Source organism: Undibacterium paludis (assembly GCF_022568815.1).
In the GTDB taxonomy this organism is placed as follows: Bacteria; Pseudomonadota; Gammaproteobacteria; order Burkholderiales; family Burkholderiaceae_D; genus Undibacterium.
This window is the reverse complement of sequence record NZ_JAKZHX010000014.1, coordinates 114,812-164,934: the sequence shown is the minus strand read 5'-3', so window position 1 is coordinate 164,934 and position 50,123 is coordinate 114,812. Positions and strand designations below refer to the sequence as shown.

Genomic DNA, 50,123 nt, shown 5'->3' with positions numbered 1-50,123 from the left:
TGCAATGTAAAGCTTTTGGATATCAGCAGCTGTATTAGCCATTTAGAACTCCTAATTTATGATTTAAAAAGTGCGAAGCTTGCTTTTTAGGCACCTACTCGCGTTACGGCAAGCAGATAATCGCAGATGCACCCAATCGAAGATGTGACCGAAATCACATTTTCAAAAAAAAGCAACACTTAACAACATTTGGCTTTGCTATTCCAAGATTTTTCATTTGTTCTGCAGAATCAGCTTCCAAATGAAAAGCCTAGATATGACTTTGCCAACCTACAATTATACGACTTACCCACCGGTAAACCAAAATGAATATTTCGTTACAAGAAATTACCAAACCATTTATATACTTTAGTATTGCCAGCAACGGCATTTTCAGGTATCACGCGACATTAGCCGACACGCACAAAGCTTGAACATTCTCAGGGTGTTTTATAAGCTAGCCCCCCAAAAAAACAAATTGCTGGTTGTGCCACAAATAAAAAAGGGCTTCTTGCGAAGCCCTTTTCCACACGCTGATCAAGTCGGCATCCTGGGTTACTGTTTACCCCAGTTGGTTACTCCATACACCATACGGGTACCAGCCTCATTTAATTTAGACTGGAAGATATATCCTGCGGTACCCCCCTTTTCCGCAGTGACTACACCTTGTACAGACATATTCTGTGCTGGCACATATTGATTGGCACCATACAACACGCCATTGCTGGTTACCGTTCCCTGACCTTGCAGGGCAAATCGCTCATTCCCGGTAATCAGGTCAAAACCTGTCGTAAATGTTGCCTTTGCAAAATCCAGCTGCAGCCTGGCATTTTCCAGCTTTGCGGCAGATTCCAGATTCTTGACATTATCAAGCACAACCGCCTGACTGTCCTTCAGGGCAAACCCCATGGTTCCAGTCGTTGGTACTTGCCATTCGGTGTTTTGTGCCTGGAAAATCGTAAAGTAAGCATTGGTTCCGCGCGCTATCGCATGATTTTGATCCTGCTTGCTGATGTCCACATTTGCCTTCTGGCCAAAAAGCTCAAACCAGCGTCCCCAGATTATTGTATTCGCCAATTCCGGTGTGCTAGTACCACCCGTGCCAGTTGAAGGTTTGTTCGTACTGGATGTATTTGACGCCAGAGTCTGCTTGACACCACCAACCTTATTGGGATCAAGATTAGGATCAATTGCTGTCGGCACGACAACATTTGACGATGCATGAGTCAGTGACGATTTAGTACCCGGCTCATCCGCCCGTGGTGGCGCTACTGCATCCGGTGTCAGGCCTGGAGCTGACTGCACTAACTGAGGTTTGTTTTGACCTTTATTGATTTGCAACAACAGACCTTGCTGGCGAGCAAATAATTCGGCAGTAGTCAACCCTTCACAAGGACCTGCACCTTGAGGCGAGCAAGCCCCTTCGAAAGCACTGACCACTACACCACCCTCAACTACCACGACCCTGGTTGTCTCCTGGTTGGCAAAAACGGTGAAATCCGTACCGCGCACACCAATTGCCGCGACAGGCGTATTGAAGCGGAAATTCTGCCTTGCCATTTTAACAGCATTGCCAGAAACGCTACGTGCAACACCGGACAATAACTCCAGCTTGATGCGGGTGTTTGTCGGATTTTTTGCGTCCACATGGTAACTGACAATACGCGCTTCACTATTGGGTCGCACAATGAGCAAGCCGTCATCAACGGTTTTGAGATAGATATAACCATCAGCACCAGTCTTGATGCTCCCCCCTTCTGCCACCATGCTGTCAACAATGGCAGCCTTGCCATTGATCTCAACTTTACCCCAGATAGCTGTCACTTTCGCAGCATCATCTGCAAAAGCCATGACCGGGGCAAGCAGCAAAAATGCCAGACCCCATTTGGCAATCTGCCTGAGCAAATTATCTGTTGCATTCTTCATATTTCTTCCTTACTTGCCACAAAATGGCGGCAAAGTCTTTCACCCGGGCGCACATTGCTCCGGCGTATATCACCCTGACCTTTGCTCATTATCCACTGATATGCAAAAAATATTGTGACGGCCATCACAATTTACAATTTCCCGCTACTATAACAGTTTTTCACTAAGCCATTGATACAGAAGGATTATTACAGATAAGCGTACCTTTGATAGCCACCCGCCTGCGCAGACTGACTGCATACCCCGTCCGAGCATTGCGTTTGCCGCAAAAATATTCGGATACCGGCCTGCATAAATAGATATACATTTCTCAAATGATTCAGATTATCATGCAGCCGAACAGTGTTTTTGACTTAACAGACTTCAATTACCCCCTCCTTTGCCTTGTGATTAATTCAACAAATCTTATTACACAATCATGAGGCTCGCATTCGGAAATCTATTGCGTACTTATGGCAAGACCCTGTTATGGTTACTGATTGCCATATCGGCAGTCGGATTGTGCGCAATGAATCAATGGTTGCCCGAGAGTCACCGGCTTTTTCCCGGTGATGAATGGTTACGTGACCGTTACATAAAAATTCATGCCCAGGACCAGCATGAAGAGCGCCTGGCCCTGATTGATATTGATGATGACAGCATCGCCAAACTTGGCGCAGCCCCTTGGCCACGAACACGCATTGCCGATTTGATCGAGAAATTGATTGTTGAGTTTGATGTGCGCGGCGTGGCGCTTGATATTTACTTTGAAGAACCTAAAGATACCATTGGTGATCAAAGGCTGGCCATGCTGGCAGCCCATGGGCCCATCGTGCTGGCGCAAGCCTTCGCCTTTGAAAAGAAGAATAGAGTAACCCCGCCTCAAAACGGTGAACTGGCAGGCGGTACATTAGCTGATCAACTTATGGGGGAACATCCAGAGGCGTACGCCATAGCAACAGGTTATATTGCCAACCACGCTGGTCTGGGTAACGCACGCTTTGTCGGCAATATCGGCTTTGTACCGGATGGTGATGGAACTTTACGAAGAATTCCGGTTCTGACACGTTTTAACGACAAAATTTATGATGGGCTTTCGCGGGCATTGCTTAAATGTTGTGCAAAGCTGCCCCAGGACAAATTGCAGATGCACAATAGCCGCTTTTCAGATGTCGATGAAAACGGCTTTTCAAGAGTGGAATACAGCCGCACACTGTCGTCCTATGAAGTGGTTCCGGCAGTCCATGTTCTGCAAGACAGGGTGCCGCAAGAGTCTTTGCGCGGCAAGTTTGTAATCATAGGTTCGTCGTCGTTAAGCCTGGCTGACCGTGTACCGACGCCTTTGGGGCATTCGACCAGTGGCTTTCTGGTACATGCGCAGGCACTGACTACCATGCTGGACGAACTAGAAGGCCGTCAGTATATAAAATGGCCAGGGAAATGGATTGCCATCGTCTTTAGCCTGCTGACGGCAGGCATGGCAGTGTTCATGTTTCCTCGTTTTTCGGCTTTGGCAAATACCCTGATGCTGCTGCTGGCATCAGGGGCCTGGGTGTTGCTGGCCTATCAGGTTGTTGATCATGACATGTGGTTTTCCCCTGTCAGCCCCTTGATAGCCAACTTTTTCCTATTGGCAGTTGCTGTACCATTTGGTTGGCAAACCACCCAGCGCAAGTCACGCAGATTGCTGGGAACGCTGCAACAATATGTGGCCAAAGCCGTCGTACAGGAATTATTACGCAGTGATCTGAAGGACCCGTTAGCCCCGCGTGAACTGCATGTGACGACGCTGATTGCAGACATGGAAGGTTACACCAGCCAGGTGGAAAATCTGTCGATGGAAACAGCAGCCAGTCTGACGCGAGAATTTCTGGAGTGTCTGACCGCGCCGGTACTGGAAAAAGGTGGCACACTGGATAAATATACCGGTGATGGCCTGGTCGCATTTTGGGGAGCGCCATTACCGGTAGAAAATCATGCTGACCTGGCCGTTGATGCAGCAATAGAGATTGTGAAGAACGTCAGAAAATTAAGCGCCCAATACGAAGAACAAGGGAGAAAAAAGATTAGAGTTCGAATCGGCATAGAAAGTGGCATCGCCATTGCAGGAGATTTTGGCAGTTCTTTCCGCAGCATTTATACTGCGGTAGGCGATAGCGTCAATACAGCTTCACGCCTGGAAGATGCCGCACGTCACTTCCCGCACGATATCATTATTGGCAAAGGAACTGTCGATAACTCACAACGGCATGTGTTTGAGCCGCTTGGTGAACGCCTGTTAAAAGGCAAGGAAAAACCGACCACGATTTATACGGTCGAGGTTTCCGCATGAGAAGTAAGCAGAATCTGAAATATATACTCCCATTGCTGGCACTATTGTTGTTGGGAAGTGCTCCTGCCAGAGCAGAGAATGCGGAAGAAGGTGAAGCCCTCTACATCGGCGCCTTAAAAGCCATCAGCGAAAAACGTCATGATGATGCCAAAGCCATGCTTGCCACCCTGATAGAAAAAACGCCTCAACACGGCGGCGCCTGGCTGGAACTGGCGATGCTGCAGTGTGAGCTGGGCAACAAGGCTGAGGCAGACAAACTTTTCCAACGGATGAAGCAAAGCCTGCCGCTTTCGCCAGACGAATTGCGCAAACTAGAGTTGCTGCAACCCAAAGAATGCAATGTACGTGCACCAGAAAAACATGTGTCAGTAAGCATGGAATTTGGCTATGACACCAATGTCAACCAGGGTGCCAGCAATCCTTTCTTTACCCTGGGCAGCGGTACCGAACAGCAGCAACTGCAACTTTTACCCGAATATCAACCAAAGTCGGATCGTTACGCAAGCTTGTCAGCCAATATCTCGCGTGAACTGGCCAGGGATGGCACCACAGGTTTTGCACAACTGCGCGTACGCGCCTATGATGCCCTTACTTCGTTCAATACCATGGCAGCGGCTGCCGGACTTGAACACACCTGGTACGCCGATGAATACAGCGTCAAGGGGACCGGCCTGATCAGTATGCTGACCCTCGGCGGACACCTTTACCAGAAACAGGAGATTTTCCAGCTGCGCCTTGGCGTACCATCACCCAAAGGAAGTCCCTGGCATTTTGGTGCAATCACAGGCCTGACCGTTGTGCAGTATCCAACCTTGAGTAATTTTGATGCGCATACAGTGGAACTGCGTGGCCTGGCATCTTACGAATCTGAGAAATTCCTTCTTCAGGGGAGCCTGGCCTACATGGCAGACCGTGCCCACTCTGATCGTCAGGGGGGTAACAGGGAAGGCTATTATGGCAACCTGAATTTCAAACGCCAGTTATATGACAGAACTGAACTGGACCTGGGCTGGAGTCATCAGATCTGGCAAAGCGCGCAAATTTACTCACCGACACTGATCAATGTCGCCAGGCGGCAAAATATACAGACCATCAGGGCAGCACTGAACTGGTACATTAATGACAGACAAACACTGCAACTGGAAATCCGCAAAATCAGGAACAGAGAAAATATTTCAATCCTTGAATACAATGGCAAGACCTTGCAATTAAGCTGGCAATGGCAAAATTTTTAAGCGAAACATCAAAGTGCGCTACCTTTATCAAAGGCCTGCTCTGAGTGGCACCCCTGTCAAGTCAGTAAGTACTGACACTTAATTTTCAGCAGAAAATACTTGAAATGTTGGTTATCATGAGCGGTTTATTCCCCAGATGATCAAATCATGCAGGCCTGCTTTTTGCAAAAAATCGATGAGGAAACCGAAAATCGGTGAAAATAGCGACATTTGGCTCAGATCACATCAAATTATTTGATGGCCCGACAAATGATTTGAGTTTGCGCCTTATCGTCACCATCTACGCTTGACGCAGAAAATGTTGAAAACGAATGACCGGCCATCGGGGCCCAGAGCCGCCAGCACCGGTCTTCAAAATTGGATTGACCAATGACAGTATCAAATAGTGAAGTCGCTGTTATACATAGCAAGGGCCCCAGTGCTGAGGCAGCCCCTCCCTTGCCCGGACAATTACAATTAAACATTCCCATCCAGACCAAGGTTCAGGTCAAGGTCAATCAGATCACCGTTAATTTGCGCAATATCCCCTTGTTAATGGGATTGAGCGATGAAGACATGGCCAAGGTCAAAGCCGATGTACGTGTACGTCACTTCAATAAACGCGATGTCGTTTTGCAAAAAGGCGGCATCGGTGACAGCCTGCTGTTTTTATTGACCGGGCAGTTACAAGTCGTCGACGTCACGGAAGATGGCCGCGCCATCGGCTTGCGCATGCTCAAGGAAGGTGATTTCTTTGGTGAAATTGCCATCATCAACGGCACACCCAGGTCAGCCTCAGTGGTGGCATTAAGCAATGTGCTGGTAGCGTTTCTGCCCAGCGCTACTGCGCTACATCTGTTTTCACATTCACCGGCGATGGCAAACATGATGCTGCGCCATCTGGCGGAAAAAATCCAGCGCGACTCAGAATTCCGGGCCCTGCTCAGCATCAGCAACACCTCACGCAGGATTTATGCTTTTATTGCCCTGTTCCAGAAAACCATGCCAGGCAATCTGGTCGTGATTGAAAACCTGCCTACGCATCAGGACATCGCCATGATGATCAATACCAGTCGCGAGACTGTGACCCGTGCGCTTTTGCATCTGGCCCAGCAAGGCATCGTCGAAAAAGACCTGCATCGCCTGATCATACGCAAACCCGAAGAACTGGAAAAACTGGCTCTGGGCAATGGTGTCTGATTCCGGCTGCGAAATGTAAGCTGCGACTATCAGCTCACCATGCTATTCAATTCCTTTGCCTTTCTGTTTGTTTTTTTGCCCGTCACGCTGGCAGTCTGGTTCTTGCTCAAAAAGAATATCGGTTTAAGAACTGCCTTGAGCTGGCTGGTATTGGCTTCACTGGTCTTTTATGCGGTCTGGGATGTGCGCTATCTGGCGGTATTGCTGACATCGATCAGCATCAACTTCTGGCTTGGCGGGCGCATACTCAAAGCCAGAGAATCGGTTCAGGACAAGCAGGCAGGCCTGTGGCTTAAAGCGGGTGTCAGTTTTAATCTGCTGGTACTAGGTGGCTTCAAGTACACCTATTTCCTGGCGTCAAATCTGTTTGCCTTGTTTGGCACGGCAACGCCTATTGATCCCATTGTCTTGCCACTGGCCATCTCCTTTGTCACCTTCCAGAAGATCGCCTATCTGGTCGATTGTCGGCGCGGTCATGTACAAAGACATAATGCCCTTGATTACCTGTTCTTCGTATCCTTCTTCCCGCAACTGATCGCCGGCCCCATTGTCCATCACAAGCCTTTGATCGCACAAACGCGGGGTGATGCCAATCCACTGTTTGCGCAAAAGGAAGCACTGATCACCGGTTTCTGCTTCCTGGCGCTGGGCCTGTTCAAAAAAACCATACTGGCCGACAGCATGTCCCGCTACGCCAGCCCGGTATTTGAACTGGCCAGGCAAACCGTGCCAGGTGGAGAAGCTGCCTGGCAAGCCATGCTGGCTTACAGTCTGCAACTATATTTTGATTTTTCGGCTTATTCAGATATGGCGATAGGTCTGGCGCTGATGTTTGGATTTAAATTGCCTGTCAATTTTTTCTCACCCTACAAAGCGACGTCCGTCATCGATTTCTGGCGGCGCTGGCATATGACACTATCGAGTTTCTTGCGAGACTACCTATATATTCCCCTGGGTGGCAATCGCCATGGTCAGGTCAGACGTTATCGCAATCTGTGGCTGACCATGTTGCTGGCCGGAGTCTGGCACGGAGCAGGCTGGAATTTCTTCCTGTGGGGGGCTGTTCACGGCAGCATGCTGCTGCTCAATCATTTCTGGCATCATTGCTTGCAGGCCCGTCCTGCGTTAAACAGGCTGTGGGACAAACTGCCAAGTATCATCAGTATAGCGTTCACCTTCATTCTCGTGGCTTTCGCCTGGGTCTTGTTCAGGGCAAGCGACCTGGGCAGTGCTTCCCATATGTACACCGCCTTGCTGCACCCCTTGTCAGGTACACACCTGCCATCGATCCCCTGGCAATCGATGGCGCAGGTACTTGAAAGCATGCTCGGCACGGGTCCGGATGCAGGCTGGATATGGATAACAACGGGCCTGATCATCGTCTGGGCACTGCCCAATACCAATGAATTGCTGTCTTATGATCCAGCGCCCAATGTTGCTGTCAGCAAGATTGCACCGTCACGGCAATTACGGCTGGGCATACTGGCAGGTGTCTGCTTCTGGTTTGCGCTGAAATGGATGGCAGTCAGGCCGGCAACAGAATTCCTGTATTTTAATTTTTGAGCGGTCGGGAAGATGAAAAAATTCTGGCTCGGCATGACTGGCGCATTTCTGACCCTGTCGCTGGCATGGATCATCGGCATCAAATATCAGTTGGGTGCCCCCACCGCCAGTTCACGCTGGGTATTCGATGCCTATCAGCATAAAATCCAGGCAGCTCAACGGAGTGCGGGCCCACGTGTCCTGATCGTCGCCGGATCAAATGCCCTGTTCGGCATCAATTCAGGCATGCTGGAAGATTACTGGCACAAGCCCGTCATCAATCTCGGTGTCAACGCAGGACTGGGGCTGCCATATATACTTGATGTATCACGTCGCCTGGCAAAACCTGGCGATATCATCCTGATGCCCATGGAATACGCTTTGTATCTCGATGATGGCAAAGCTAACTCGCAAATCATCGACTATGTGATGGCGCGCGATCTTGATTACTGGCGCAGTCTGCCACGCACCGAGCAACTGAGGTTTGCTGCTGGCTTGGGTGCTGACCGCCTGCTGCATGGTTTGCGCCATCTTCCTGATGGTCCGGTAACCAGTGGCACTTACGGCGCCCATCATCTGGATGCACGCGGGGATCAGACGCATTCCAGCCCGGCAGAACGTACGCCAGCAGATATTGCCGCCGTCCAGGCAAGCAAAGCCTGGGATTACGCCCATCGTGCCAATACAGAAACCGGCGGCTGGAGCAGTATGGCTGCCTATGCTCAATGGGCCAGGGCAAATCAAATCTGCCTGATCGCCGTACCCACCGTCCTGCTTCATCACAACAAGTACGATGCAAACCCGGAAGACCGGGCGTTCTATGCCCAGCTGCCACAAAGACTGGGCAAGCTCGGTATAGAATACTTGGGAAAACCCAGGGACTTCATGTATCCCGTCAACCTGTTCTTTGATACTGATCACCACCTGCAAGACTGGGCACGCGACAAGCATACAGCCAGCTTGATTGCATTATTAAAGACCAGGGATAAAACCGCCTGCGGCAATTAACATGCCAGTCGGAACACCGGCTGTTACCTGCCACAAAACGCTTGGCAGCTTTACAGGCGGCCAATATCCATATCAAGAGAATTGGCAATCCCGTCTATGGTATTGAGCAGACGTTGCGACAAGGCTGGCCATTGTCTGGTAGCTGTCCAGGCTTTTGCCTGAATGGTCTTCTCCTGTAGCGCCTGAGGACTATTTAAAATCGCCAGTATTCCTTCCGCAATCGCTGCGGCATCTGTCCCTGGCAGTACATGTACGGCATCTTTGACATCATCAAAAATCGACAAAGGTGTCACCGCCACAGGACGCGCCGATGCCAGCCCCATGCGTACGGCAGCACTGGATGACTCCTGTGTTTGCTGGTAGGGATAGACAATCAGGTCAGCCTGTTGCAGCCAGGACTGACTCTCTTCATCAGTCAAGTAATCGGACAGGAAGGTCACATGATCTGCCAGACCCAGGTCATTCACTAACTTGCGGCAAAGATGGTATTCACCTTCAGACAAACCAACCGGATACAGGGAAGTCACCAGCAACAAGTGATAAGGTCCCAGCTCTTTGGGTAATAGCGCAAAGGCATTGATCAAAGCCTGTATGCCCTTATGCGGCAACAAAAAACCATAGGCAGCGATCACTTTCTTGCCCGTCAGGCGTTGCAATTGCCCACTGTCGAGCCTGCTCGACGCATTGTCTAGTGTTGGCATCAGCCCCTGAGGGAAAAACACCAGATTATCTTGTACGCCAAACCCCTTGAGCCTGTTCATGTCATCTATACCATGTACGAACAGGCGGTCTGCCAGTTGCAATTCTTCCGCAATACTGGCCAGTGAAATCAAATTGTCGTCGCGCTGTATATCAGCTGTCGAATGAAAAAATACGTATACCGCTTTTTGATCTGCTTTTAGACGCCTGATCAGGCGTGCCAGTGTCGCCAGGGAAAAGAAACCAAAATTGTATTGAATAACAATCGCGTCGAGCTTTTGTTCTTCAATTTCCAGATACGCGTAGTCTAATGTCTCATCCATGCTAGCCTCCCAGCTACGGACAACATTGCCAGCATCGCGCGCCGTACGCTCAGAAATATGACTGCTGAGATACACCAGCCGCTCACGCGGCATGCCCGCTGTCAGAAATGCAGAATAAGAAGCGATACCACAGCGCGCATTCCAGCTGCTGATCCAGCCTATACGTGGCTCTTTGCGCAGCAAAGGCTGTTGTTCAAGTGCGGCGATTGCCTGCATACTCCTGTCTGCCACATTGGTCCAGGCATAGTTTTCGGAAATAAAGCGATAGGCCTTTGCTGTCCTGGCGGTAATCACCTCAGGTGTACTTCCGTGAACTTCTTTCATTAGCAACGCCAGATGGTCAATATCCGGGTCTGCCCAGGCAGAATGGGTAGCACTGAAATGTGATGTCGACTTGGCAAAACGGTAATCGCATAGCCAGACTTTACTGTCATCACAAAAATCCATCTGCCCGCTCCAGGCAGTAGCAATCACCGGCAATTTCAGCAGCATGGCTTCCGCCACGGGTAAACCAAAACCTTCACCACGGCTGGGCGCCACAACTGCATGGCAGGCTTCATACAGGGCGCGCATCTGCGCCTGGTCATAATCATCCATGATGATCTGTACATGCGGGAAATCTGCATCAGCAGCCTGCAAGCGCGCCAGTTGCTGTTCCACATCATTATGCGGATTGGGAAAGGTCTTGATGACCAGGCTGACATCATCCCTATCGCGGAATGCCTGACCATAAGCGGCCAGCAAGGCGTCTGCTCCCTTGCGCGGGAAGCAGGAAGAAACATGCAGGAATCGATATGTCTTCAAACCTGACAATAACCTGGCCGGTACTGTGCCAGCGGCAACCCTGAGCAGGTGATCAACACCATTGCCGACAGCAGCAATCGGCACGCGCACACCGCTGTCGCGTAAGACCTTGCCAACAAAGCGAGACACGACCAGAATCAGGTCCAGCTTGCGGTTGAATTCGTTGACAAATTCGGCAGGGAAACCGGTTTCTTCCCATCCATAAGAATGTACTACCCGCACCCTGGTCTGCATGTCATCAAGCGTGGGTGGATAACAGTTGCGCAGCACCACGTCAGGCAAACTGGTTGCTTGCTGCATCACCTCCTGCATGGCAGCGATCTCTGGATTGGCCGATAAAAATTCTGCCGACGTAGGGAAATCACCATGCCCTTCACGACTGCGCAAAGCCAGCGGTGCGGCACCTTCTTTTGCCTTCAGGGCCAACGCCAGTTCACGGTTGACGATTGCCAGGCTATAGCTGGAATCAAATGGACCTTCCATTTGCCAGCGTACCGTCTGTATATCTGTGGCCTGGGCTGTCACATCGACGGCATGTGGCACTTGCACGCCCATACTCTGCAAAAAATCTTGCAGCGCAGCCTTGATATGCTGGCGTGAAAAACGCTGTACGTTTTCTCTTTGTGCGGCAATGGTGCGGCGACGCAGGGCCGGTTCAGTCAGCAACATCTGCACATGCGCAGCACAGGTCGCCGGACTGACGTCAGCGTCAAGCAATATGCCTGCGCCACCCATGGTAGCGCTGACACCCTCTGTCGCCCTGGCAATGACCGGCACATCGTGCAGCATGGCTTCAATCAAAGGCATGCCAAAACCCTCATGCTCACTCAGGCTGACATAGGCATCTGCACTACGATATAAAGTAATCAGATCCGTGTCAGAGATTTTACCCGTCATCAAGACCTGATCTTCAAGTTTCAGCTGATGTATGCGTTCGCGCACTTGCTGTTCGTAAGGCAGGCTGGTAACGCCGCCGGCCAGTATCAGCCTGACCGGCTGACGCGACAGATGACGCAATACCTCGAACATATCAAGCAATTGCAACTGGTGCTTGTGCTCGCACAAACGCCCGACAAACAGAATATTGTGCGCACCGCGCAAGTTGTTCATCAATACGGGATTGCAGCTTTGCTGCTGCCAGCGCGTCACATCCACCAGCAAAGGAATGGTCGCGACATGGGCATAGCGGGCGGCACGCAATTCTTTACTGTTGAGCTCGGAATCCCCGATGGCAGCTTGAAAATCCCCGGCCCACAAAGCCAGCTGTTTTGTGCCAAGCATACTCAGTTCAGGCAAACCATTGTCCGGCAAAAATTGTGGCGGCGTTATATTGTGATAGACCAACACCTTGCGCGCCCTGATGTCATTGAACCAGGCACAGTTTTCATAACCAAGGCTATGGTGTACCAGCAGAATATCGCCATCAGCGAGGTTCAGCTGGCTCATGTGCAAGACTTCATCACGCACTTCATCCTGTACCAGGTCGCAATAGATGCTGGAGTCGAAACCCATTTCCCTTAACAGGGTGCGGGTAAAAAACATGCCATTGCTGACGCCGTCGCCCCTGCCACAGGAAGGGCTGAATTGATGTATCTGCATCTTATTTACGACCTATCACTGCATAATCCTGGGCACCGAACAGCTCCTTGTTGAGCAGCGCCTCGACTTCACTGCCGCCTTTGAGCAGATGGTCATCCGGGTAGGGATGCAGGCGCAAAATCTCGGCTTGCGAAAACCCGCGCTGACGCGCCATGAACTCGGCCACTTGCGGAACAATCGGGTTCAGATGAGTAGGATCAAAATAGAAATTACAAGCGCCGACTTTCAGGTTTTCCGGATTGGGCGTTTCAAAAATAATGACGCCACCAGGGCATAGCGCATGCAAAGCCGCATCAAACAGGGCGATCAATTGCTCGAACGGCAGGTGTTCTATGATCTGGAAACCGGTTACTGCACCGATACTGCCCGCAGGTTGCTCGCGCAGATAGGCGATTGCATCAGCATGACGCACCAACAAGCCCCGGTCCAGACAGGCATTGACCATGGAAACATTCATGTCCACGCCCAAGGCCGGTATGCCCTGCTCATCAAGCAATTCCAGCCATTCGCCCCGACCGCAGCCGACATCGATCACCATCTTGCGCTCATCCCTGGGTTGTTTGCTAATGTGCGACAAATACGGCAAATACACGTTCAGGCGCTGCTTGATATCTTCGCGTGTCCCACGGAACAAGGCTTCAAATTCAAGATAAAACTGATCCTGGTCAAAGTGATGTGTCACTTTGGCTGGCACTGGTGCAGGCGAAACAAGCGTCGCACTCGCCGGATTGTCAGCAGGCTGCAGCGGGTTTTGCTGGTGTTGTACGCCACTCTGGAGCTGGGTGCGCATCATCAGATTCAATGAACGCAACTGACGACCTATGTATAAACGATCAAGTTCCATCAGGCGTTTGCCGATATCAAGCGCATCATACTGCGCCAGTCGCAAAGCGAGCTTTTCAGATTCCAGTTGATGAATTCGCCGACTGTGCTCGTCAGTAAATTCCTTGTGGGTGGCGATCAACAGATTCTGATGATGCAATTGCGCCCGTAAATCTGCGATTTCAATACGTGTGCGTGGCAAAAGTAACAATGCCTTAAACCAGGACAGCGCATAACCAAGCCCTGGTATCGCACGCAATCTTTGCCTCAGGCTCAAGGGAGCAGGCTGGGGCGGGTTTGTTTCTGTCACTATTTCACTTGCCGTATCCGGTTCTGCAAGCGTTGCAGCTGCAGGTTTCGCCGCTGGAGCGGTATATCCACTATTCTGCAATAGCACATTTGCCTTTTCCCTTAGTTGCTGCTCTTCGTACTCAGATTTTTTCTGTATCGCCATATAATTTCGAAGTTTTATTCATAATTAGCGGCAAATTATCAGTTTTTAAACCGCAAAAAAGGGTAGAAGTATAAATGATGATGTAAACTGCGACGAAATTATCGACACTAACAAGTTTCCTGTGACATTCCGTCAGCCGGCAGGACGATCTGACGAAAATGGATAACCCGGCCCCGCACATCTGGCTCAGCCACGGCTCCATGATTCAGATTTTGCAAGTTTAGCCTATTCAAGGCTAACGCACATCTGGACTGATCTTGCATAGGGAATTTTGCGCCACCATATAATATTGATATTTTAAATATTTGCCTTTTTGACAATCAGAAAGTGATTCATGTTATTACAGCCAGTTATACTTTCCGGAGGTTCCGGGACGCGCCTGTGGCCGCTGTCGCGCGAAAAACATCCCAAACAATTACTTGCACTGGTAGGCGAAGAAACCATGCTGCAAGCGACCGCAACCCGCGTCAGGGACTTTAAAGGCAGTGCAGACGTTGCACAAAAGATGATCGTTGTCTGCAATGAAGAATATCGTTTTATCACGGCCGAGCAACTGCGTGTCGCCGGTTTTCATGACTGCAGCCTGCTGCTTGAGCCCAGCGGTCGCAATACGGCGCCTGCACTGACATTGGCGGCCCTGGCCGCAGCAGCAGATGACAACGATGCAGTCCTGCTGGTCATGCCGGCAGACCATGTCATCAATGACAAGCCAGGTTTTCATCAAGCCATACAACATGGTTTGCAGCAGGCGCTTGATGGCGCCATGGTGACCTTTGGTATCGTCCCTGACCGGCCAGAGACCGGCTACGGCTATATACAGACCGGTGATGCACTCCCCGGTCAGCAAGTCCTAGAACTGCAGGCATTTGTCGAAAAACCAGTACTTGAAGTCGCCCAGCAATATCTTGATGGTGGGCGCCATCTGTGGAATAGCGGCATCTTCATGATGCGCGCCAGCACCTGGCTCAAAGCCATACAGCATTTTCATCCGGCGATGTATGCCGCCTGTCAGACAGCAATGCAAAATGCCGCGGTAGACTGTGATTTTGTGCGGGTAGACAAAGAGGCCTTCCTGTCCTGCCCATCTGATTCCATTGACTATGCCGTCATGGAAAAACTGACCAAGGACACGACGCTCAATATTCCTGGCTATGTCGTACCTTTGAACGCTGGCTGGTCAGATGTTGGCGCCTGGGACGCCGTCTGGCAGGTTTCGGACAAGGATGGCAATGGCAATAGTGCTCATGGTGACGTCCTGCTGGAAGATTCACGCAATTGCCTGGTCATCGCCGACAGCCGCCTGGTTGCCTGCCTGGGCCTGGAAGACGTGATCGTAGTCGAAACGCCGGACGCGGTACTGGTCACCAACAAGGCCAACACACAGAACATCAAGCGCGTAGTCACCCGCCTGAAAGACGAAAACTATACGCAGACAGATAATCACCGCAAGGTGTACCGCCCCTGGGGACATTATGATTCTGTCGACAGCGGTGAGCACTTCCAGGTCAAGCGCATCGTCGTCAAACCCGGTGGCCGCTTGTCCATGCAAATGCATCATCACCGTGCCGAACACTGGATCGTCGTCAGCGGCACCGCCCTGGTAACCCGTGGTGAAGAAGTCATGACCCTGGTTGCCAATCAATCCACCTATATTCCGCTGGGCGTGAAGCACAGACTGGAAAATCCTGGTGAATCCGATCTTGAATTGATCGAGGTTCAGTCCGGCACCTATCTTGGTGAAGATGATATTGTCCGTTTCGATGATATCTATGGTCGTGTCGCAGGTTAATCCCTGCTAAAGAAAGCAAAGTTTTGAAAGCTGTACTACTCTCCCTGTGGCAGTATCGTCACTTCATCTGGTCATCCATACGTGCCGAGTTTGCTGGCCGCTTTGCTCGCAGCAAACTGGGGGCCTTGTGGATGATCCTGAACCCGCTGGCCCAGGCCACGATTTTTGCTGTTGTCCTGTCAGAAGTGCTGGTCACCAAAATAGCCAATATCGACAACAAGGCTGCATATGCCATCTACCTGATGGCAGGTATGGCAGCCTGGGGCCTGTTTGCCGAAATCATCAACCGCAGCACCACGGTATTCATTGACTATTCAAATACCCTGAAGAAGATTTCTTTTCCAAGGTTGTGTCTGCCCTTGATTGTAGGCGGCAGCGCCCTGATCAATCACCTGCTGTTGCTGGCGGCGATTGCAGTAGTGTTTCTGTTCTTCGGACATTTGCCGACACTGGCATGGCTGGTACTGCCCTTGGGCATGATCCTGATCGTACTCTTTGCCTTTGGCCTGGGCATCATACTTGGTTTGCTGAACGTATTTTCACGCGACGTCGGCCAGGTCATGGGCATAGTCCTGCAACTATGGTTCTGGTTCACCCCTGTGGTTTACCTGATCGATAGCATGCCACCACGTTTCGCGGCCATTTTGAAACTCAATCCCATGATGCCTCTTGTCAGAATTTATCAAAATGCCTTGCTGTATGGCACTTTGCCGAATATCTCCTCGTTACTGATTCCTACGCTGGTTTCATCGGGACTGTTTGTATTTTCTTTCTGGATTTTCCGGCGTGCCAGCGCAGATCTGGTGGATGCACTATGAGTCAAACTGTATTGAATGTTGCCAGTGTCGGGAAATGCTATGCCAAATTCGGCGGCCTGCTGTCACGCCTGATGTACTGGGCGGGCCTGCCCGTCAAACCTGCGTATGAATACTGGGCTAACCGCGACATCAGTTTCACCGTGCCGGCGGGCCAGGCAGTAGCTATCATCGGCCAGAATGGTGCGGGCAAAAGTACCCTGTTAAAAATGATCACAGGCACCGTGCGGCCAACCACTGGCCATATCGCCGTCAGCGGCCGCATCAGTGCCATGCTGGAACTGGGCCTGGGCTTCAATCCCGAATTCTCTGGCAGGCAAAATGCCTATATGGCCGGCGGCCTGATGGGACTGAGCGGCGAGCAACTCGATGCATTGATGCCGGGCATAGAAAGCTTTGCTGAAATCGGCACCTTCTTTGATCAACCCTTGCGCGTGTACTCCAGCGGCATGCAGGCACGCCTGGCTTTTGCCGTAGCTACCGCGGTACGCCCGGATGTATTGATTGTCGATGAAATCCTGTCAGTTGGTGACAGTTATTTCCAGCACCGCAGCTTTGACCGCATACGTCAGTTCAAGGAGCAGGGCACTTCCATCATTCTGGTGACCCATAGCATGGGTGATGTGCGCAGTCTTTGTGATCATGTGATCCTGATTGACAAGGGTTGCGTACTCAAGCAGGGCGCACCGGATGAAGTCGTGGATTTCTACAATGCCATGATCGCCCGCAAGGAAAATGAAAACTTCAAGGTGGAGCAGCATCGCAATGAACAAGGCTGGCTGCAAACCCGCTCTGGCACAGGCATGGCCACTGTCAGCAGACTGACGCTGCGCGACCAGGACAGTGACCAGATATTGGCGGCTGCCCAGGTGGGGCAAAGAATCAAACTGGTTGCCGAAGTCCAGCTACGCGCCGATATCCCTGAACTGGTACTGGGGTTGATGCTAAGGGACAAACAGGGTAGCGTCATCTGGGGCAGCAATACCTGGTACACCAAGCAGGTGCAGAATAATTTACGCCAGGGTGATGCGCTGGAATTTGTGTTGCCGTTTGAATGCCCGCTGGGACCAGGTTCCTATTCAGTGACAACCGCACTGACCAAGGCAAAGACGCATCTGGAAGAAAATTATGAATGGTCGGACAATCTGCTGGTGTTTGACGTCATCAATGTCGACCAGCCAGAATTCATCGGCAGCAACTGGCTGCGCGGCGAGTTCAATATCCGGAAAATAACGGCAGCATAACAATGGGGCAGTATCAAGCGTGCCTGTGCTGCTCCATCACTTGTTGGTACAGGCGGGCATAATTGCTCGCCATTTTATCAGCCGTGAACAAATCGTAATAACGCTGCTGCGCTCTTTCGCCCATGTCAGCCGCTTCTGCCGGATGCGCCAGCAGATACTCCATCGCCTGCCTGAATGCAGCCGGATCGCTGGGCGGCACCACCAGGCCAGTCTGACCAGCCACATTGATATAAGTCGTCCCGGTACCGATCTCACTGGAAATCATGGGCTTGCCGAACATGGCCCCTTCCAGCAAAGAGATGCCAAATGCTTCCGAACGCAAATGTGAAGGGAAAGCCAGTGCATAGCACAGCGTCAGCAGGGCCACCTTGTCCGGTTCAGGCAAGGCACCCAGGAAATGTACATTTTTCAGCTTCAGGTTTTCCGCCTGCCGTTTCAGTTCAATTTCTTCGGGACCATCACCAACGATCACAATAGGAATATCCGTACCAGCCGCTGCTTCCAGCAGAATATGCAAGCCTTTGTAGTAACGGAGCATGCCGACAAACAAAAAGAAATGATCGCCGACTTTCGAGCGCCAGTGAGCCAGTAACTCATCCGTCGGAACCGGATAAATGCTTTTGTCCAGTCCGTAAGTGATGACTTCCGTCTTGTCTTTGTAGATTTCCAGCGTCGGACTGGTCGCCAGGTAATTCGGCGAGGTAGCGATGATGCGATCCACGTCACGCAAGAACTGGTGCTTGAGCGGTGCATACAGCTTCAACAGGTACTTCTGCCTGACAATATCTGAATGATAGGTGACGACACTGGGTTTCTTGATACGTCCCAGAAAATGCGCAATATCCATGAAGGGCCAGGGGAAATGGTAATGCACCACGTCTGCCTGTCCGGCCAGCTCCATGAAGCGTGACAATGCAGACCAGGAAAAGCCAGTGGAGGCAATTTCAAAATTCAGATGCGCCCGGTGTACCTTATGCCCCTCGAACTCAATCTGGGGTCGCCCCTGCTCACGTGTCAGTGTCAGCACTTCATTCTGTACACCCAGACGCGTGGTACCCACAGCCATCTGGCGTATCACCTGCTCAACACCACCAAAGGTATCGGGATAATAAGTGCGGTAGAAGTGCAGAATTTTCACTGTACGCGCCCTTATCCCGTTTTCACGATTTGGTAGGCGGCAACCGTGTTGCGCACACAAGCATCCCATGTCAGTTCTGCCGCACGCTGCAGCCCGCGTTCGATGGCCACGGTACGCCATGCATCATCTTCCAGCGCCTTTTGCAGGCCATGGCATATGGAATCCACGTCAGCCGGGTCCACAAGCATGGCGGCACCACCTGCAACTTCAGGCATGGATGATGAATTCGAGGTAAGCACGGGGACACCACTGGCCATGGCTTCGGCTATAGGCAGGCCAAAACCTTCGTACCAGGATGGATAGACGAACAGGCGGCAACCGGCAAACAGGACCGGCAGGAACTGCTGATCAACATAACCAAAGTATTTCAGCCAGCCTTCACCCTGGGCTTTCATCACATCGTCATGGATATCGCTGCTCTGCCAGCCTTCACCACCAACCAGCACCAACGGCCAACGTTGGCGCATTTGTGCCGGCAAGGCACGGTAAGCGGCCAGCAGATGCCTGAGGTTTTTACGTGGTTCCAGGGTCGACACGAAGAAACTGTATTCGCCAGGGCGCAAACCAAACAGATCAAGGACGGGGGTAATTTCATCCTTTGGATAAGGATGAAAGACTTCATCCACCCCGAGCGGGATGGCGACGACCTGGTCGTCGCGCAAACTGAATTCCTGTATCACCTCCTGGCGCGTCGCCAGAGAGTCGGTAATCACCAGTCTGGCACGCTGCACCGCTTTCGGTATGGTGGCACGCATGCGTGTCACCCTGGACTTGGGGTGCCATTGCGGATAACGATAGACCGACAAGTCATGTATCGTCACCAGGCTGGGCATATGCGACTCAGGGACAAAATAATTCGGGCTGTGGAAAAGGGCGTCGCGGACACCATTCAATCTGTGCCCAGCTATCACTGGCAGCAATTTTCCATACAGGGTGGAGAAAACCTGTAAGCGCCCCAATTGCTGACGCAACCTGTCTTTGTAGCCGAGCCTGACCGGAGCTGCCGATTTTTTTGCCAGTGTTGGTAAACCCGGTTTGGTTGAAATGTGTTCCAAATGTGGTAACTCGCGCCAGAAACCATCCGACAGATAGCGCACGGTATCAATACCTGTCTGCGCTGGCAGGCGGGTTGCCAGTTCCCATGCATAGCGCCCTATGCCTGCCAATGGCGGACGTATGGCTTCTATGGAGAGAACGATGTTCACGCAGCGTCCTTCTGCAGCATCCAGGCCAGCGTGTCACGCAGTGGTATCTGTGGTAGCTCACCTATGCATGCGCGCAAACGGCTACCATCGCCCATCAGTTTATGCACTTCATTCGCACGTACAAAAGCCGGGTTGACGTGTACCCTGATTTCATATCCGGCAAGTTCACTGGCCATCTGCAAGACCGAGCGCAGGCTATACGCATTACCTGAACAGATATTGAAAGTCTGGCCAGCCGGCGCCAACTCCAGTAAACGCACATAAGCCTGGCAGACAGTACGCACATCCGAAAAATCACGAGCGACATCAAGATTGCCTAATTCAATATCACTGGCCTTGCGGCGGTAGTGACTGATGATTTTTGGCAGCAAGAAGTTATCGGTCTGACCAACACCGGTGTAATTGAAGGGCCGCGTCACTATAATCGGCAACTTGTCCATCCACAGACGCGCCATATGCTCCACCGCCAGTTTGCTGACGGCATAGTCATTGGCCGGCATGGCGGGCTCAGTCTCGGCAATCACTTCTGTACGGGTGTTGCCGTAGATATTGGCACTACTGGCGATTAGCACAGCACGGGGTTTTTTGTCCAGCGCTGCCAGGCCTTCAAGCAGATTGCGGGTTCCCATGATGTTGACGCGATAAATCTCATCTACGTTGCCATGCGTGACAGAAGAAATCGCCGCCAAGTGCGCCACCACATCAGGCTGCACCTGTTGCAGCATTTCACGCAAAGCCTGCTTGTCACACAGATCAACTGCAATATGATCAACCGCCTGGGTTTCTGCACCATGGGTAGTACCAAAAACCCGGTATCCTGTCAGCGTCAGATCTTGCGCCAGATAACGTCCTGTGAAGCCTTTGATTCCCGTTATCAGCGCACGCGGAGTGGTTGACATGTCAGAACGATGCGCCATTCTCGTTACGTCGCAAATCTGCCGCTACCATCATCTGGCACAATTCTTCCAGCGTCGTCTTTGGCTCCCAACCCAGCACTTTTTTCGCTTTGGCCGGATCACCAATCAAGAGTTCAACTTCAGCAGGGCGATAGAATTTTGGATTGACGCGTACCAGCAATTTGCCGCTACGGGCGCAACTGGCCGTTTCATGCTCGCCCTCACCAGCCCAGACCAGCTTGATGTCGGCAGCCTTGAAGGCCATGGTGACAAAATCGCGCACAGTTTCAGTACGGTTGGTCGCCAGCACAAAGGTATCAGGTTTGTCAGCCTGCAGCATGCGCCACATGCCTTCTACGTACTCCTTGGCAAAGCCCCAGTCACGTTTGGCATCCATATTGCCAAGTTCTAAGACATCAAGCTTGCCGAGTTTAATCTTTGCAACAGAATCCGTAATCTTGCGTGTCACGAATTCACGGCCACGCAACGGTGACTCATGATTGAACAGAATACCGCTGCAACCAAAAATGCCGTAGGACTCACGATAATTGATTGTCATCCAGTGTGCATACAATTTGGCCACGCCGTAAGGGCTACGCGGATAAAACGGGGTGGACTCGATTTGTGGTACTGCCTGTACCTTGCCAAACATCTCTGAAGTCGATGCCTGGTAAAAACGGATCTCTGTATTGACGATGCGTATAGCTTCTAGCAGGTTCAATGCACCAATACCGGTAATTTCTGTCGTTGTCAGCGGCTGCTCAAACGATACGCCGACAAAGCTTTGCGCCGCCAGGTTATATACCTCGGTCACACCTGTCGTTTGCAACAGGCGTATGCTTGCCGACAAATCCGTCAGGTCATATTCAACCAGGTGCAGGGCTGGATGCTTGGCAATGCCAAGTTCTTCTATGCGCCAAAAATTGACTGAACTGGTACGGCGATACGTGCCGTAGACGGTATAGCCTTTTTCCAGCAGCAATTGAGCCAGATAGGCTCCGTCCTGACCAGTAATACCAGTGATTAACGCTTTTTTACTCATTCAAGAAAACCTCTTCGCTAAAGCGAACATTCAAAATTCTTCTCTAACCAGATGATGGACCGCCAGCAGGAAACCATCTGTGATGACGATCACATTTTATTTGCCGTTGCACAGTATACAATGAGTGTTCGCCGCACTGCGCAAATTTAATGCAAGTGCTTGTAAGAGATGCCATCGCGGCATCATTTCATACTGAAACGTCCACTCTTTTGCTTGACCGCAATATAATTAATTATCAAATATGAAATTAATTATTCAAGCGGCACCGTAGCGCCGGCGATACTCTGCAACAGCATCTTTATACTGCGAAAGTTGTTCAGCTGCGCCCGCTGTTGACAAATAATCAAATAAATCATTTAAATTGGCAATCGCTGTGACTGGCATGCCATAAGTGTGACCAACCTCCTGGGCTGCGGAATGCGCAGACAGGGCGTCATCCTTGCCTGAGCGTTCCATACGGTCCAGGGCAATCAATACGGCACTGGGTGTGGCACCTGCAGAACGGATAATTTCCACCGATTCGCGTACTGAAGTACCTGCAGAAATCACGTCATCAATAATGACTACTTTGCCAGCCAGCCTGGCGCCGACTATGTTGCCGCCCTCGCCATGGTCCTTGGCTTCTTTACGGTTGTAGGCAAATGGAACATTCCTGCCCTTGCGCGCCAAGGCTACCGCAGTGGCCGACGCCAGGGTGATGCCCTTGTAGGCTGGGCCAAACAGCATATCGAACTCTATGCCTGAATCCAGCAGGGTCTGGGCATAGAAATCAGCGATTTGCCCGAGATTTTTACCGTCGTTGAACAGACCGGCATTAAAGAAATACGGTGAGGTGCGTCCAGCCTTGGTAACAAAGCTGCCAAACTTGAGCACACCTGCCCCAACAGCAAAGTGAATAAATTCCTGTTTCAGATTATTCGCCATATGGTTACCTCAGTTGCAAATAGAAAATTACAAATTCAATTAAATAGTTTATCTGGTTAAGCATGCATGATACGCACAAAAATGCCTGTTACTGCTGTATTTGCTGCCACCATATGCTTGCGCTCATCTCAACGTTCTTTTCTGCGCCGCCAGTCTTTTCCAGATTGGCAACATCGATGAATAGGGTCAATGCACGTATGCCAGCCCCCTGTGCCAGTTGCGCACCCTGCCAGGTTGGCTCAACCTCTTGCGTCTGTTTTGCGTCAAGCATACGCACCAGCACATCTTCCGGACGCAATTCTATGACTTCATCTTCATCCAGAACGGGTGACAGCCCCAGAGTGCGGCAGGCAAATCCATGAGCATAGCGCCAACTGGCCTTGTCAAACAGGACTGGTTCGAGGCGCCAGGGCGCAGGGCTCTGGACTAATAATTTTGTCAATATCAATTTCATCGTCTGCGCCGGCAGGACTGTCTTCACTTCAGACAGGTCTAACAAGACACGTGGAGCGGCCGCCATGCGCTGATTGCTGGCCAGACATTGTGCCAGCGACAGCAAATCACTTTCAGCTGGCTGACCGTCAAGTCTTGCAATGCCGGACAGGGTATGCCCCAGCTGACTCACTGCTTCATGCTGATAAACATGCTCGATAAAATCAAAATACTGGCGCGCAACTTTATGTGGCATATGATGTAATTTCATATGCTCTAGCGCCTTGGCCCCCAACTGCTGTCTGAACTCAACAGATTCGCGCAAGGTCAGCAATTTTTCTGCCAAAACCTGCAATTCAAAATCCTCCTCAAGCTTGATCAGCGCATGCTCGGGCAATTCCGCCATGGCACCGTTACTGTTGACGATGGTAGGCAACCCATAGGCCATGCAATCAAGGACTGTGTAAGATGATTCTCCCCTCGAAAGCCCGCGCAATTGCACACCGGCATCCGCTGCCTGCAAATAGGTCTGGAACAGTCTGGCATCAGCAAAACCGGTAATTGTGATGCGTTCGCTCAAACCGGCTTGCTTGATCTTTTTCAGCAGATTACTGCCATATTCACCTGCATCATTTTTACCGACAAAAACCAGATGGCAATGGGGGTCGGCAGCCAAAGGCGACTGCAACCAGGCATCAAGCAACATGTGGTTCAGCTTGGTCGGTCCCATCAGGCCAAAAGAGCACACCAGGAAATCCTCTGCCTGCATACCCAGTTCCTGTCTGGCTTTTTGACGGTCTGTCCGTTGCGGTATATTTCGCATGTGCGGGATACGTTGCCAGTTATCGGTCGCCTGTTCGCCATACCACTGACGCGCCAGCTTCATGGAAAATTCAGAGTGGACGATCATGCCTGCCGCCATTTCCATCACCAGGTGATTGCAGGGATAGGCCCAGATGATCTGATTGAGGTCATCGGTATTCTGCTTTGCCAGCAAAGCTTGAAAACCATGAGAGCGATACAAGGCCTGTGACCAGATTTGCGGGTGCGTGCCGGTCAATTCCAGATGCGCCATCAAACCACTGAGGAAGAAGTCATGCAAGACCACGATACCTGGATAGCGGTCAAGCACATCGAGCATATAAGTATGGTAGGTCGAATTACCGAAGTTATAGACTATCCTGTCGTAGCGATGGGCATGCTGGGCGAACCATGCCAGGCTACGCAAAGGAAAATTGGCCGACAGCCAGTCATCGCTAACTTGTGTCTGATCAATAATGAGGTCAATCTCATAATAAGCGGACAATTCTGGCAATAGCTCAGCACTATAGTCCGCAATGCCGGAACGTTCGGGCGGTAAAGGCGAGAAATACGCCAGACGCGGCTTGGGCTGGTCTGACGTCACGCCAACTGATACTTTTTTCTTCTGCACCTGCAAATCATGCTGCTGCTCAAATGCAGTCAGTGCTGTCTTTGCCGAGGCGTCCCATGAGAATTTTTTTGCCTGCTGTATACCATGCTCACGCAGGCTTTGCAGGTAATTTTTATCACTCAAGGTATGGAACAGTTTTTCAGTGATGGCACGTTCGTCATGTGGATTGAACAAGGCATCGGCCCTGCCTACCACTTCTGGCAAACTGCTGGTGTTCGAAGCGATGACAGGCGCACCGCATGACATCGCTTCCAGTGCGGGCAAGCCAAAACCTTCGTGCCAGGACGGGAATACAAACAATGCGCAGGCATGGTAAAGCGGCGGCAATACTTCATCCGGGACAAAACCAGTCAGCACTACTTCATCATCCTGCAAACCGGCTTGTTTCATCAGGCCTTGCAAACGCTCACGGTCAGCGGGTTGTACACTGCAAACGATGGCTAGCTGATATTGTTGCCTGAAAGTTGAGGGCAGAGCCGCAAAGGCGCGTATCAATGCCTCGACATTCTTGCGCAAATCAATACCGCCGGTGTACATCAGGTAAGGCCGTGTCAGGCCATAACGCGTTTTGATTTCTGTCAGACTGTCTGGCGCATAGTCATGCAGCCCAAAACGTTCATCGACTGCTGAAGAAATATTGACGATGCGCTCAGGCGGCAGATTCAACCAGTCCAGCCCTTCCTGGCGAGATGAGCCAGAAATTGCCAGTAGCAGATCGGCACGCTTCAAGGCACGAACCTTGCGAAAATACCAGGCTCTGACGGTATCGTTTTCCAGGTAATGCGCTGAATTAATCAGTGGGATCAGGTCATACAGCGTGACCGCCGTAGGCTGATAGTCACCATTCTGGCCTATGCTGGTCAGGGCATTATCGGTCAAACCTTCAAACAGGCTGCTGACATGCACCATGTCTGGCTGCCATTCTGCTATTGCCTGCTCTCTTAGCATTTCGCCGGCACGCACCCGCCAGGCATTGGCAGGATCAAATTCATTGACCGGCGCCGGGCTCTTCCAATAGTGAAAATGGTGGTGAGCAATCAAACCATCGAAAGCCTGCTGCACTGGCGACAGGCTGTCAGCAAACAAGCTGTTGAGCAGCAGGTGCATTTCATGCGATCCGGCATTTCTTGCCATGGCTTGCGCCAGCGACAAAGAATAACGCCCGATGCCGCGATGACGACTGCCAGTTGACTGGCAGGCTTGTAAATCAATAAGAATACGCATTTTGCAACCTGTTTATTACCTGTTTATTTGAAACGACTCATTTCAGCTTGCAGTTGACTCAAGATCAACCTGGCCTTGGGCGACAGGGAAGGTGGTCCTTGCCTCGATGATTTCACAACAAATTTCGGATCAGCAGTAGAAATCGCTGGCGCATGGTTGGCAAGCAATACCCTCTTCAATCTGCGCTTGACTCCTGGGAAATAGTTCAACAGCTTCATGCCCAACTGCTTGATGCGCGGTTGCCGTGCGATATAGCGAGCAGTCCGGACCAGTAGCGAACGCAGATTCAAACCACCGTTTTTCAACATACTGAATGTTTTGCCAAGCAATCGTAATGGCGCAGTGATTTTCCAGGAAACACTGCCATACACTGCTTTGAGTTCTGCACGCAATTGCTCTTCATTCATGATAGGGTCGGAGATGGTGGTGAATTGGATTCGGGAAGAAAAAAGTATGCAAGTATAAACCATCACCCATGCCCTACCGGACTAGTTGGCTTTAATTTGCACCCTGCATATCGCGTCAACACACCCGAATAGCCAGTATCTGGTATGCTTTCTGTCTTATTTTTCATGTAAAACCAGCCAACATGACTAAAATTATCTCTGCCAACCTGAACGGCATACGCTCTGCCGCAAAAAAAGGTTTTTTTGAGTGGATGAAGAAAGAAAACCCCGATGTAGTCTGCGTGCAGGAGTTAAAGGCGCAGGCGGCAGACATGACGCCGGATTTCTTGAACCCTCATGGCTACCACGGCCACTTTCACTATGCCGAAAAAAAAGGTTATTCCGGTACCGGTATATACAGCAAGAAAGCGCCGGATGCTGTCATGACAGGTTTTGGCAGTGAAGAATTTGATGCCGAAGGACGTTATGTACGCTGTGATTTTGGCAAGCTCTCGGTCATTTCCGTCTATTGCCCGTCCGGCTCCTCGTCACCTGAACGGCAAGAAGCCAAGTTTCGTTTCATGGAGCTGTTCTATCCACATCTGCAGAGTCTGATCGCTGAAGGACGTGAAATCGTCATCTGTGGTGACTGGAATATCGCCCACAAAGAAATTGACCTGAAGAACTGGAAAAGCAATCAAAAGAATTCAGGCTTTTTACCGGAAGAACGCGCATGGATGACGCGCCTGTTTGAAGAGCAGGGCTGGCTCGACGTGTATCGCCACCTGCACCCAGAAACCACCGGCGAGGCTTATACCTGGTGGAGCAACCGTGGTCAGGCCTGGGCCAACAATGTCGGTTGGCGTATTGACTACCATGTCGCTACCAGCGACATAGGCAAGAAAGCACATACCGCCTCCATCTACAAGGACGAACGCTTTTCTGATCATGCGCCTTTGATCATTACATATAAATAATGAAATTTTTTTGAAATCTCCTTCAGGCTTGATTTAGTTGATAAAATTAATTTAATGAATAACAATAAGTGCAAACAGGCAATATTTGCCTGCGATTGCCTCTTCAGTTTTCATTATTTTATTTCTCTCAATTAAAGTAGCCATGTTAAAAAAATTATCAAAAGTTGTATTTTCTTCGCTATTGGCGGCCAGTTGCGTAACGGCAAGCGCCGTCAACGTTCAGTTTGTTACCGAGACAAATTACGGCGTTAGTCAGATCTATGCAGATGGCGTTGCCTTGCTCACAGGATGTGGCTTTGGTTTCATAGGGAGCGCCACACTGAGCGATACACCGGCCAACATTACAACCTGCAACCACAACAACGGGGGCATCATGTTCCCGTTTACTCAGGCTCAGACACCGAACTTACCGTTCAGGCTGCAATTTGCACAAGACGGGCTTGATCCGACCAAACTCAACTTTGGAGGTGAATTTGGTCCGTCAGCATACAATTTTGCGACGCTAAGCATGCCCATGGATGCCAATAAGAATGTCTTCCAATACTTTCGTTTTGCTGGTTCACCGCTATACAAGTATTCAGACAACCCATTTGCCTACACCATTCCGGCAACAGGTCAGCCTGTTTATATTTTCAACGCTGGCGGCAATCAAACCTGGGGTGAAATTATTTCACCAGACTATACGATTCGGGTCACATTGACAGGCACCACAAGGCCGATGAACTTGTACTTCGTCAATCATCCAGATACAAGAAATGTGGAGTTCTCCTGGGGTGCGGTGAATCAGGGTGACCGGGCAAACGTTACTGGTTATATTCAAGTAAGCAAGACAGACCCATCACTGTTACCTGGCTTGACCTTCCAGACAGAAGAATCGGCCTATCACCAGATAGGCAGGGCTGACGGTGACGGCTGGAGTGTCAATGTGGTCAATGATGCCCCAGGACAGTATTTAAATTACGGTCCCTACACCACTGGTCTGGGTGGTGGTAACCATAGCGCTGTATTTACATTGCAGGCAGATAATGTCAGTGCTGACAATAATGCCATCGTTGTTCTGGAGGTCAATGACGCCAGCACAGGTTCTGTTCTGGCAAGCAGACAGATACGTCGTAGTGAATTCCGAGGTCCATTCACTTATACAGACTTCAGCGTTCCATTTACTTCGACTGCAGGTCACTCATTGGAATTTCGCACAAGATGGTTGGGTGGTTCCTATATAAAACAAGATAAAGTTATCGCCAGATAATATCTCTATCACTAACCGCATTCTCTTGCCGTAGTGTACGAGAATGCGGTTCCCAGCCTAACAGCAGATTCTATTTGGCATGTTTGGAAACTCCATCTGAGATTCGCTTGACACGGTCACGTTTGACCTCTGTCAAACGGCTGCCCTGCTCCCTCACATAGGACTCGAAAGCCTCCAGGTCACGACCTATCAGCTCACGATCCTGGCCTTGCTTGAGAACGACGAAACCGTCGCCACCATCTGCCAGGAAGCTGTTGACCACGACGCTATATTGCTGGTTCAGATCCAAAGGTTTGCCCTTGATTTTGACATCCCTGATACGTTGCTCTATGGCTGCCTGAGGATCCCAGCTATAGCTCATCGTGTGAGAGACAAACAGTTTTTTCGGATCATCAACAGCACGGCCCAGCCACTGCTGCTGCAACAAGGTCATGATTTGTGCACCAGTCAATTTCATGCGGACAATGTTGTTGCCAAATGGCTGTGCTGCATACAAGTCGCCATAAGTCAGCTCGACCGCAGCTTGTGGTTTGCCTGAAGGCACATCACTGCGTATGCCGCCGGCATTCATGAAGGACAGATCAGCACCGCCGGCGTGTTGCCCCATGTGAAGCTGGGCGTCAGCAATGATATTGCCCAGTGCACTGTCAAATGCACCTCCCTCACTACCACGCAGCAGAGGAGCACTGAGTCTGGCGACCGGACGCTGGCGCAGACCGGCCGTCTGTGCCGCTACCTGATCGACCAGTTGCTGAGCAGCCTGATCAGGTTTTATCACTTTCTGGTCGATCAGATGATTAACCGCAACTGCCTTGATGACCTGGTTGCTGGCACGGTCTATGGTCAACGTCGACTCTGTCAGGAAACTACCGTAACTGCGCCCCTGCACTACCAGTCGACCATCGATCTTGCAGGTATAACCCTGATGCGAATGACCAGACACCACCAGACTGATCGCCTTGTCCAGTTTTTTGCTGATTTCAATGATAGGCCCTTGCAAACCTTCACAACGATAGGTCGGATCATTTTCTGAACCCTTGTAGATGGCACCTTCATGTATCAAAACCACGATGGCAGCAACACCCTGTTTCTGCAGTTCCGGCACATAGCGGTTGATCGCTGTCGCCTCGTCTTCAAAGCGCAGGTGCTTGACGGCATCACCGGCGACCAGGTTGGGGACATCAGAAGTCACCGCACCAATGAAACCGACTTTGACATCACCGACCTGGCGTATCACGTAAGGCGTCAGCCACGGCTTGTCACTACCCTGCTCATGCACATTTGCTCCCAGATAGGGAAAGCGGGCGCCACTGAAGCCGGCATAGGCACATCCTGTCGCCGGGCAATCGCCCTTGATCTTGCGCATCAGGTCTGCCGTACCATTGTCAAACTCATGATTGCCGATCGCGGTAACGGACAGATTGAGACGATTCAATGCCTCTATCACTGGCTCGTCCTTGAGCAATGCCGTACCCATGGGCGATGCGCCGATCAGGTCACCGGCGCCAACCAGGATGCTGGCCCCCACTGCCTGGCGGCGCTCATTGAGTTTCGACGTCAGAAAAGCATAACCGCCTGCTGGCGCAGAAATTTTTATACCCGGATGCGCTGCATCATCCTTGCTGGCCATATAAGGCACAGGCTGGTCGGACTGCAAGTTGCCATGAAAATCATTGATACTGAAAATAGTGATGTCCGTGGTGACGGTTTTGGCTGCGCTGGCTGCAGAATTGTTCGCTGTATTTGTCGTTGTACAGGCGGCAAACAGGCCGAACAAACTCAGTGTAAGGATCAATCTCAAGGTCGGTTTTAACTTTTGCATGGCAAGTTTTTCAAATTCAAATGAAAAAACCTGCAACAAGAAAACTTGTTGCAGGTTTAAAGCATACCGGTTCGCTGCGAAATCGCTGTTTCACAGCATCACGTCTTCAGATCAGAAATCTGCAGACAGGGTAACCGATGTAAAGCGTGGTGCACCGAGGTAGTAGAACACACCTTTTGCAGCCGCGCCAGGATAGGCCGTTGCATTGGTGATGTTGAAGCTGGATGGGTTACGGTATTTTTCGTTCGTGATATTGCTGACGCTCAGACGCACCGTTGGCTTTTTGAGCCAGCTGGTGTTCGGGAATTGATAACCAGCATCAAAACCCAGCAGTGTGTAACCAGGTACGAATTCATCATTCGTCATGGTGGCAAACTGGCCGCCTGTGTATTTCATTTTCAGACGTGTGTACCAGACGGCTGTTTCATACTGTGCGCTCAGACCAGCCTTCCATTCAGGCGTCAAAGTCATTGCCTTGCCAGCTGTTGGCAGGTACACATTTTTTGCCACGAGCAGATCATCTTTGATTTCGCTCTTCGCATAACCAACGGAACCATAGAAAGACCAGCCGTTGACAGGTGTGTTACCCAGTTCAACTTCAAAGCCTTTGGTTTTTACCTTACCGACATTGACAACCGAGCTTTGGTTAGCGACCGGATCATAAGCAGTTGCCTGGCGGTCAGTAAAGTCGACTGTATAAACTGTTGCCTGAGCAGTCAACTTATCGCTTTGCAGGCGATAGCCCAAATCGAAGTTATAAGAGGTTTCTGGCGGTACTTCGACGAAACCGACGCTACCATCAGGGTTGATTTTCGCGTTATTTGTCGTTGCATAGACAAAGTTTGGCGGTACCTTCATGTTACGTGCCAGGCTGGCGAAGATCTGATTGTTGTTATCGATCTGATAGCGTGCACCCAGTTGTGGCAAGGCCTTGGTGTAGCTGCGTTCGATATTGTAAGTCGTGCCTGAGTTGGTGCCTTCATTCGCATAGTTGGTGAAGTCACGTTTCATGGTTGGCACACGTACACCGACGTTGATACTCAGCTTGTCATTCAACAGGCTGATGGTGTCTTGCAGGGAGAACTGATAAGCAGTACTGATGGTTTTCCAGTCACGGCTTTGGAAAGGTGTACCGTCAGGACGTGTGATGCGGCCGTCTTTCAACCAGATGTCGGCAGCGTTACCATTGGCATCAACGGCAACCATAGGGCCGAACTGTTCGTGCGTTGCACGTTCGTACCATACACCAGCCAGGATCTGGTGGTTGTCGATAGTATGAACGATAGAAGCAGTCACACCAGGGCGGTTGGTACGTGTCACGCTACTGTTGGCAACAATCACTTTGTCCAGTGTATCGCCGTCGCCGTTCAGATCGACACCGGCAGTCAGCTTGCCTGTAGTTTGATTCAGGAACGCAGATTCAGTTTGCAGACGTTGCTGTACGCCGCCTGTACCATAACCATACCAGTAGTAAGGAATGACTTTAACGTCCGTGTTTTCACCAATTCGGAATTTACCGGTGACGGAAGCAATCACGTTTTCAAACGGATTTTTTGTCAATTGGTAGAAAGTGTCGGCATTCGCCTGGCTAGGATCGTTATCAGCCTTACCCTTGGTCGGAGTAACGTGACCGATGAATTTGGTCGAGTAGTCATAGTAATAACCATTTTTTGCCAGGTCAGCCAGATTGAAAGTGCTGATGTTCTGGTTGATCGCACGGTTATACAACACTACTGCATTGATGGAATTGAACTTGTCGAAATCGATGCGGTAACCAGCGTCAACGTGGTTACGGTCAGCGCCGCCTTCACCCTTCCATTTGTCTGCCTGTGCATGGGAAGCAGAAATGAAGAAACGGGAACGGCCATCACCCCACAAACCGGTGTCATAACGTACATAAGTCTTGGACAGCTTCAGACCACCCAGAGTCTGCATGACGCGGAAACGTTTTTCTTTGGCAGGGTCGCAAGTCGTGATACCGAAGTTACCACCGGTCGCACCGATCTGTGGAGAATCCACATCGGTAGAACCCTGGGTAACAAATTGAGTACAGGTGTTTTCCTGATCAACGAATTCTTGTGGAAATACAGAGAAACTACCAGAATCATTGACAGGAACACCATTGATGGTCGCACCGATCTGGTCGCTGTTAAAACCGCGCAATGTCAAACCGCCACCAAACAAACCCGTTGCATCGTAGTTGTAGCTGTTGACCGCAGGCATCAATTCCAGCGCTTCATAAGCATTGCCTGTGGGACGCTGTTTGGCCAATTCCTCAGCAGTAATCGTACTGCGTGCCTTGGGTGCATTTTCTTGCACCATCAGACCCATACCGACTTTTTTGCCGGTGATGGTGACGCGGTTTGCATCTGGCTGTTCATTGGATTCTGTCTGCTGCGCATAGGCTGAGGACATGCTCAGGCATACCAGTTGGCATGCGACTGCAACCATCGACAAACGCGATGGAAATGCGGACGATTTGTTTGATTGTTTCATTAAAGCTCCCGAATCATTTTACAAATGGAAAAAATTAGTGCAAAACCCCGTTTATCATCTCAAGCCATCACAACTGCCTGATGACATCCCCTTCACCGCTTGTTCTTTGCCAGTTTTTTTGGCATTTATTTTGTAACCGGTTGTAATTCCACAACAAAGACCTGAAAAGACATGCCACAGTGGAAATATAAACAGGCTTCCTGGCCGCGCAAACGATTGCTATTTTCAAAAATCTTTATTTCTGCCCTGCGCAAACGATTGCTATTTCCAAACAAAAAACAGACGGACTTTTTACAGTGCGCCTATCTCCTTGTGACATCTTTTGTTTTCAGTAATTTGCTCGCGGCAATCTACTGCATCCAGATATTTTGATATGTGAAAATAGTCTAACACATAAAATTTTGAACTTGCAGAGTGTCCCATCCAATTGTGAAAGGATGATGACAAAGTGATTCTACTGGCAATTTTTTGTCACAATTGCGCCACAAATTGTAATTTTTATACTTTATTTAAGTGTAAATCTATTCAATTTGCCGAATATATGACGGGGGCAATGTTTTTTACATTGGTTTGATATGGTGGAAGCGAGCTGATGCTGACCCCTTTTGCATGCGCATACAGCGGCATGACTTCAGGGAAGTGGCGTTTGATTTCTTCTATCCTTGACTTGCCAGCCGGATGGGTAGAGAGCCATTGCGGTGGTGAATTCTTGTTGATCATGCCCATTTTCTGCCAGAGTGTGACACCGGCGCGTGGATCAAAACCGGCACGGGCGGCAATATCAAGGCCGACGATGTCTGCCTCGGTTTCATCGCCACGAGAAAATGCAAGCATGCTGACTTGTGCCAGACCGCCAGCGGCACTACCCACCACATTCGGGTTATAGCCTTTGTAGCTGGCCCAGATTTCAGCGGCTTTGACACCAAGATTGGCCACCGTTGCCTTGCCAGCCCTCTCTGCCCCGTGCTCACGCAGGGCATGGGCAATTTCGTGCCCCATGACGATAGCGACTTCGTCGTCGGTCAATTTCAGGGTATCCAGTATGCCGGTATAGAAAGCAATCTTCCCGCCGGGCATGCAGTACGCATTGATTTGCTTGGAGCCGATCAGGTTGATTTCCCATTTCCATTGCTTGGAGCGGTCATTCCACTTCAGCGCATGGGGAATGATTTTGTCTGCAATTGCCCGCAAACGTATCACCTGGGCATTATTGTCCGGTCCCAGGGCATTTTTCTGTTCTGCCTGGCGCATGGTTTGCGCATATTGTGCTGCAGCCTGCTGCTCCAGTGCACCGGTAGGCGCAAATTTGCGCATGATGGACATGTCCCCGACCTTGACACCATCTTGTGGTGTGTCGCCATGTGCTGTTGCACCCGTGGCAAAGACCAACAGGCTGGACAATACAAATGCTGAATAAATCGGTTTCATGGCAATTTCAACAAAAAAGGCAATTTTATACGCACCAAATGAAGTCAATGGCGAAATTTTAAAGATGAAGCCTTTAAAATTTCAGGCACGGGTAACAGCGCGGGAATCAATACAGTAACACACTCAGGAATCAGGCAGATTTCTTCCGCAAACGGAACACGGCAAGACTGCCACGCAAATTGGGCAGCCAGGTCACTGGTCGCCCTTCATGCAAAGCAACGCACTCAAGTACCTCCAGGCCAACTTCTGTCGCCAGGTCCGCAAAATCTTCTATCGTAGCGCAACGTACATTGGGCGTGTCATACCATTGGTAAGGCAGGGACTTCGATACCGGCATCTTGCCCCGTATCAAAGCCGTACGATGCGGCCAGTAACCAAAATTAGGGAAGGAAACGATCGCTTCGCGCCCTACCCTGGCAATGTCACGCAACAAGGGTTCAACATGTTTCATCATCTGCAATGAAGACAGGCACATGACGGTATCGAAAGCATTGTCTTCAAACATGCCCAGGCCATTTTCCATGTCCTGCTGTATGACATTCACGCCGCGCGTCGCGCAGGCGAGCACCTTGTCATCAGCGATTTCTATACCATAACCATTGCATTGCTTGTCGCTTTGCAGGTAATCAAGCATGACGCCATCGCCACAGCCGACGTCGAGTACTTGTGCCTGCGGCTTGATCCAGTGTGCGATGAAAGCCAGGTCTGGTCGCAAAATGTTTAATTCGGAAAAATTCATGCTTGCGCTCCCTGCGAATCTGCTTTTAAGCCGCTCTGTAATTCTGCATCAATGCGCCGATAATACGCAGCAATCAGGCTCAGGTAACGCGAGTCATCGAGCAGGAAGGCATCATGGCCATGCGGCGCATCGATTTCTGCATAGCTGACAGTGCGCTTGTTGCTGACCAGTGCCTTGACGATTTCGCGACTGCGCTCAGGTGAAAAACGCCAGTCCGTCGTGAATGATGCAAGCAGGAACTTTGCCTTGGTATTTGCCAATGCCTTACCGAGGTCGCCACCTGTATGACGGGCCGGATCGAAATAATCAAGTGCCTTGGTAATCAGCAAATAGGTATTTGCATCAAAATAATCCGAAAATTTATCCCCCTGATAGCGCAGGTAAGATTCAATTTCAAAGTCGACACCGTAGCCAAACTGGTAGTCGCCCCCTTTCAGGTCACGGCCAAATTTTTCTGCCATGTCATCATCGGACAGATAGGTGATATGACCTATCATGCGCGCCACCCGCAAACCACGGCGCGGCACAACATTGTGGGCGTAGAAATCACCACCGTGAAAATCAGGGTCAGTCAGGATCGCCTGGCGCGCCACATCATTGAAGGCGATATTCTGTGCCGACAGCTTGGGAGTAGACGCCACCACCACGCAATGACGCAATCGGTCCGGGTACAGAATACTCCATGCCAGAGCCTGCATGCCCCCCAGAGAGCCGCCCATGACTGCAGCAAATTGTGTAATACCCATGCGATCAGCCAGCCTGGCCTGGGCATTGACCCAGTCTTCCACGGTCACGACAGGGAAATCAGCACCATATGGCTTGCCCGTAGCGGGATTGGTGTGCATGGGGCCGGTAGAACCAAAGCAGGAACCCAGGTTATTGACGCCGATGACAAAAAACCTGTTGGTATCGACCGGTTTGCCGGGCCCGACCATATTGTCCCACCAGCCTACATTCTTGGGCTGGTCAGCATATACGCCGGCCACATGGTGTGAGGCATTCAAGGCATGGCAGATCAGGACTGCATTGGATTTGTCGGCATTGAGCTGACCATAGGTTTCCACCATCAGGGTGTAAGCGGCAATCGACGTGCCGTTTTGCAAGGCCAAAGGCTCGTCGAATTGAAACGCTTGTGGCGTGACGATACCAACTGATCCAGGTGAGGATGACATACACTCTTCCATCGGGATTGAACCCGTTATCAAAAAACTCAGGAAGGCTAAAAGATGGGCTGAATGTGGGGAAGGGAAAGCTGCATTCAAGCTCGCTTTAGCCGTATTTATCATTCGGGATGTTTTCCGAACCGCGCCCGCAAGCTGATTTTCAAATCGGCGCAATATGCAAAGGATAAACCAAACGGGGTGGCAACGTCAAACTGCTGACACTCCCGCATCGGTAATCAGTCTAATGCATGGTTGGCAACTGACCTCCCATGGCGGCCAGGGTCTCGCGTATGGTGATGGCGTCGTAGCTGCGCAGTATCTTCTTCACCTGGCCCTGCAAGGCATCAAGCCTGGTATTGAGGATTTCCTGTTTAATCTCTGGCAACAAGGCAGCCGGCATCGACAATTCACGGAAACCCATGCCTGTCAGCAAACGCGTCAGGCGTATGTCGCCGGCCATGCCGCCACAGATGGATACCGGTATGCCGGCGCGCTCACCAGCCGTAATGATCATTTGCAGGAGTTGCAGGATCGCCGGATGCAGATCGTCATACAGATGTGCCACTTCATGGTCTGCCCTGTCGATTGCCAACGTGTACTGGATCAGGTCATTGGTACCAACGGACAGGAAATCGAGTTTTTTGACGAACATGGGCAGGGACAGGGCCGCAGCCGGTATTTCTATCATGGCACCGATGGCTATCTTTGCATCGAAATCCTTGCCTTCTCTACGCAATTCAGCCTTGGCCTGCTCTATCATGGCCAGGGTCTGGTCAATTTCAAAGCCATGGGCCATCATCGGTATCAATATCTTGACGGTGCCAAAAGCGGATGCGCGCAAAATTGCGCGCAACTGCGTCAGGAATAGCTGCGGTTCGGCCAGGCAATAACGAATCGCCCGCAGACCCAGAGCCGGATTGAGGATATTGTGCTCGGTGGTATCGAGCGGTTTATCGGCGCCGACATCCAGGGTACGAATGGTGACTGGCCGCCCTTTCATGGCCTGCACGGCAGTGCGGTAGGCTTCAAACTGCTCTTCTTCAGTAGGTAGTTTGTGTTGCTGGCCACTGCTTTCCATGAACAGGAATTCGGAACGGAACAGACCAACACCGCTGGCGCCTGCCTCCAGTGCGGGAGCCGCATCCTGCGGCAATTCTATGTTTGCCAGCAAGGTGATTTCCACCCCATCCTGCGTGATTGCCGGCGTCTTCTTGAGCTTGTTCAGCTTCTTCCTGGCCTTGGCCAGCACGGCCTGGCGGTCACGGTATTGCTCTAGCACCAGGGTGCTCGGTGCAACGATGACGACACCGGCGTCACTGTCGATGATAAGCCAGTCATCCTGCTCTATGAGACGCGATGCATTGCCCATGCCGACTACGGCAGGTATGCCAAGGCTGCGTGAAACGATGGCGGTATGCGAATTGTGGCCGCCTTCGTCGGTGACAAAACCGGTAAAAGCAACATCACGGAATTGCATCATGTCTGCCGGTGAAATATCGCGGGCGACCACGATCATGTTCGCCGTGCGCTCATCAATACCGTCAGAACGGGAGGTAGCATTTGCAGTGCCGGTCAGGACTTTAAGTACACGCTCGGCGACTTGCTGGATATCGGCCTTGCGCTCGCGCAGGTAGTCATCTTCAATTTCATCGAACTGCGCAGACAATTCATCAATCTGGCTGACCAGGGCCCATTCGGCGTTGTAGTGGCGGGTACGGATAATGTCGAGTGGAGCCTCGGAAATCATGGGATCAGACAAAATCAGGACATGGACGTCAATGAAAGCGCCAAGCTCCGTTGGCGCGTCTGCGGGCAGATCTGACCAGATCGCCTGTAACTCCCTATGGACCTGGACGATGGCCTGTTGCAGCCTTTGCACTTCGGCTTCGATCTGCTCTTGCCCGACCAGATAATGTTGCACATCCAGCGCTGCCGGACGCAGCAGATGGGCGCGTCCGATTGCGATACCGCGTGAAACGGGGATGCCTTGCAGTGTAAAAGATGCCATGCTTTGTCCCCCAAATTACATTTTCTTCGGGCGTCACATATTGCTACCGCCCTGCTTTATTTCTTGTATGTCCGTAGCGTGCCTCAACCAGCTCCAGCCTGTACCCTGTACCTACAGGCTGACTGTTTTTTCAAACTTCATACTGTACTTTATCAGGCATCAATACATCATTGATTTCATTCAAGAAAAACAAGGTAACTGAATAGAGTCAAAATAACAATGCAAATTATGTTGCGATTTGTTTCGACTCATATATCGCCAACATAACTAATCAATTTCATCACTTCATCCATGGGTAACATGCATACCGCCAGGGTTTATTCGCCTTCACCAAACTTGTCATTGATCAGGGCGAGGATGGCGTCGAAGCATGCCTGTTCATCGACGCCATCGGTTTCCAGCAAGACCTTGCTGCCCTTGCCTGCTGCCAGCATCATCACGCCCATAATGGATTTGCCATTCACCCTGCGGTTATTGCGCGTCAGCCAGACTTCCGATTTAAACTTGCTTGCTGTCTGGGTAAACTTGGCTGACGCGCGCGCATGCAAACCCAGTTTGTTAACGATTTCTATATCTTGTTGAATCATGCCTGACTTCCTTTAATTTCTTTTGATTTAGTTTGGTGCCAGACGTACGCGATTGTCGAGGCGAATGGCGCCGTTCTGGCCACCGGCCAAGGCCATTTCCACCACGACGTCAAGTACGTCACTACGATAAGTAATCGCCCGCAACAACATGGGCAAGCTGATGCCGGCGATGATCGCCACCCTGTCCGGTTCCCCAAGCTGCCGACAGCAGTTCGATGGCGTGCCTCCCATCACATCTGTGATCACCAGCACACCAGAACCATCGTCAAGACGCTGTACAGCGTCGCGCGCCAGACGGTTAACCTCATCAATATTCTGGTCAGCGATCACATCGATCGCCTCAAACCGCTCTGGCATGCTACGGAAAACGTGGGCTGCCGCCTGCATAAAAGCAGAGCCCAGAGGTGCATGCGTCATTAAAAGGATGCCAACCATTGCTATCTGACTCTCTCGGTGTGGACGAGCCTCGTGCTCACCACCATTTTTATTTCATTTTTACTTCGGTGCCAGTGCTGCTTCCAGCGCGTCAATAAACATGCCGGCAACATTGAAGCCTTTTTGCTGAGTAATCTCCTGGAAGCAGGTAGGGCTGGTCACATTCACTTCTGTCAAATTGGAACCGATGACATCTAATCCTACCAGCAACAAGCCTCTTTGATAAAGCTGTGGCGCCAAAGTCTGTGCAATCTCAAGGTCGGTTGCCGACAATTCCTGCGCTACACCCAGGCCGCCTGCTGCCAGGTTACCCCTGACCTCGCCATTTTGAGGGATGCGTGCCAGGCAGAAAGGAACAACTTTACCGCCTATCAGCAGGATGCGCTTATCACCATGGACGATTTCCGGTATATATCTTTGCACCATGATGGTACGGCTGCCATTGACGGTCAGTGTTTCTATGACTGAACCAAGATTCATGCCGTCGGTGCCGATACGGAAAATACCGGTACCGCCCATGCCGTCAAGCGGCTTGAGGATGATGTCATGGTGCTCTTTGTGGAAGGCACGGATACGCTGTTCATCACGGGCGACCAAAGTCGGTGCAGTGAACTGGCTGAACTCGGCTATGCTGAGTTTTTCATTATGGTCACGTATCGCCGATGGTTTGTTGAATACCCGTGCACCTTGCTTCTCTGCCAATTCAAGCAGGTAAGTCCCATAGATATATTCCATATCAAAGGGTGGGTCCTTACGCTGCACAATGGCGTCAAAATCACTGAGCGGCAATGCAACAGGTTCATCAAGGCGGTACCAGTCCTTGCTGTCACCGGTCAGCCTGATGCGGCGGATATTGGCGATGACCTTACCATTTTCCAGCGCCATATCCTCCGGGCCGAAAAAATGGATGGCATAACCACGTTTGTCGGCCTCCACCATCATGGCATAGGTGGAATCTTTATACGTCTTGAATTGTGATAGCGGGTCAGTCAGAAAAGCGATTTTCATGGCGTTAATCGACATTCTTGTCAAAAGGGGTCAATAAATCTCGGGGTTGGGATCGGTCTTTTCCAATTCCAGTGAGGCCGCCAGCAAAGCCAGGCGTGCAACGACACCATACATGTAAAAACGATTTGGTGCAGCGGTGCCCGGTTTTGCCTTCATATCCGGCACGGCATGTTGCTGCGCAAATGCCAGCGGCACAAAGTGCATGCCCGGTGCATTGAGGTTTTCATCAACACCACGGTCTTCGTGCACGCGATAAAAACCACCGACGACATAGCGGTCTATCATGTACACCACCGGCTCAGCCACCGATTCGCTGATTTGCTCAAAAGTGTAGACACCTTCCTGCACGATCACGTCACGCACTTCCATGCCGTCCTTGACCACCGACATCTTGTTACGCTGCTTGCGATTAAGGTCACGCACCTCGCTGGAATCGTGCACGGTCATGATGCCCATGCCATAAGTACCGGCATCAGCCTTGACGATGACGAAGGGTTTTTCCTTGATGCCGTATTCCTTGTACTTTTTGCGTATCTTGGCGAGTATGGTGTCCACCGTTGCCACAAGCGCATCTTCACCAGTGCGGTCGTGGAAATTCACGTCCTTGCATTTGGCAAAATAGGGGTTGAGCATCCAGGGGTCAATATCAACCATCTTGGCAAATTTTTTCACCACTTCATCATAGGCAGAAAAATGATTGCTCTTGCGACGCAAGGCCCAGCCTGCATGCAAAGGCGGCAGCAGGGTCTGCTCGTTGAGGTCTTCCAGAATGGCGGGTATGCCTGCCGACAGATCATTGTTGAGCAGGATGGTACAGGGGTCGAAATTCTTCAGGCCCAGGCGACGACCATTGGCCGAACGCTCCAGCGGTTCCAGCACCAGTTGATTGCCATCGGGCAAGTCAATCGGCGTCGGCTCGGTGATATCGGCAGACAAGGACCCAAGGCGCACGTTCAGGCCAGTCTGACGGAAAATTTGCATCATGCGCGCAATGTTTTGCAAATAAAACACATTGCGGGTATGGCTCTCGGGTATCACCAGCAGGTTTTTCGCGTCGGGACAATATTTTTCTATCGCCGCCATAGCTGCCTGTACTGCCAGCGGCAGCATTTCTGATGCCAGATTATTAAAACCGCCCGGGAATAAATTGGTGTCCACTGGTGCCAGCTTGAAACCGGCATTGCGCAAATCGACCGAACAATAAAATGGCGGGGTATGTTCCTGCCACTCAAGGCGGAACCAGCGCTCTATCGCTGGTGTCGCTTCAAGTATCTTTTTTTCAAGATCGAGCAGGGGGCCGTTGAGGGCAGTGACAAGATGCGGGACCATAATGACCTTTTTGAAGAGCAAGCGTTTGCCAAAAAATAACGCCGACCTCAGCGCACAAGGCAAATCATGACTTGTTAAGCTTGGGATGAAACGCCGGGAATCAAGTCGGATTTATACCAGGCACGACAAAAAAATCAGGATTACTTGCCTTGTGATTGGCTTAACAAGTCAAAATGCTCAACGACCGGCGCAGCGGCAAAATAAGGCCCGACAATGGCGCGCCATTGTATAAAGGCCGGTGACTCGCGGAAATCTATCGTATGATTTTCCAAGGTCTCCCAATAGATCATCAGCAAATAGCGCTCCGGAGACTCTATGCCCTTATTGACTTTGAAGCCACGAAAACCGCGAGCGTGACATATCACTTCGTTGAGGCCGCGTTGTATGGCTTCGTCAAATTCTGCCTGTTTGCCCGGCTGTATTCTTATATCGGCAACTTCGAGTATCATCATTTTCCCTCAATGGTTCAATCAACAATTTTTTTGCTTGCCAGACCAGGGCGCTACACCAGACCACGGTCATTCAATTCTTTCTTGATATAGGCATAAAACACCGGTGCTGCCACCACACCGGGCACGCCAAACAGGGTTTCCATCACCAGGATGGCCGTCAGCAATTCCCAGGCACGGGCGTTTACCTGCGCACCGATGATGCGCGCATTCAGGAAATATTCTGCCTTGTGAATGACTATCATGAATACCAGGGATGCAATCGCCACATTCAACGAATTCGACAATGCCACAATAACAATCACGGTATTTGAAATAATATTGCCAGCCACCGGTATCAGGCCGGCCAGGAAGGTAATCGCTATCATGGTCTTGGTCAGCGGCAGGTGGATACCTGCCATGGGCAGGATGGCTGCCAGGTAAATGGCTGAAAACACTGTATTGATCAGGGATATCTGCACCTGGGCAAACACGATCTTGTGGAATATCTGGCCAAGATTGCTGATCCTTTGCTGCAGGGCCGCCGCAAAAGGTTTGTGGTTACTGTCGCCACTGGCGTCACGCAGTGCGATCATGCTGCCTATGATCATGCCCAGCAACAGATGCACGATCAGGTGACCGGCTTCTGGCACGATCTGCTTTGCCTCACCGGCATGCTCACGCAGCCAGTGTGTCATCATCTCCCGCAAGGCGGCAACGTCCTCAGGCAAGTTAGTACTTACCCACTCAGGCAATTGCCCGCGTGAGGCTTCAATAATGTCGGCCAGCTTCTGCAGCAGACTGTGCAGGTTACCGGCGTCGCTGCGCAAGAAGGCATGGATGGCCCAGCCGCTCAGGACGATGCCCAGAATCAGGATAAATGACAAAAAAGCCACCGCTATCATGCGTGGCTGCTTATGCCTGAAGCGCAGGGCAATGGCTGGCGCCATGACATGAATGATGGAAAACACCAGCAAACCGGAAAACAGGGCCACCAGCAGGCCGGCCTTCAATACCAACAGTAAGGCGATACCCATCAGGATATAAGAGGCATATACCGAAGGTGACAAGGCTGGAGCAGTGAAAGATTTGGTTTTCATTTCAGCACTCCTGTCAAACCTGCCACTGTCCCCAGAGACAAGGCAACCGCAGCCAGGCTGGAAATCAGGAAACCCATGGAGCGCTTGCCAGCCTCTTGCAGATAGGCCAGCGCATACATGACACGCCCCAGCAGCCACACTACCCCCAGTGATGCTGCCAGCACGTCATTAGCCCACATCGCACACATCCACAGTGCCGGAAAGAAAAAAACCATCTGCTCTACTGTATTGGTCTGCACCCGCACTGCGCGCAAGAACTCAGGCGGACCATCCATGGATGGTGCCTTGACCCCCAGCTTCATGCGTAGCCGCCCCACTGTCATCACATTCCAGACATACATGCAGAGTACCGCAAGCGTTAACCAGGATGTCCATTGCAAATGCATAAATTCTCCAGTAGAGGGGGTAGATGATGGAAACGCGAGCTACATAGATGAGGCCAATGATGTAAAGTACAAGAATACAATACCAAAAGTACATTGAAACAGACACTTACACTTTTATGTCTTCTTTTTTACCAGCCCAGACGTTATATACAGACTATCACAGGAAACATGCAGAAATAGGCTAAACCCAGCTGCTCAGTTGTTGCTTCATTTCAATAAAATAAGGCAACAAGCGCTATGAAGGGCCAGGGAGATATTTATCAAATGATCCATATCGAAAGAGGTAAAAAAATGAAATTTTCATTCTCAACATTTTCCAAGGCAGCATCTGTGCTGGCAATTGCTGCCGCTCTTCCTGCTGCCCATGCTGCCGACTTTGATGATTATGCCCGCGTGATCAGGGTCACACCGCAAGTCGAACAAGTCAATGTACCCCGCCAGGAATGCCGTACCGAATATGAAACTACCCAGCGCAGCTACCCACGTCAGCAGGCTGAACGTAGCAACGGCGGCGCAGTCATCGGTGGTATCGCCGGTGGTCTGCTCGGTAGCCAGGTAGGCGGTGGCAATGGCCGGCTCGCCGCAACAGCCGCCGGCGCCATCACTGGCGCTCTGGTTGGTGACCGTGTAGATAATGGCAACAACGGCAACAATTATAATAATCAGCCAGAATATGAACGCCGTCCTGTGCGCCAGTGTCGCAATATCGATAGCTGGGAAACACGCAACAATGGCTATGCCGTCACCTATGAGTACAATAACCGTACTTACACCTCTGTCTTGCCCTACGATCCGGGTTCACGCATGCGTGTTCATGTATCACTGACACCACGCCCCTGATTGATAACCCGGTAGCCCGTCAAACCTTCTGAATGCCGCCTGTAGTGCACTGGCGGCATTTTTTACGTCTCTGCCAGCCTGCTGGCTACCAGGCAGTTGCCCATCTCCCCTCCTCCGGGCACTGATCAAAACACCGTCCGATGTCAACAATTTCTGGCGAACATACCCCGCGGTCATGCTGTTTAGCATTTGTTTGCCTCTAAAATGACCGGAAATGGTATGGGTTTATAGTATTATCTTGCGGCAAACCTCACGCTCATGCCCCGTCTATCATTCATGCAAAAAATGTTAAAAAAATACGGTCTGCTGATCTGGATATCACTGCTGCTGATAACCGGTTTTGTCTCCACAACGCTGGCCTCGTTCGTGGTTTCACGTGATGCGATACAACAAGGTATTTCTGAGCAGACCCTGCCTATCACCGGCGACAACGTTTATTCCGAAATCCAGAAAGACATGCTGCGCCCGGTTTTTGTCTCTTCCCAGATGGCGCATGACACTTTCTTGCGCGACTGGATCATCAATGGCGAAGAAGACAAAGACCAGGTCATCAAGTACCTGAAAGAAATCAAGACCAAGAACCATGCAATGTCGAGCTTCCTGGTCTCGGAACAAAGCCACAATTACTACCATGCTGATGGCGTGTTAAAAACCATCAATGAAAATGAAGCCAGGGATGCCTGGTTCTTCCGTGTACGCAGTATGAAAAGCGATTACGAAACCAATGTCGATGCCGACATGGCCAATCGCGATACCATGACCATTTTCATCAATTACCGTATCGTTGACTACAGCGGCAAGTTCATCGGCGTCACTGGCATAGGTCTGACACTCGATACCATGAAGAACCTGATAGACAGCTATCAGAGCCGTTTTCACAGGAATATCTTTTTTGTCGACCAGAAAGGCAATATCGCCCTGGCTGGCAATAATATGAAAAAGATACGCAACAACCTCAGCAATATGCCGGGCATCAGCAATCTGGCGGGGCAAATCCTGACCAACCGCAAGAGTGAATCCCTGCACCTGGAATACAAAAACGACAATGACACCATGCTGGTCAATGCGCGCTTCATTCCTGAATTGGGCTGGCATCTGCTGGTGGAACAGGAAACCAGCAATGAAATCAAACCCCTGCAAAACGTCTTCCTGCTGAATATGGGCGTCAGCGCCGCGATCACAGTCGTTTTGCTGACCATTGTTTTGCTGACGGTACGCCGCTATCAAAAACGCCTGGAAAAATCAGCCTCCACCGATACCCTGACCAACCTGCTGAACCGTCAGGCCTTTGATTTTGTGTTCCAGCAAGCACTGCTCGATAGCGAACGCTCACGTCAACCCATGTGCGTAGTCCTGCTGGATATCGATTTTTTCAAGAAGATCAATGACAAACAAGGGCACCTGGTTGGTGATCATGTCTTGAAAGAAATTGCCATGATTTCCAAACGTTCATTACGTGAAAGCGACATTATCTGCCGCTGGGGCGGGGAAGAATTCCTGATCCTGCTGAAAAACTGCACCCTGGAAAAAGCCACCTCCATTGCCGAGAATTTACGCAACACCATCGCCAACAATGATTTTTCGCGCACCACCGACCTGACCCGCACCCGCCTGTCGATTACCGTCAGCATGGGCGTTGCTGAATGCCGCGACAAGGAAAGTGAAGTCAGCGTGTTTGAGCGAGCCGACCTGGCGCTCTACCAGGCCAAGGAAAATGGTCGTAACAGCGTTTATTTTTCTGAGTAAGGCAACTGTCTGGCTTGCGCCGCCAACGCGACAGTTAAAGGTGTAAACGCCTGGTATAAGTCACCGGCATTACCATCCCAGTCGGCCACGATTTTTTGCTGACGAATGACTGTCTGCATATCGCCACGCGCTATCGGCCCGGTCAATGCTGCTGCCGTACCGAGCCTGAACACATTCTCCAGCGTTTGCCTGGCCAGCGGTTCAGCCATCTGCCCGGCCATCTCGGCTGGTATGCCGGCGGCCTGATAAGCCTGCAGCGCCGTTTCCATCAGGGTCACCAGGTAATTACTGGCAAAGACAGAGCCGGCGTGGTACAGCAGCTTATGCTCTGCACTGATGGTCACTGTCTGTGCACCGATGGCCTGCAAGGCTGGCAGCAGGGTAGCCAGCGCCGTCTCGTCACCTTCCACACTGCAGATAGTGCCGCCAAACTGTCCGGCCAGGGCATCAATATCAGCAAAGCTGCGCACAGGATGTATGCTGGCCACCGCTGCACCACACTGTCTTGCAGACTGCAATTCAGCCGAAGTCCTGGCGCCGCTGCAATGAAAGATGCTGCTGCCAGCATGCAGCAAACCGGCATCCGCCAGTTGCTGGCAGGTGGCCGCAATCTGGTCATCACCTACCGTCAGCATGATGACGTCAGCAGAGCGCAAATCACTGACCGCCCCTGCCGCCTGCCCTGCCCCTATCCACTGCACTGCCGCCGCTGCGCTGGTCAGGCTGCGATTCATGACCTGCTGTATGGAAAATACCTGCCGGCGCTGGAAATGTCTGGCCAATACCTTGCCAACTTTACCTGCGCCGATGATGTTGAGGTTCTTCATCTTTACTCTTCGGGAAAGCGGCGCAGACCATCGAGGTCAAGAATGGTGATACCACCATAATCAACACTGAGCAGTTTCTTTTTTTCCAGCAATTGCAGAGCCTGATTGGCACGCTGACGTGACACACTGGAGATATAGCCGATTTCTTCCTGGGATATCTGGATTTGCATGCTGCTGCCCGGATTCAGATAGGGATTGAACATGGCAGCCAGGCAACGGGCCACGCGGGTGTCGGGGTCCAGCATGCGGTCGTATTCAACCAGGGAAATGAAGAAACTCAACCTGGCATTCAACTGATGCAGGAGAAAGCGGTTGAAGGGAATACTGTTATCGAGCAAGTAAGTAAAGGTGGTCCGTGGCATATAAGCGACACGGGTATCCCGCAACGCCACCACATCATAGCGGCGTGCCTCCGTCTTGAGCAGCGAACCCTCGCCAAACCAGCCGCCTGCCAGCATGCAACTGAAAGTCACCGTCTTGCCATCCGGGGAAATACTGCTCATCTTCAGAAAGCCATCGATGACCCCCATCCAGTGTTCTACCGCATCCCCTTTGCGACAGACAAAACCGCCGGCAGGAATGAGCCGCTCGACGACTTCGTCTTCCACCTTTTGCATATGTTCCGGTGAGAGCATGCCAGCCCACATGGACTTGGCAAAACGTTCTTTAGGGTCGCCGGTTTTTTTTGTCATATTTGTGCAACGCACCACCGAAAATTGGTTCATTCATTGAGATTGTCAGTCGAATGACAACCACGAGCTCATGAAGGGACTACTATCCCATCAACAAAAAGAATTACGGAGTCAACATTGTAAGCGAGCTTGGCCTCGACAGCTATCACTGCAGGTGCAGTGACGCCCGAGATCAGCCAATCTCGCCACATTCTGACCAGGAGTAATCATTCCCCACGTTTCGCAAGCACCATGTAAGCAAGTCGTCAGGGGAGAACAGGACACTCACAAGGTAATAAGCCCAATAGTAAAGATAGGCTGGTGGTGGAGACATGATAGATAAAAACGCAGCAAACTCGACTTTCCCGCGACTGCTGTTGCAGCACGCCAGGACAAGGCCGTCGCATCCGGCTTTCCGTGAAAAGGATCTGGGCATCTGGCAAACCTGGAACTGGCAGCAGGTCAATGCCGAAGTGCGCGCCCTGGCCTGCGGCCTGGCAGCGCAGGGGTTCAGGCGCGGCATGAACCTGGCCATCATTGGTGACAACCGGCCCCGCCTGTATTGGGCCATGGCGGCCGCCCAATGCCTGGGCGGCGTCCCCGTCCCGCTGTACCAGGATGCACCGGCCGCCGACATGGCCTATGTGCTGGAAAACGCAGAAATTACCTTTGCCATTGTCGAAGATCAGGAGCAAGTCGATAAACTGCTGGAAATCAAACAGCACTATCCCGACATACAGCACATCGCCTACGACGACGACCGTGGCATGCGCCATTATCATCAGCCTGAATTGATCTCTTACGCCAGCCTGCAGGAACTGGGGCGTGCTTACGATATCACCCATCCTGATTTTTTCATGCAGCAAGTGGAACTGGGCAAACCGGAAGATACCGCCGTCATGCTCTACACTTCTGGCACCACTGGCAAACCCAAGGGAGTCTGCCAGTCGCATCGCTCTTTCATGACCGCCGCCATCGGCGGCATGCAGTTTGACCAGCTTACTGCGCAAGAAGATATCCTGTCCTACCTGCCCATGGCCTGGGTCGGTGATCACCTGTTCTCTTTCGCCCAGGCGACCGCAGCAGGTTTTACCGTGAACTGCCCTGAATCCAGTGAAACCGTGATGACCGATTTGCGCGAAGTCGGCCCCACTTATTATTTTGCCCCGCCCCGCGTGTTTGAAAACATGCTGACCACAGTCATGATACGCATGGAAGACGCCGGCAACATCAAGCGCAAGCTGTTTGCCCATTTCATGGACCTGGCCCGTCGTGTCGGTTCTGACATACTCGACGGAAAAACGGTCAGCGGCATCGACAAACTGCATTATGCACTCGGCAACTTCCTGATCTATGGACCGCTCAGAAATGTGCTTGGCCTGTCCAGAGTCCGGGTTGCCTACACCGCCGGTGCGGCGATCGGTCCTGACCTGTTCCGTTTCTACCGATCGATAGGCGTCAACCTCAAGCAATTGTATGGTTCAACCGAAACCTGCGCCTATGTCTGCCTCCAGCCCGATGGCAATATCAAGTTCGACAGTGTCGGTGCTGCTGCACCTGGCGTGGAAGTCAAACTGGCAGCCAATGGCGAAGTGCTGGTGAAATCAGACGCCATGCTGACCGGTTATTACAAACGCCCGGACGCCACCGCTGAAGTCATCGATGAACAAGGCTATTTCCATACTGGCGATGCCGGTATTTTTGACCAGGAAGGTCACCTGAAAATCATCGATCGCGCCGCCGATGTAGGCAAGATGCAGCAAGGCGACATGTTTGCACCCAACTATATAGAAAACAAACTCAAGTTCTTCCCTTTCATCAAAGAGGCGGTGGCCTTTGGTAATCAGCGCGACATGGTCTGTGCCTTCATCAATATCGATATGGAAGCGGTCGGCAACTGGTCGGAACGCCGTGGTGTCGCCTATTCAGGCTATACCGACCTGGCAGCCAAGGCTGAAACTTATCAACTGATTTTATCCTGCGTGGAAAAGGTCAATGCCGACCTGGCAACAGAGGCAATGATGGCAGGCACACAAATCCATCGTTTCCTGATCCTGCATAAAGAACTGGACCCAGATGATGATGAGCTGACACGCACACGCAAGGTCAGGCGCAACTTCATTTCACAAAAATATGCGGTGCTGATCGAAGCCCTGTATTCGGGCAAGCGCAGCCAGTACATAGAAACACAGGTGAAATTTGAAGATGGTCGTCAAGGCATGGTCAGCGCTGATTTACATATCAGCGACGTCAAGACCTTTTCTGCCCAAAAGCTGGCAGCGTAAGGATAAACCATGACAGATAACAGAAAAATCGGTGATGTCATCCTGGACCTGCAAGGCATCTCTCTATCCTTTGGTGGCGTCAAGGCATTGACGAATATTTCTTTCAATGTCAAGGAACATGAGATACGCGCCATCATCGGCCCCAACGGCGCCGGTAAAAGTTCCATGCTCAATGTCATCAATGGAGTCTA

At 51.1% G+C, this 50,123-nt stretch carries 40 protein-coding genes (1 of these 40 cut by a window edge); 15 read left to right on the top strand and 25 right to left on the bottom strand.

The annotated features are described in order from the left end of the window. Positions 1-534: 534 nt before the first annotated feature. A complete protein-coding gene (locus tag LZ463_RS22800; protein ID WP_241458595.1) occupies positions 535-1,905 on the bottom strand; it encodes a FecR family protein in 1,371 nt (456 codons plus the stop codon). 418 nt (positions 1,906-2,323) lie between these two features. Between LZ463_RS22800 and LZ463_RS22795 the strand changes: the two genes are divergently transcribed. From LZ463_RS22795 to LZ463_RS22775, 5 genes are all read left to right on the top strand, one after another. Then, entirely contained in the window at positions 2,324-4,216 is a 1,893-nt protein-coding gene (locus LZ463_RS22795; protein WP_241458594.1) for a CHASE2 domain-containing protein, read from the top strand. Then, positions 4,213-5,451: a tetratricopeptide repeat protein gene (locus LZ463_RS22790; protein ID WP_241458593.1), complete on the top strand. Its 1,239-nt coding sequence runs from the start codon at positions 4,213-4,215 to the stop codon at positions 5,449-5,451. The genes LZ463_RS22795 and LZ463_RS22790 overlap by 4 nt, the downstream gene beginning before the upstream one ends. Positions 5,452-5,820: 369 nt before the next feature. Next, positions 5,821-6,630, top strand: coding sequence for a Crp/Fnr family transcriptional regulator (locus LZ463_RS22785; RefSeq protein WP_241458592.1), 810 nt, complete (start codon positions 5,821-5,823; stop codon positions 6,628-6,630). A 39-nt stretch (positions 6,631-6,669) separates the two neighbouring features. Beyond that, entirely contained in the window at positions 6,670-8,193 is a 1,524-nt protein-coding gene (locus tag LZ463_RS22780) for an MBOAT family O-acyltransferase (protein ID WP_241458591.1), read from the top strand. 12 nt (positions 8,194-8,205) lie between these two features. Then, positions 8,206-9,180 carry a hypothetical protein gene (locus tag LZ463_RS22775; protein WP_241458590.1) on the top strand — a complete coding sequence of 325 codons (975 nt, stop codon included), beginning with the start codon at positions 8,206-8,208 and terminating at the stop codon, positions 9,178-9,180. 50 nt (positions 9,181-9,230) lie between these two features. Here LZ463_RS22775 and LZ463_RS22770 read toward each other — a convergent pair whose 3' ends face one another. Further along, complete coding sequence (locus LZ463_RS22770) at positions 9,231-12,605, bottom strand: glycosyltransferase (RefSeq protein ID WP_241458589.1); 3,375 nt, start codon at positions 12,603-12,605, stop codon at positions 9,231-9,233. 1 nt (position 12,606) lies between these two features. Continuing rightward, positions 12,607-13,881, bottom strand: a complete 1,275-nt coding sequence (locus tag LZ463_RS22765; RefSeq protein WP_241458588.1) for a class I SAM-dependent methyltransferase — start codon at positions 13,879-13,881, stop codon at positions 12,607-12,609. Positions 13,882-14,215: 334 nt separating this feature from the next. Between LZ463_RS22765 and LZ463_RS22760 the strand changes: the two genes are divergently transcribed. From LZ463_RS22760 to LZ463_RS22750, 3 genes are read left to right on the top strand one after another with little or no spacing between them, the layout of a single operon-like run. After that, a complete protein-coding gene (locus LZ463_RS22760) occupies positions 14,216-15,670 on the top strand; it encodes a mannose-1-phosphate guanylyltransferase/mannose-6-phosphate isomerase (protein WP_241458587.1) in 1,455 nt (484 codons plus the stop codon). 23 nt (positions 15,671-15,693) lie between these two features. After that, positions 15,694-16,488 (top strand): ABC transporter permease, encoded by a 795-nt coding sequence (locus tag LZ463_RS22755; protein ID WP_241458586.1) that lies wholly within the window; start codon positions 15,694-15,696, stop codon positions 16,486-16,488. Then, positions 16,485-17,729 (top strand): ABC transporter ATP-binding protein, encoded by a 1,245-nt coding sequence (locus LZ463_RS22750; protein ID WP_241458585.1) that lies wholly within the window; start codon positions 16,485-16,487, stop codon positions 17,727-17,729. Before LZ463_RS22755 ends, LZ463_RS22750 begins: the two co-directional genes overlap by 4 nt. Positions 17,730-17,742: 13 nt before the next feature. Here LZ463_RS22750 and LZ463_RS22745 read toward each other — a convergent pair whose 3' ends face one another. From LZ463_RS22745 to LZ463_RS22715, 7 genes are all read right to left on the bottom strand, one after another. Further along, positions 17,743-18,867, bottom strand: a complete 1,125-nt coding sequence (locus tag LZ463_RS22745; RefSeq protein ID WP_241458584.1) for a glycosyltransferase family 4 protein — start codon at positions 18,865-18,867, stop codon at positions 17,743-17,745. Between the two features lie 11 nt (positions 18,868-18,878). Beyond that, a complete protein-coding gene (locus tag LZ463_RS22740; protein WP_241458583.1) occupies positions 18,879-20,072 on the bottom strand; it encodes a glycosyltransferase family 4 protein in 1,194 nt (397 codons plus the stop codon). Next, positions 20,069-20,971 (bottom strand): GDP-mannose 4,6-dehydratase, encoded by a 903-nt coding sequence (locus tag LZ463_RS22735; protein ID WP_241458582.1) that lies wholly within the window; start codon positions 20,969-20,971, stop codon positions 20,069-20,071. Before LZ463_RS22735 ends, LZ463_RS22740 begins: the two co-directional genes overlap by 4 nt. A gap of 1 nt (position 20,972) precedes the next feature. Next, positions 20,973-22,010 carry a GDP-mannose 4,6-dehydratase gene (gmd, locus tag LZ463_RS22730; RefSeq protein ID WP_241458581.1) on the bottom strand — a complete coding sequence of 346 codons (1,038 nt, stop codon included), beginning with the start codon at positions 22,008-22,010 and terminating at the stop codon, positions 20,973-20,975. A gap of 255 nt (positions 22,011-22,265) precedes the next feature. Next, positions 22,266-22,934, bottom strand: coding sequence for an orotate phosphoribosyltransferase (gene pyrE, locus LZ463_RS22725; protein WP_241458580.1), 669 nt, complete (start codon positions 22,932-22,934; stop codon positions 22,266-22,268). Between the two features lie 88 nt (positions 22,935-23,022). Next, positions 23,023-26,022: a glycosyltransferase gene (locus LZ463_RS22720; protein WP_241458579.1), complete on the bottom strand. Its 3,000-nt coding sequence runs from the start codon at positions 26,020-26,022 to the stop codon at positions 23,023-23,025. A 23-nt stretch (positions 26,023-26,045) separates the two neighbouring features. Further along, positions 26,046-26,429: a hypothetical protein gene (locus LZ463_RS22715; protein WP_241458578.1), complete on the bottom strand. Its 384-nt coding sequence runs from the start codon at positions 26,427-26,429 to the stop codon at positions 26,046-26,048. Positions 26,430-26,611: 182 nt separating this feature from the next. Between LZ463_RS22715 and LZ463_RS22710 the strand changes: the two genes are divergently transcribed. Beyond that, positions 26,612-27,385 carry an exodeoxyribonuclease III gene (locus tag LZ463_RS22710; protein ID WP_241458577.1) on the top strand — a complete coding sequence of 258 codons (774 nt, stop codon included), beginning with the start codon at positions 26,612-26,614 and terminating at the stop codon, positions 27,383-27,385. A gap of 85 nt (positions 27,386-27,470) precedes the next feature. Next, positions 27,471-28,634 (top strand): hypothetical protein, encoded by a 1,164-nt coding sequence (locus LZ463_RS22705; protein ID WP_241458576.1) that lies wholly within the window; start codon positions 27,471-27,473, stop codon positions 28,632-28,634. A gap of 70 nt (positions 28,635-28,704) precedes the next feature. Here the strand turns inward: LZ463_RS22705 and LZ463_RS22700 are convergent, their stop codons facing one another. Then, on the bottom strand, positions 28,705-30,456 hold the full coding sequence (locus tag LZ463_RS22700) for a bifunctional metallophosphatase/5'-nucleotidase (RefSeq protein WP_241458575.1): 1,752 nt from the start codon (positions 30,454-30,456) through the stop codon (positions 28,705-28,707). A 111-nt stretch (positions 30,457-30,567) separates the two neighbouring features. After that, entirely contained in the window at positions 30,568-32,871 is a 2,304-nt protein-coding gene (locus LZ463_RS22695; RefSeq protein WP_241458574.1) for a TonB-dependent receptor, read from the bottom strand. Between LZ463_RS22695 and LZ463_RS22690 the strand changes: the two genes are divergently transcribed. Further along, the gene (locus LZ463_RS22690) at positions 32,870-33,088 is read left to right on the top strand and encodes a hypothetical protein (RefSeq protein ID WP_241458573.1); all 219 of its coding nucleotides are present in this window, start codon (positions 32,870-32,872) and stop codon (positions 33,086-33,088) included. The genes LZ463_RS22695 and LZ463_RS22690 overlap by 2 nt on opposite strands. A gap of 389 nt (positions 33,089-33,477) precedes the next feature. On the opposite strand, the gene LZ463_RS22685 is transcribed toward LZ463_RS22690, so the two are convergent. The 11 genes from LZ463_RS22685 to LZ463_RS22635 all read right to left on the bottom strand — a co-directional run bounded on the left by LZ463_RS22685 (position 33,478) and on the right by LZ463_RS22635 (position 43,563). Next, positions 33,478-34,380: a M48 family metallopeptidase gene (locus LZ463_RS22685; RefSeq protein ID WP_241458572.1), complete on the bottom strand. Its 903-nt coding sequence runs from the start codon at positions 34,378-34,380 to the stop codon at positions 33,478-33,480. Positions 34,381-34,510: 130 nt separating this feature from the next. Then, on the bottom strand, positions 34,511-35,119 hold the full coding sequence (gene metW / locus LZ463_RS22680) for a methionine biosynthesis protein MetW (RefSeq protein ID WP_241458571.1): 609 nt from the start codon (positions 35,117-35,119) through the stop codon (positions 34,511-34,513). Continuing rightward, complete coding sequence (gene metX / locus LZ463_RS22675; RefSeq protein WP_241458570.1) at positions 35,116-36,291, bottom strand: homoserine O-succinyltransferase MetX; 1,176 nt, start codon at positions 36,289-36,291, stop codon at positions 35,116-35,118. Before metX ends, metW begins: the two co-directional genes overlap by 4 nt. Before the next feature lie 232 nt (positions 36,292-36,523). Further along, positions 36,524-38,290: a phosphoenolpyruvate--protein phosphotransferase gene (ptsP, locus tag LZ463_RS22670; RefSeq protein WP_241458569.1), complete on the bottom strand. Its 1,767-nt coding sequence runs from the start codon at positions 38,288-38,290 to the stop codon at positions 36,524-36,526. 317 nt (positions 38,291-38,607) lie between these two features. After that, positions 38,608-38,877, bottom strand: coding sequence for an HPr family phosphocarrier protein (locus LZ463_RS22665; protein WP_241458568.1), 270 nt, complete (start codon positions 38,875-38,877; stop codon positions 38,608-38,610). Positions 38,878-38,904: 27 nt separating this feature from the next. After that, positions 38,905-39,312 (bottom strand): PTS sugar transporter subunit IIA, encoded by a 408-nt coding sequence (locus tag LZ463_RS22660; RefSeq protein ID WP_241458567.1) that lies wholly within the window; start codon positions 39,310-39,312, stop codon positions 38,905-38,907. A 60-nt stretch (positions 39,313-39,372) separates the two neighbouring features. Beyond that, on the bottom strand, positions 39,373-40,320 hold the full coding sequence (gene gshB / locus LZ463_RS22655; protein ID WP_241458566.1) for a glutathione synthase: 948 nt from the start codon (positions 40,318-40,320) through the stop codon (positions 39,373-39,375). A gap of 30 nt (positions 40,321-40,350) precedes the next feature. Further along, positions 40,351-41,649: a glutamate--cysteine ligase gene (gshA, locus tag LZ463_RS22650; protein ID WP_241458565.1), complete on the bottom strand. Its 1,299-nt coding sequence runs from the start codon at positions 41,647-41,649 to the stop codon at positions 40,351-40,353. Between the two features lie 140 nt (positions 41,650-41,789). Then, positions 41,790-42,098 (bottom strand): antibiotic biosynthesis monooxygenase family protein, encoded by a 309-nt coding sequence (locus LZ463_RS22645; RefSeq protein WP_241458600.1) that lies wholly within the window; start codon positions 42,096-42,098, stop codon positions 41,790-41,792. Between the two features lie 53 nt (positions 42,099-42,151). Beyond that, entirely contained in the window at positions 42,152-43,177 is a 1,026-nt protein-coding gene (locus tag LZ463_RS22640; RefSeq protein ID WP_241458564.1) for an AI-2E family transporter, read from the bottom strand. Continuing rightward, entirely contained in the window at positions 43,174-43,563 is a 390-nt protein-coding gene (locus tag LZ463_RS22635) for an MAPEG family protein (RefSeq protein WP_241458563.1), read from the bottom strand. Before LZ463_RS22635 ends, LZ463_RS22640 begins: the two co-directional genes overlap by 4 nt. 291 nt (positions 43,564-43,854) lie before the next feature. Between LZ463_RS22635 and LZ463_RS22630 the strand changes: the two genes are divergently transcribed. Next, positions 43,855-44,403, top strand: coding sequence for a glycine zipper 2TM domain-containing protein (locus tag LZ463_RS22630; RefSeq protein ID WP_241458562.1), 549 nt, complete (start codon positions 43,855-43,857; stop codon positions 44,401-44,403). Positions 44,404-44,688: 285 nt separating this feature from the next. Continuing rightward, complete coding sequence (locus tag LZ463_RS22625; protein ID WP_241458561.1) at positions 44,689-46,149, top strand: sensor domain-containing diguanylate cyclase; 1,461 nt, start codon at positions 44,689-44,691, stop codon at positions 46,147-46,149. On the opposite strand, the gene LZ463_RS22620 is transcribed toward LZ463_RS22625, so the two are convergent. Together LZ463_RS22620 and LZ463_RS22615 are read right to left on the bottom strand one after the other, a co-directional pair. After that, positions 46,134-46,976 carry a Rossmann-like and DUF2520 domain-containing protein gene (locus LZ463_RS22620; RefSeq protein WP_241458560.1) on the bottom strand — a complete coding sequence of 281 codons (843 nt, stop codon included), beginning with the start codon at positions 46,974-46,976 and terminating at the stop codon, positions 46,134-46,136. The genes LZ463_RS22625 and LZ463_RS22620 overlap by 16 nt on opposite strands. A 2-nt stretch (positions 46,977-46,978) precedes the next feature. Continuing rightward, positions 46,979-47,668, bottom strand: a complete 690-nt coding sequence (locus LZ463_RS22615) for a Crp/Fnr family transcriptional regulator (RefSeq protein ID WP_241458559.1) — start codon at positions 47,666-47,668, stop codon at positions 46,979-46,981. A 311-nt stretch (positions 47,669-47,979) separates the two neighbouring features. Between LZ463_RS22615 and LZ463_RS22610 the strand changes: the two genes are divergently transcribed. Together LZ463_RS22610 and LZ463_RS22605 are read left to right on the top strand one after the other, a co-directional pair. Continuing rightward, on the top strand, positions 47,980-49,932 hold the full coding sequence (locus LZ463_RS22610) for an AMP-dependent synthetase/ligase (protein WP_241458558.1): 1,953 nt from the start codon (positions 47,980-47,982) through the stop codon (positions 49,930-49,932). A 9-nt stretch (positions 49,933-49,941) separates the two neighbouring features. Further along, positions 49,942-50,123 carry the 5' portion of an ABC transporter ATP-binding protein gene (locus tag LZ463_RS22605; protein ID WP_241458557.1) on the top strand. Its footprint extends 607 nt past the window's final position, so 182 of the gene's 789 nt are visible here — the first part of the coding sequence; the start codon lies at positions 49,942-49,944; the stop codon falls past the right edge of the window.

Excerpts from the sequence above, each read along its gene's own strand:
- metX (WP_241458570.1), bottom strand. The coding sequence starts at position 36,291 with ATGTCATCCTCACCTGGATCAGTTGGTATCGTCACGCCACAAGCGTTT.
- LZ463_RS22685 (WP_241458572.1), bottom strand. The coding sequence starts at position 34,380 with ATGAAACCGATTTATTCAGCATTTGTATTGTCCAGCCTGTTGGTCTTT.
- LZ463_RS22665 (WP_241458568.1), bottom strand. The coding sequence starts at position 38,877 with ATGATTCAACAAGATATAGAAATCGTTAACAAACTGGGTTTGCATGCG.
- LZ463_RS22625 (WP_241458561.1), top strand. The coding sequence starts at position 44,689 with ATGTTAAAAAAATACGGTCTGCTGATCTGGATATCACTGCTGCTGATA.
- gmd (WP_241458581.1), bottom strand. The coding sequence starts at position 22,010 with ATGAGTAAAAAAGCGTTAATCACTGGTATTACTGGTCAGGACGGAGCC.
- gshB (WP_241458566.1), bottom strand. The coding sequence starts at position 40,320 with ATGAAAATCGCTTTTCTGACTGACCCGCTATCACAATTCAAGACGTAT.
- gshA (WP_241458565.1), bottom strand. The coding sequence starts at position 41,649 with ATGGTCCCGCATCTTGTCACTGCCCTCAACGGCCCCCTGCTCGATCTT.
- LZ463_RS22695 (WP_241458574.1), bottom strand. The coding sequence starts at position 32,871 with ATGTCCTCAGCCTATGCGCAGCAGACAGAATCCAATGAACAGCCAGAT.
- LZ463_RS22660 (WP_241458567.1), bottom strand. The coding sequence starts at position 39,312 with ATGGTTGGCATCCTTTTAATGACGCATGCACCTCTGGGCTCTGCTTTT.
- LZ463_RS22700 (WP_241458575.1), bottom strand. The coding sequence starts at position 30,456 with ATGCAAAAGTTAAAACCGACCTTGAGATTGATCCTTACACTGAGTTTG.
- LZ463_RS22785 (WP_241458592.1), top strand. The coding sequence starts at position 5,821 with ATGACAGTATCAAATAGTGAAGTCGCTGTTATACATAGCAAGGGCCCC.
- LZ463_RS22790 (WP_241458593.1), top strand. The coding sequence starts at position 4,213 with ATGAGAAGTAAGCAGAATCTGAAATATATACTCCCATTGCTGGCACTA.
- LZ463_RS22720 (WP_241458579.1), bottom strand. The coding sequence starts at position 26,022 with ATGCGTATTCTTATTGATTTACAAGCCTGCCAGTCAACTGGCAGTCGT.
- LZ463_RS22615 (WP_241458559.1), bottom strand. The coding sequence starts at position 47,668 with ATGACAAAAAAAACCGGCGACCCTAAAGAACGTTTTGCCAAGTCCATG.
- LZ463_RS22645 (WP_241458600.1), bottom strand. The coding sequence starts at position 42,098 with ATGATACTCGAAGTTGCCGATATAAGAATACAGCCGGGCAAACAGGCA.
- LZ463_RS22610 (WP_241458558.1), top strand. The coding sequence starts at position 47,980 with ATGATAGATAAAAACGCAGCAAACTCGACTTTCCCGCGACTGCTGTTG.
- LZ463_RS22710 (WP_241458577.1), top strand. The coding sequence starts at position 26,612 with ATGACTAAAATTATCTCTGCCAACCTGAACGGCATACGCTCTGCCGCA.
- LZ463_RS22780 (WP_241458591.1), top strand. The coding sequence starts at position 6,670 with ATGCTATTCAATTCCTTTGCCTTTCTGTTTGTTTTTTTGCCCGTCACG.
- pyrE (WP_241458580.1), bottom strand. The coding sequence starts at position 22,934 with ATGGCGAATAATCTGAAACAGGAATTTATTCACTTTGCTGTTGGGGCA.
- LZ463_RS22640 (WP_241458564.1), bottom strand. The coding sequence starts at position 43,177 with ATGAAAACCAAATCTTTCACTGCTCCAGCCTTGTCACCTTCGGTATAT.
- LZ463_RS22770 (WP_241458589.1), bottom strand. The coding sequence starts at position 12,605 with ATGCAGATACATCAATTCAGCCCTTCCTGTGGCAGGGGCGACGGCGTC.
- LZ463_RS22715 (WP_241458578.1), bottom strand. The coding sequence starts at position 26,429 with ATGAATGAAGAGCAATTGCGTGCAGAACTCAAAGCAGTGTATGGCAGT.
- LZ463_RS22765 (WP_241458588.1), bottom strand. The coding sequence starts at position 13,881 with ATGGCGATACAGAAAAAATCTGAGTACGAAGAGCAGCAACTAAGGGAA.
- LZ463_RS22795 (WP_241458594.1), top strand. The coding sequence starts at position 2,324 with ATGAGGCTCGCATTCGGAAATCTATTGCGTACTTATGGCAAGACCCTG.
- LZ463_RS22635 (WP_241458563.1), bottom strand. The coding sequence starts at position 43,563 with ATGCATTTGCAATGGACATCCTGGTTAACGCTTGCGGTACTCTGCATG.
- ptsP (WP_241458569.1), bottom strand. The coding sequence starts at position 38,290 with ATGGCATCTTTTACACTGCAAGGCATCCCCGTTTCACGCGGTATCGCA.
- LZ463_RS22620 (WP_241458560.1), bottom strand. The coding sequence starts at position 46,976 with ATGAAGAACCTCAACATCATCGGCGCAGGTAAAGTTGGCAAGGTATTG.
- LZ463_RS22800 (WP_241458595.1), bottom strand. The coding sequence starts at position 1,905 with ATGAAGAATGCAACAGATAATTTGCTCAGGCAGATTGCCAAATGGGGT.
- LZ463_RS22690 (WP_241458573.1), top strand. The coding sequence starts at position 32,870 with ATGCTCAGGCATACCAGTTGGCATGCGACTGCAACCATCGACAAACGC.
- LZ463_RS22775 (WP_241458590.1), top strand. The coding sequence starts at position 8,206 with ATGAAAAAATTCTGGCTCGGCATGACTGGCGCATTTCTGACCCTGTCG.
- LZ463_RS22630 (WP_241458562.1), top strand. The coding sequence starts at position 43,855 with ATGAAATTTTCATTCTCAACATTTTCCAAGGCAGCATCTGTGCTGGCA.
- LZ463_RS22735 (WP_241458582.1), bottom strand. The coding sequence starts at position 20,971 with ATGTCAACCACTCCGCGTGCGCTGATAACGGGAATCAAAGGCTTCACA.
- LZ463_RS22760 (WP_241458587.1), top strand. The coding sequence starts at position 14,216 with ATGTTATTACAGCCAGTTATACTTTCCGGAGGTTCCGGGACGCGCCTG.
- metW (WP_241458571.1), bottom strand. The coding sequence starts at position 35,119 with ATGAATTTTTCCGAATTAAACATTTTGCGACCAGACCTGGCTTTCATC.
- LZ463_RS22750 (WP_241458585.1), top strand. The coding sequence starts at position 16,485 with ATGAGTCAAACTGTATTGAATGTTGCCAGTGTCGGGAAATGCTATGCC.